Source organism: Caballeronia sp. LZ035 (assembly GCF_031451175.1).
GTDB lineage: Bacteria > Pseudomonadota > Gammaproteobacteria > Burkholderiales > Burkholderiaceae > Caballeronia.
In genome coordinates, this window is sequence record NZ_JARUXS010000003.1 from 1,214,568 (window position 1) to 1,267,211 (window position 52,644).

The 52,644-nt window shown below is 64.5% G+C and carries 50 protein-coding genes; 25 read left to right on the plus strand and 25 right to left on the minus strand.

Annotated features, from left to right (window positions below):
- Window positions 1–96 precede the first annotated feature (96 nt).
- The 4 genes from QCE88_RS28200 to QCE88_RS28215 all read right to left on the minus strand — a co-directional run bounded on the left by QCE88_RS28200 (window position 97) and on the right by QCE88_RS28215 (window position 2,899).
- The gene (locus tag QCE88_RS28200) at window positions 97–429 is read right to left on the minus strand and encodes a hypothetical protein (protein ID WP_309908168.1); all 333 of its coding nucleotides are present in this window, start codon (window positions 427–429) and stop codon (window positions 97–99) included.
- A gap of 317 nt (window positions 430–746) precedes the next feature.
- Window positions 747–1,166 (minus strand): SRPBCC family protein, encoded by a 420-nt coding sequence (locus tag QCE88_RS28205; RefSeq protein WP_309908169.1) that lies wholly within the window; start codon window positions 1,164–1,166, stop codon window positions 747–749.
- Window positions 1,167–1,175: 9 nt separating this feature from the next.
- Window positions 1,176–2,192, minus strand: coding sequence for an aldo/keto reductase (locus tag QCE88_RS28210; protein ID WP_309908170.1), 1,017 nt, complete (start codon window positions 2,190–2,192; stop codon window positions 1,176–1,178).
- Window positions 2,193–2,626: 434 nt separating this feature from the next.
- A complete protein-coding gene (locus QCE88_RS28215) occupies window positions 2,627–2,899 on the minus strand; it encodes a hypothetical protein (RefSeq protein ID WP_309908171.1) in 273 nt (90 codons plus the stop codon).
- Window positions 2,900–2,993: 94 nt separating this feature from the next.
- Between QCE88_RS28215 and QCE88_RS28220 the strand changes: the two genes are divergently transcribed.
- A complete protein-coding gene (locus tag QCE88_RS28220; protein WP_309908172.1) occupies window positions 2,994–5,258 on the plus strand; it encodes a GH92 family glycosyl hydrolase in 2,265 nt (754 codons plus the stop codon).
- 14 nt (window positions 5,259–5,272) lie between these two features.
- Here QCE88_RS28220 and QCE88_RS28225 read toward each other — a convergent pair whose 3' ends face one another.
- From QCE88_RS28225 to QCE88_RS28240, 4 genes are all read right to left on the minus strand, one after another.
- Window positions 5,273–6,061 (minus strand): SDR family oxidoreductase, encoded by a 789-nt coding sequence (locus QCE88_RS28225; protein ID WP_309908173.1) that lies wholly within the window; start codon window positions 6,059–6,061, stop codon window positions 5,273–5,275.
- A gap of 13 nt (window positions 6,062–6,074) precedes the next feature.
- Complete coding sequence (locus QCE88_RS28230; RefSeq protein ID WP_309908174.1) at window positions 6,075–7,277, minus strand: alpha-hydroxy acid oxidase; 1,203 nt, start codon at window positions 7,275–7,277, stop codon at window positions 6,075–6,077.
- 63 nt (window positions 7,278–7,340) lie between these two features.
- Window positions 7,341–8,645 carry an MFS transporter gene (locus tag QCE88_RS28235; protein WP_309908175.1) on the minus strand — a complete coding sequence of 435 codons (1,305 nt, stop codon included), beginning with the start codon at window positions 8,643–8,645 and terminating at the stop codon, window positions 7,341–7,343.
- Window positions 8,646–8,713: 68 nt separating this feature from the next.
- A complete protein-coding gene (locus QCE88_RS28240) occupies window positions 8,714–9,853 on the minus strand; it encodes an iron-containing alcohol dehydrogenase (RefSeq protein WP_309908176.1) in 1,140 nt (379 codons plus the stop codon).
- Window positions 9,854–10,032: 179 nt separating this feature from the next.
- Here QCE88_RS28240 and QCE88_RS28245 point away from each other — a divergent pair, with 179 nt between their 5' ends.
- Window positions 10,033–10,971, plus strand: coding sequence for a LysR family transcriptional regulator (locus tag QCE88_RS28245; protein ID WP_309908177.1), 939 nt, complete (start codon window positions 10,033–10,035; stop codon window positions 10,969–10,971).
- 5 nt (window positions 10,972–10,976) lie between these two features.
- On the opposite strand, the gene QCE88_RS28250 is transcribed toward QCE88_RS28245, so the two are convergent.
- A complete protein-coding gene (locus QCE88_RS28250; protein WP_309908178.1) occupies window positions 10,977–12,089 on the minus strand; it encodes a hypothetical protein in 1,113 nt (370 codons plus the stop codon).
- 376 nt (window positions 12,090–12,465) lie between these two features.
- Here QCE88_RS28250 and QCE88_RS28255 point away from each other — a divergent pair, with 376 nt between their 5' ends.
- Window positions 12,466–13,098 (plus strand): dihydrofolate reductase family protein, encoded by a 633-nt coding sequence (locus tag QCE88_RS28255; protein WP_309908179.1) that lies wholly within the window; start codon window positions 12,466–12,468, stop codon window positions 13,096–13,098.
- A gap of 24 nt (window positions 13,099–13,122) precedes the next feature.
- Here QCE88_RS28255 and QCE88_RS28260 read toward each other — a convergent pair whose 3' ends face one another.
- From QCE88_RS28260 to QCE88_RS28270, 3 genes are all read right to left on the minus strand, one after another.
- Window positions 13,123–14,526: a lipase family protein gene (locus QCE88_RS28260; RefSeq protein ID WP_309908180.1), complete on the minus strand. Its 1,404-nt coding sequence runs from the start codon at window positions 14,524–14,526 to the stop codon at window positions 13,123–13,125.
- Between the two features lie 202 nt (window positions 14,527–14,728).
- The gene (locus tag QCE88_RS28265; protein WP_309908181.1) at window positions 14,729–17,257 is read right to left on the minus strand and encodes an ATP-binding protein; all 2,529 of its coding nucleotides are present in this window, start codon (window positions 17,255–17,257) and stop codon (window positions 14,729–14,731) included.
- Window positions 17,258–17,417: 160 nt separating this feature from the next.
- Complete coding sequence (locus QCE88_RS28270) at window positions 17,418–19,157, minus strand: diguanylate cyclase (RefSeq protein WP_309908182.1); 1,740 nt, start codon at window positions 19,155–19,157, stop codon at window positions 17,418–17,420.
- A gap of 362 nt (window positions 19,158–19,519) precedes the next feature.
- Here QCE88_RS28270 and QCE88_RS28275 point away from each other — a divergent pair, with 362 nt between their 5' ends.
- The 4 genes from QCE88_RS28275 to QCE88_RS28290 are packed head-to-tail and all read left to right on the plus strand — an operon-like array spanning window position 19,520 to window position 22,971.
- Entirely contained in the window at window positions 19,520–20,236 is a 717-nt protein-coding gene (locus tag QCE88_RS28275) for an ABC transporter permease (RefSeq protein WP_309908183.1), read from the plus strand.
- On the plus strand, window positions 20,233–21,135 hold the full coding sequence (locus QCE88_RS28280) for a glycine betaine ABC transporter substrate-binding protein (protein ID WP_309908184.1): 903 nt from the start codon (window positions 20,233–20,235) through the stop codon (window positions 21,133–21,135). Before QCE88_RS28275 ends, QCE88_RS28280 begins: the two co-directional genes overlap by 4 nt.
- 19 nt (window positions 21,136–21,154) lie before the next feature.
- Window positions 21,155–21,808, plus strand: a complete 654-nt coding sequence (locus QCE88_RS28285; RefSeq protein ID WP_309908185.1) for an ABC transporter permease — start codon at window positions 21,155–21,157, stop codon at window positions 21,806–21,808.
- On the plus strand, window positions 21,805–22,971 hold the full coding sequence (locus tag QCE88_RS28290) for an ABC transporter ATP-binding protein (protein ID WP_309908186.1): 1,167 nt from the start codon (window positions 21,805–21,807) through the stop codon (window positions 22,969–22,971). Before QCE88_RS28285 ends, QCE88_RS28290 begins: the two co-directional genes overlap by 4 nt.
- A 30-nt stretch (window positions 22,972–23,001) precedes the next feature.
- On the opposite strand, the gene QCE88_RS28295 is transcribed toward QCE88_RS28290, so the two are convergent.
- Window positions 23,002–23,637, minus strand: coding sequence for a hypothetical protein (locus tag QCE88_RS28295; protein WP_309908187.1), 636 nt, complete (start codon window positions 23,635–23,637; stop codon window positions 23,002–23,004).
- Window positions 23,634–24,884 carry an AAA family ATPase gene (locus QCE88_RS28300; protein ID WP_309908188.1) on the minus strand — a complete coding sequence of 417 codons (1,251 nt, stop codon included), beginning with the start codon at window positions 24,882–24,884 and terminating at the stop codon, window positions 23,634–23,636. Before QCE88_RS28300 ends, QCE88_RS28295 begins: the two co-directional genes overlap by 4 nt.
- A 149-nt stretch (window positions 24,885–25,033) precedes the next feature.
- Between QCE88_RS28300 and QCE88_RS28305 the strand changes: the two genes are divergently transcribed.
- From QCE88_RS28305 to hutG, 7 genes are read left to right on the plus strand one after another with little or no spacing between them, the layout of a single operon-like run.
- Complete coding sequence (locus tag QCE88_RS28305) at window positions 25,034–25,786, plus strand: IclR family transcriptional regulator (protein WP_309908189.1); 753 nt, start codon at window positions 25,034–25,036, stop codon at window positions 25,784–25,786.
- Between the two features lie 38 nt (window positions 25,787–25,824).
- A complete protein-coding gene (locus tag QCE88_RS28310; protein WP_309908190.1) occupies window positions 25,825–26,595 on the plus strand; it encodes a transporter substrate-binding domain-containing protein in 771 nt (256 codons plus the stop codon).
- 17 nt (window positions 26,596–26,612) lie between these two features.
- Window positions 26,613–27,281 (plus strand): amino acid ABC transporter permease, encoded by a 669-nt coding sequence (locus QCE88_RS28315; RefSeq protein ID WP_309908191.1) that lies wholly within the window; start codon window positions 26,613–26,615, stop codon window positions 27,279–27,281.
- Complete coding sequence (locus tag QCE88_RS28320) at window positions 27,278–28,042, plus strand: amino acid ABC transporter ATP-binding protein (protein ID WP_309908192.1); 765 nt, start codon at window positions 27,278–27,280, stop codon at window positions 28,040–28,042. The genes QCE88_RS28315 and QCE88_RS28320 overlap by 4 nt, the downstream gene beginning before the upstream one ends.
- Window positions 28,039–28,587, plus strand: coding sequence for a HutD family protein (locus QCE88_RS28325; protein ID WP_309908193.1), 549 nt, complete (start codon window positions 28,039–28,041; stop codon window positions 28,585–28,587). Before QCE88_RS28320 ends, QCE88_RS28325 begins: the two co-directional genes overlap by 4 nt.
- Window positions 28,584–29,993, plus strand: a complete 1,410-nt coding sequence (locus QCE88_RS28330) for a formimidoylglutamate deiminase (protein ID WP_309908194.1) — start codon at window positions 28,584–28,586, stop codon at window positions 29,991–29,993. Before QCE88_RS28325 ends, QCE88_RS28330 begins: the two co-directional genes overlap by 4 nt.
- A 27-nt stretch (window positions 29,994–30,020) precedes the next feature.
- Window positions 30,021–30,830, plus strand: a complete 810-nt coding sequence (hutG, locus tag QCE88_RS28335; RefSeq protein WP_309908195.1) for an N-formylglutamate deformylase — start codon at window positions 30,021–30,023, stop codon at window positions 30,828–30,830.
- 104 nt (window positions 30,831–30,934) lie between these two features.
- Here the strand turns inward: hutG and QCE88_RS28340 are convergent, their stop codons facing one another.
- Window positions 30,935–31,807, minus strand: coding sequence for a LysR substrate-binding domain-containing protein (locus QCE88_RS28340; protein WP_309908196.1), 873 nt, complete (start codon window positions 31,805–31,807; stop codon window positions 30,935–30,937).
- Between the two features lie 97 nt (window positions 31,808–31,904).
- Between QCE88_RS28340 and QCE88_RS28345 the strand changes: the two genes are divergently transcribed.
- A complete protein-coding gene (locus tag QCE88_RS28345) occupies window positions 31,905–33,101 on the plus strand; it encodes a YbfB/YjiJ family MFS transporter (protein WP_309908197.1) in 1,197 nt (398 codons plus the stop codon).
- A gap of 18 nt (window positions 33,102–33,119) precedes the next feature.
- Here the strand turns inward: QCE88_RS28345 and QCE88_RS28350 are convergent, their stop codons facing one another.
- The gene (locus QCE88_RS28350; RefSeq protein WP_309908198.1) at window positions 33,120–34,313 is read right to left on the minus strand and encodes a GGDEF domain-containing protein; all 1,194 of its coding nucleotides are present in this window, start codon (window positions 34,311–34,313) and stop codon (window positions 33,120–33,122) included.
- Between the two features lie 317 nt (window positions 34,314–34,630).
- Here QCE88_RS28350 and QCE88_RS28355 point away from each other — a divergent pair, with 317 nt between their 5' ends.
- The gene (locus tag QCE88_RS28355; RefSeq protein ID WP_309908199.1) at window positions 34,631–34,885 is read left to right on the plus strand and encodes a hypothetical protein; all 255 of its coding nucleotides are present in this window, start codon (window positions 34,631–34,633) and stop codon (window positions 34,883–34,885) included.
- 73 nt (window positions 34,886–34,958) lie between these two features.
- Here the strand turns inward: QCE88_RS28355 and QCE88_RS28360 are convergent, their stop codons facing one another.
- Window positions 34,959–35,951, minus strand: coding sequence for a molybdopterin-dependent oxidoreductase (locus tag QCE88_RS28360; RefSeq protein WP_309908200.1), 993 nt, complete (start codon window positions 35,949–35,951; stop codon window positions 34,959–34,961).
- Window positions 35,952–36,100: 149 nt separating this feature from the next.
- Window positions 36,101–37,027: a LysR family transcriptional regulator gene (locus tag QCE88_RS28365; protein ID WP_309908201.1), complete on the minus strand. Its 927-nt coding sequence runs from the start codon at window positions 37,025–37,027 to the stop codon at window positions 36,101–36,103.
- Between the two features lie 142 nt (window positions 37,028–37,169).
- Here QCE88_RS28365 and QCE88_RS28370 point away from each other — a divergent pair, with 142 nt between their 5' ends.
- Entirely contained in the window at window positions 37,170–37,925 is a 756-nt protein-coding gene (locus tag QCE88_RS28370) for an SDR family oxidoreductase (RefSeq protein WP_309908202.1), read from the plus strand.
- Window positions 37,926–37,927: 2 nt separating this feature from the next.
- Here QCE88_RS28370 and QCE88_RS28375 read toward each other — a convergent pair whose 3' ends face one another.
- Together QCE88_RS28375 and QCE88_RS28380 are read right to left on the minus strand one after the other, a co-directional pair.
- Window positions 37,928–38,686, minus strand: a complete 759-nt coding sequence (locus QCE88_RS28375) for an SDR family oxidoreductase (protein ID WP_309908203.1) — start codon at window positions 38,684–38,686, stop codon at window positions 37,928–37,930.
- Window positions 38,687–38,803: 117 nt separating this feature from the next.
- Complete coding sequence (locus tag QCE88_RS28380; RefSeq protein WP_309908204.1) at window positions 38,804–41,539, minus strand: ATP-dependent Clp protease ATP-binding subunit; 2,736 nt, start codon at window positions 41,537–41,539, stop codon at window positions 38,804–38,806.
- Window positions 41,540–41,715: 176 nt separating this feature from the next.
- On the opposite strand from QCE88_RS28380, the gene QCE88_RS28385 reads away from it, so the two are divergent.
- Window positions 41,716–42,264: a hypothetical protein gene (locus tag QCE88_RS28385; RefSeq protein WP_309908205.1), complete on the plus strand. Its 549-nt coding sequence runs from the start codon at window positions 41,716–41,718 to the stop codon at window positions 42,262–42,264.
- Between the two features lie 6 nt (window positions 42,265–42,270).
- Here the strand turns inward: QCE88_RS28385 and QCE88_RS28390 are convergent, their stop codons facing one another.
- Complete coding sequence (locus QCE88_RS28390) at window positions 42,271–43,092, minus strand: helix-turn-helix transcriptional regulator (RefSeq protein ID WP_309908206.1); 822 nt, start codon at window positions 43,090–43,092, stop codon at window positions 42,271–42,273.
- Between the two features lie 92 nt (window positions 43,093–43,184).
- Here QCE88_RS28390 and QCE88_RS28395 point away from each other — a divergent pair, with 92 nt between their 5' ends.
- The 3 genes from QCE88_RS28395 (at window position 43,185) to QCE88_RS28405 (ending at window position 45,329) form a co-directional block, all read left to right on the plus strand.
- Window positions 43,185–44,072 carry an SDR family oxidoreductase gene (locus QCE88_RS28395; protein ID WP_309908207.1) on the plus strand — a complete coding sequence of 296 codons (888 nt, stop codon included), beginning with the start codon at window positions 43,185–43,187 and terminating at the stop codon, window positions 44,070–44,072.
- A gap of 93 nt (window positions 44,073–44,165) precedes the next feature.
- Window positions 44,166–44,864 (plus strand): SDR family NAD(P)-dependent oxidoreductase, encoded by a 699-nt coding sequence (locus QCE88_RS28400; RefSeq protein WP_309908208.1) that lies wholly within the window; start codon window positions 44,166–44,168, stop codon window positions 44,862–44,864.
- A 207-nt stretch (window positions 44,865–45,071) separates the two neighbouring features.
- Window positions 45,072–45,329 carry a hypothetical protein gene (locus QCE88_RS28405; protein ID WP_309817331.1) on the plus strand — a complete coding sequence of 86 codons (258 nt, stop codon included), beginning with the start codon at window positions 45,072–45,074 and terminating at the stop codon, window positions 45,327–45,329.
- An 82-nt stretch (window positions 45,330–45,411) separates the two neighbouring features.
- Here the strand turns inward: QCE88_RS28405 and QCE88_RS28410 are convergent, their stop codons facing one another.
- Window positions 45,412–46,350: an AraC family transcriptional regulator gene (locus tag QCE88_RS28410; RefSeq protein ID WP_309908209.1), complete on the minus strand. Its 939-nt coding sequence runs from the start codon at window positions 46,348–46,350 to the stop codon at window positions 45,412–45,414.
- Between the two features lie 98 nt (window positions 46,351–46,448).
- Between QCE88_RS28410 and QCE88_RS28415 the strand changes: the two genes are divergently transcribed.
- Window positions 46,449–47,192 (plus strand): SDR family oxidoreductase, encoded by a 744-nt coding sequence (locus QCE88_RS28415; RefSeq protein ID WP_309908210.1) that lies wholly within the window; start codon window positions 46,449–46,451, stop codon window positions 47,190–47,192.
- A 13-nt stretch (window positions 47,193–47,205) separates the two neighbouring features.
- Here QCE88_RS28415 and QCE88_RS28420 read toward each other — a convergent pair whose 3' ends face one another.
- Genes QCE88_RS28420 through QCE88_RS28430 form a run of 3 tightly spaced genes read right to left on the minus strand, consistent with a single transcriptional unit; the run spans window position 47,206 to window position 49,339 of the window.
- Window positions 47,206–47,985, minus strand: coding sequence for a hypothetical protein (locus QCE88_RS28420; RefSeq protein ID WP_309908211.1), 780 nt, complete (start codon window positions 47,983–47,985; stop codon window positions 47,206–47,208).
- A gap of 46 nt (window positions 47,986–48,031) precedes the next feature.
- Window positions 48,032–48,367: a DUF3331 domain-containing protein gene (locus QCE88_RS28425; protein ID WP_309908212.1), complete on the minus strand. Its 336-nt coding sequence runs from the start codon at window positions 48,365–48,367 to the stop codon at window positions 48,032–48,034.
- A 54-nt stretch (window positions 48,368–48,421) separates the two neighbouring features.
- Complete coding sequence (locus tag QCE88_RS28430; protein ID WP_309908213.1) at window positions 48,422–49,339, minus strand: AraC family transcriptional regulator; 918 nt, start codon at window positions 49,337–49,339, stop codon at window positions 48,422–48,424.
- A gap of 507 nt (window positions 49,340–49,846) precedes the next feature.
- Here QCE88_RS28430 and QCE88_RS28435 point away from each other — a divergent pair.
- From QCE88_RS28435 to QCE88_RS28445, 3 genes are all read left to right on the plus strand, one after another.
- A complete protein-coding gene (locus QCE88_RS28435; RefSeq protein WP_309908214.1) occupies window positions 49,847–50,170 on the plus strand; it encodes a DUF4148 domain-containing protein in 324 nt (107 codons plus the stop codon).
- 35 nt (window positions 50,171–50,205) lie between these two features.
- A complete protein-coding gene (locus tag QCE88_RS28440) occupies window positions 50,206–50,988 on the plus strand; it encodes an alpha/beta hydrolase (protein WP_309908215.1) in 783 nt (260 codons plus the stop codon).
- Window positions 50,989–51,128: 140 nt separating this feature from the next.
- On the plus strand, window positions 51,129–52,499 hold the full coding sequence (locus QCE88_RS28445) for a DUF308 domain-containing protein (protein WP_309908216.1): 1,371 nt from the start codon (window positions 51,129–51,131) through the stop codon (window positions 52,497–52,499).
- The last annotated feature ends 145 nt before the right edge of the window (window positions 52,500–52,644 follow it).

The following is a 52,644-nucleotide window of genomic DNA, read 5'->3' on the forward strand; positions in this document are numbered from 1 at the left end:
GATGCGGCAGCGGCAAGACGACGCCCGCAGGCGTCTGAATCATATGCACGTCCACGCCGACCACTGGCGTCAGGTGCGTGACCGCCAGCATGCCCACTAAGCTTGTTCCTCAAGACTATTGACCGCTTCGGGCGATACCGGCTCGCTTGTCTCGGGACAGTTTTCGCCATACCGGGCGCGTGGTAGTCGCGATGTCAGTTCGCTACGTTGCCCATAGAGGATTTCAACGCGGAAAAGCGCCTGCTGCGCAACGCGCTGGACCTTGCTGTTCGAACGCAATGCCGGATCGATCCCCAAGTCAAAATCGGGAGCACGGCTCGCCTGCCAGTCGAGCAGAGATGCGCGCGAATGACTGCGAAAACACAGCCAATCCTCACGCACCGCAATTAGCTGACGATCAACCCTATGGGTGAGTTGCCATGTCTGCATCGTGCACTCGAAGCCTCGTTGATCGAAGCTATCGAGCTTCCTGCATCCAGCACTGCAACGGAATGATTAAATTCCGAATTGTTAAGTCAAGGACGAGAAGCGAAAGCGCCGCATTCGGCCAAGAAGCGAACGAATCACGTCCATGCCGCCTCGCCTACTTTCAATGTTCGGACCTCGAAAAAAGACCCTTCGATCTGGCGCAGTGCGCTTGCGCTCCAGCCCCTCGTGCCGATACTCCCCGCCCCCAAACCGCCGCGCCCGGAACTCGGCGATACCCGCCCCTGCTCCGCCCGATGGCAGAGCAGGCGGCGATCACCTCACTTCTTCTTCGCCACTTCCGCAGCAAGCGCCTTCAATCCATCTTCGTAGATGCCCTTAAACAAACGCGACACTTCCGCGTCGCTCACGCCATTGGGCTGAAACCGCCCCGACCACTCGACACGCGAGCCCTTCGCGCCGAGGTCCACGACCTTGATCGTCGACAGATAGTCGGTCACCGGAAACGGCGCCTGGAGAATCGCGTAGCTATAACTCTTGCCGGCGTTATCGAAAGCGATGAGCCGTTCGACGATAGCCTCGCCATCCGGATTGGAGAGATGCCTCACGCGGCCGCCTTCGCTCAGTTCGCTCTTCGGTATGTAGGGCAGCCAGTCGGGCAGGGATCCGAAGCCGCCGATCAGTTGCCACGCCTGATCGGCCGGAAGATGGATATCGATGCTGGTGGATGCTTCAGCCATGACGCCTCCTTACTTCTTGTCGATGGGCAAGGGCGCGAGCGGCGACACCAGGCCCTGTTCCCGCATCTCGCGCCAGAAATCGTCGGGAATCTTCGTCTTGAGCGCCGCTGAATCTTCGGCGATACGTCCCGGATGACTCGCGCCCGGAATGACCGCCGCCACCGCCGGATGCGCCAGACAGAACTGCAACGCGGCCGCCTTGATCGGAATGTCGTATTGCTCGGTCAGCGTCTTGATGCGTTCCACCTTGGCGAGGATCTTCGGCTTCGCGGGGGCATACTCGAAGTGGCTTCCGCCCGCCAGTACGCCCGAACTGTACGGACCGCCAATCACGATATCCACCTTCTTCTCCAGCGCCGCCGGCATCAGGCGCTGCAAGCCGGTCTCGTGGTCCAGCAACGAATAGCGTCCTGCCACCAGCATGCCGTTCGGATGCGCGTGATCCAGTCCGAGCGTGAGTTCGATCGGCTCGACCCGGTTCACGCCCAGCCCCCAGCCCTTGATCACGCCTTCCTTCTGCAAACGCGACAACGCATGGAACGCACCCGTCCGCGCGATCTCGAACTGCGCGAGCCACGCATCGCCGTGAAAGTCTTGCGCGATGTCGTGAACCCACACGAAATCGATCCTGTCGGTCTGCAAGCGCTTCAGGCTGTCTTCGATGGATTTCAGCGTGCCGCTCTCCGTGTAGTCGTAGACGATCTTGTTCTTTCGTCCGTACTGGAACAGCGTGCCCTTCTCGCCGAACTCCTGCGCGCCCTCCACCACTTCATCCAGGATGATGCGGCCCACCTTGGTGCTGAGCACATAGTCGTCGCGCTTGCGCTTCGCCAGTCCTTCACCGACGCGCAATTCCGACAGCCCGCCGCCGTAGAACGGCGCGGTATCGAAATAGCGGATGCCTTGTTCCCACGCGGCATCGAGGGTGGCGAGCGCCTCTTCCTGCGGAATGTTGCGGAACATGTTGCCCAAAGGGGCCGCGCCGAAACCATGCGGGCCGCTCAACAAGCTGCTGCGGATACTCATGCCTGACTCCTGGATCGAGATGAGATTGAAAGTTTGAAATCGCATTGACGACAAGCGCGGCGCGTGGCGCCAGGCAATCGCGGAATGCCGTTGCTGTCTCCGCTGTCTCGTCTATTTCATTGTCCTTGGACCTTCCTGACGAGTCTTCCAATTTCAGACGGCCGATTGCCGCATTGCAGGCTCATGCTGAACCGCGTTGCCGGTCCTCGCTCCCGCCTTGAAGATGAGTTAAATCCAACACCGAATTGATTGAGTCGCGATTATCGAAATAATCGCGGCTATAAAACCCCGTTTAGGCGACTCGCTAAAAACTCGTAGTAATACGAATAGAAAAATAAATCGCGTTTTTATAGGCTTCACATAATCGGATTCATTCCCTTCGACAGGTTCCTCGAAACACGCCGTCAGGCTACGTTTCCTTAATCTTTAAGCGTTCAAGAAGCATCACTAAACAACCATTCACTTGTCAGCGTGAAGGTTTCAGCTCGGCGACCAGACGGAGACAGCATGCGGATCAACCGGGGATTGGAAAGTGCAATATTGGCGCTGTGCATTACATTGGCGTCCTGTGGAGGCGATTCGAATTCGCCAGGTTTGACGAGTGCGGCACACGGCACGCAAAGCACCGCGCCTGCAGCGTCATCGCAGACTGCTGTCGTATCGCCCGTATCCGCTCCTGCCGGATCGTCTTCCGTTCCCGTTTCCAACACCACTGTTCAGCCCGCTCCCGCCAAAACTTCCACACCGCCCGCCGCGACCGCACCAGTGTCCGCCGCATCCAGCCCCGCGCTCCCTCCGGACATGCAGCTCACCGGATTCGTCAACCCGTTGATCGGCACGGATTACGCAACAGACCAACCTGCCGATCCCGTAGGCTCCGGCATGGGCGGCGGCACCTTCCCCGGAGCGACGCTGCCGTTCGGCATGATGCAATGGAGTCCGATGACGCCAAACGCCCAATACGACGCCTCGATCGGAGCAGGTTCCGGATTCTCGGGAGGCTACTGGTACGGCGACTCTTCAATCACGGCGTTCAGCGTGCTGCACCTGAGCGGCACCGGCTGCTGGGCGAACGGCGGATATCTCAACGTGATGCCGCAACTCGCTCCCGGCGCCGCCGGCACGACCGCAAGCTTCAGTCACGCTAACGAGAGCGCGCAGGCCGGATACTATGGCGTCACGTTCGACAACGGCATCAAGGCCGAACTGACCGCCACCCTGCGCACCGGCTTTGCCCGCTTTAGCTTTCCGACGCTCGCAGCGGGACAGCAGGCCACCATCGCCATCGATCCCACCGTCCTGAACGACCGCGCACAGTCTTCGACGAGCGACACCGTCAAGCTTGCCGGCACCAATGCGCTGTCGGGCACCATCGCGGGCGGCGGGTTCTGCTGGGCCGGCCAGGCGGTGCCGCTGCACTACTACGTCGAATTCAGTCAGCCATTCGCGAAGACGCCCACGCTCAAGTCCAGTCAACCCTTTACGGTTACGTTCGCGGCCGGCAGCCAGCCGCAGCAAATCATGATGAAGCTGGGCATCTCGTTCGTCAGCGAGGCCAATGCCAAAGCGAATCTCGCCGCCGAAAACCCCGACAGCAATGCAGCCGGACAGACCAACTGGAACTTCGACCAGGTGCGATCCGCCGCAAGCGCCGCGTGGAACACACGTCTGAACGCGATCCAGGTGACAGGCGGCAGCGACGCGGACAACACCCGGTTCTACACCGCGCTGTATCACGCATCGCTGCATCCGAACGTGTTCAATGACGTGAACGGTCAATACCTGGATTTCTTCACGTCGAGCGCAACGCCGGCCACGCGGCAGGTCGCACAGGGCCGTTCGATGTATGCGAACTTCTCCGGCTGGGACATCGACCGCTCGTTCATGCAGCTCCAGGCACTGCTCGATCCCGTGCGAACCAGCGACATCGTGCAATCGCTGATCCTCGATGCGCAGACCTGCGGCGCGTTTCCGCGCTGGGCCTACTTCAATACCGAAACATCCGTCATGCCCGGCGACGCCGGCAGCAGCATCGTGGCGAATGCCTACGCGTTCGGCGCGACGCGCTTCGACACGCAAGGCGCGCTGTCGATCATGAAGAGCAGCTCGGTCCCGGGCGCCGCGTGCGCCGGCTCGCCGGTGATGGCCAGCCGTGCCGATTACAACCAGTCTGGCTACGTGCCCTCGTCGGGCACCCCGGACGACAATCAGTCCGCCTCGAATACCCTCGAATACGCGATGCGCGACTTCGCGGTGTCGCGCTTTGCCGCGGCAATGGGCGACACCGCGACCGCCGGCGCGATGCTCCAGTCGAGCGGCAACTGGCAGAACCTGCTCGATCAGGGTTCGATCGAGCCGAAAACCGCGGCCGGCAACTGGATCACGGACGGCACGGGTTTCATGGAAGGCAATGCCGAGCAATATACGTGGTACGTGCCGCAGAACTTCGGCGGGCTGATCGGCCAGGTGGGCGGCGCGGCATCGGTCGTGAAGCGGCTCGACACCTTCTTCACGCACCTGAACATCGGCACCGTTCAGCCGTATTTCTACGTCGGCAATGAAGTGACCATGGCGGTGCCCTGGGTCTATGCCTGGGCCGGCGCGCCGTCTCATACGCAGCAGGTTCTCCACACGTCGCTTGCGACCGAGTTCGGCACCGGCGCAAGCGGTCTGCCCGGCAACGACGATCTCGGCGCGATCTCGGCCTGGTATGTCTGGTCTTCGCTCGGTCTCTATCCGGCGGTGCCGGGTGTGAGCGGCGTCGTGCTGTCGAGCCCGCAGTTCGAGACGATCGACGTGCGCCTCGGTCAGCTCGACGGCAGCACCAGGCTGCTGCATATCACGGCGCCGGGAACGGGTTCGAGCAATAGCGCGTCGTACTACGTGCAGTCGCTGCAACTGAACGGCGCGTCGCATGCATCCGCCTGGATGCCGCTCGCCAGCTTCGCGACAGGCGCGACGCTCGCGTTCACGATGACCGCCAATCCGGCGACCAGCACATGGGGAACCGATGTGTCGGCGTTGCCTTCGTTCGCCGCCACGCCGGCCACGCCCGCCACTCACTAGCCGGGCGAGACGCTTCAGAACGTGCCCGGATAAGCACCGCCATCCATCAGGACGTTCTGGCCGGTGAAGTAGCCGGCGTGCGCGCTGCACAGGAACGCGCACATCGCGCCGAATTCCTGCGCCGTGCCGAAGCGCGCCACCGGAATGGCCTGCCGCTTCGCTTCGAGCACGGCGTCATAGCTCAAGCCTCGCGACGTCGCCGCTGCTTCGGTGGATTGCTTCAGGCGGTCGGTGTCGAACAGGCCGGGCAGCAGATTGTTGATGGTCACGTTATGACCGGCAATGCCCTTCTGCCGCGCCAGACCCGCGACAAAGCCGGTCAGCCCGGAGCGCGCGCCATTGGAGAGGCCGAGCACGTCGATGGGCGCCTTCACGGCCCCCGACGTGATGTTGACGATCCGCCCGAAGCCGCGCGCAGCCATGCCATCGACGGTCGCGCGCATCAGTTCGATGGCCGTCAGCATGTTCGCGTCGAGCGCCGCGATCCAGTCGTCGCGGGTCCAGTCGCGAAAATCGCCCGGCGGCGGACCGCCCGCGTTGTTCACCAGGATGTCGATGTGCGGCGCCGCGCTCAACGCCTGCTCGCGTCCCGTGTTCGTCGTGATGTCGCCGGCCACGGCAATCACCTGCACGTCCGGGTTCAGCGCCCGCAGTCCGGCAGCCGTGGATTCCAGCGCCTCCTGGCCGCGCGCCGTCACCACCACGTTGACGCCTTCGGCCACCAGCGCCTCGGCGCAGCCTCGGCCCAAGCCTTTGCTCGCGGCGCACACGAGCGCCCATTTACCTTCGATCTGCAAGTTCATTGCGTGTCTCCCATCAGATGACCGGTTCTTCGAGTTGCGCCACGGCCTCGGCCGCGCGCGCGTGATGAGCCTGCGTGACACGCGGCTCATGAAAGTTATGCAGCCCGATCTCGCCGATGGAACGCACCCCGGTGAGCGCCATCGTCACGTCGAGTTCGCTTCTCAGGATCTCGAGCATCCGCGAAACGCCGGGTTCGCCCATCGCGCCGAGCGCATACATGAAGGCGCGGCCGATCATCGTGCCCTTCGCGCCCAGCGCCAGCGCCTTCATCACGTCCTGCCCGGTGCGGATGCCGCCATCGACCCAGATTTCGGCGGCGTCCTTCACGGCGTCCACCACGGCGGGCAAGGCCTCGACCGTCGATGGCGCGCCGTCCAGCTGCCGTCCGCCATGATTGCTGACGACGATGGCATCTGCGCCCAGCGAAGCCGCCATGCGCGCATCCTCGGCGCACATGATGCCCTTCAGCACGAGCTTGCCGGGCCACAGACTGCGAATATGCGCGATGTCGTTCCAGTTCAGGCTCGGATCGAACTGCGATGCCACCCACTTGCTGATCGCGATCACATCGTCACCGCCCTTGATGAAGCCCGCGAGATTGCCGAAGTTGCGCCTGCCCGATGCCGCGCGCATCACCCAGCCCGGCTTGCGCAGGAAGTCCAGCAGGTTCGCGGCCGTCAGACGCGGCGGGACGGTCATGCCGTTCCTGAGATCCTTGTGACGCTGGCCGTTGATCTGCAGATCGAGCGTGACCACCAGCGCCGAACAGCCGGCGGCCTTCGCCCGCTCGATGAGCGACTGGTTGAAGCCACGGTCGCGCATCACGTACAGCTGAAACCAGAACGGCGCCTGCGTATGCCGCGCGACGTCCTCGATGGAGCAGATGCTCACGGTCGAGAGCGTGAACGGCACGCCGAAGCGCTCCGCCGCGCGGGCGCCCAGTATCTCGCCGTTGGCCCATTGCATGCCGGTTAGTCCGGTCGGCGCGATGGCCACGGGCATCGCCACCGGCTGGCCGAGCATCGTGCTTGCGGTGCTGCGTCCTTCGACGTTCACGCCCACGCGCTGCTTCAGCGTCAGCCGTGCAAACGCGCGGCTGTTTTCGCGATAGGTCGCTTCGGTGTACGAGCCGCTGTCGACGTAATCGTAGAACGCCTTGGGCACCCGTTTCTTCGCGATGAGGCGAAGGTCTTCCACACACGTGACTGTCCGCATTGGAACTCAAACTCCGACAGAAGATCTTTTCAGAAGGCCCGCAGGGCCAACATGGCGTTCGAATCAGGAAAGCGCGCCGATGGCGCTTTCCTCCACATCCTCCGACACCGCGACCGGCCGATGCACGAGCAGCAGATACGCCACGGCCGAGAGCAAGGCGATGACCGCGCTGACGATCAACGAAGCGACGAACGAATGCGTCCGGTCCACGACGATGCCGGTGACGATGGGCGCGGCCGAGCCGGCCAGAAAGCCGCCGAAGTTCTGGATGCCGCCGAGCGAGGCCACCGCCTGGCGCGGCGCGGCAATCGAGATCAATGACCATGCGCCGCCCGAGGCGAGGTTGATGAAGAACATCGCGCCCGAGATGTAGATCACGGCAAGCGTGGTGGAGGGCGTCAGCGCCGCCGGCACCGTGAAGGCCGCCGCGCCGATCAGGCCGACGCAGATCGGCCACTTGCGGCTCGTGATGGCCTGCATGCCACGGCGATACAGCCGGTCCGCCGTGAAGCCGCTGCTCAGCATGCCGAGCGTGCCGAAGACATAGGGAATCGAGACGACCCAACCCGCCTTCGCGATGCTCAGGCCGCGCTCGTGTTCGAGATACGCCGGCAGCCACGTCAGATAGAGCCACACGGTATAGATGACACCCATGAAGCCGAAGAAGATGCCGCATGTGGTCTTTTGCCGGAACAGGCTGCGCCATTGCGCACCGCTGAGCGGCTTGCTGTCCGCATCGTCTTGCGAGTCCTGGTTCAGGTACGCGGTTTCCTCTGCCGCGAGTTTCACTTCGTCGCGATTGCGATAGGCCACATACCAGCCGATTGCCACGAGAATGCCGAACACGCCCGTCGCGAAGAACATGTTGCGCCAGCCGAGTGCAAGCATCATGCCGGTGAGGATAGGCGGCGCGATCGCCGGCCCGATTGTCGTGGAGGCGACGAAGATGCCGGTGGGCGTGCCGCGGTCACGCACCGCGAACCATTCGCCGATGACCTTCGCGCCGGCTGGAAACTGCGGCGCTTCGCCGACGCCCAGACACACGCGCGCGATGAAGAACTGCTGGAGATTGCCGACCAGTCCGCAACACGCCTGCGCGACCGACCACAGGATCATGCCCCAGCCCAGCATCACGCGCGCACCGAAGCGGTCGAGCATCATGCCGACCGGTAGTTGCGCGAATGCATAGGCCAGCGAGAAGGCCGACAACAGCAGTCCCATCTGCGACGCGCTCATGCCCATCTCGCCGCGGATCACGCTGTTCGCGATGGACAACGCGCTGCGATCCAGATAATTGATGCTGCCCGCGAGAGTCAGAAAGAAAATGGAAATGCGCTGGATCCGTACGATCCGTTTGCTCTTGTTCATGCGGTGTCTCCGTCCGTGTCATGCGCGGACGCCTCGTTTGTGCGGGCATCCGTTCGTTCGTCGATGTGTCAGTACGACGCTTCCAGCAAGCCGAGGTAATCGGCTTCCGATGCTTCGCGCGGATTGGTCTTGTGACTGTGATCCTTCAGCGCGCCCAGCACGACGCGCGGGAACATGTCGCGCGTCACGCCCAGCGCCCGAAGGCCGGTCGGTAGGCCGAGACGCGCCGTCATGTCGCGCAGCGCCGCGGAGAGGTCCGTGTCGTGACGCAGGCGCATGGCGCTCGCCATGCGCGCCATCTTGTCCTCGTCGCGCATGGTCGGCGCGCTGCGGTTGAACTCCACGACCGCCGGCAGGAAGATCGCGTTGAGCGTGCCGTGGTGCAGGCGCGGGTCGATGCCGCCCAGCGCGTGGCTCAGGCTATGCACGCAGCCCAGTCCCTTCTGGAACGCGAGCGCGCCTTCCATCGAGGCCATCATCATGTTTTCGCGCGCGGCCTGGTCGGTGGGCTCGTGCGTGGCCCGCTCGATGTGCGCCCACGCGCGTCGCAGGCCGTCGAGCGCGATGCCGTCGGCGGGCGGATTGCGCAGCGGCGACATGAAGGTTTCCAGGCAATGCGCGACCGCATCCATGCCGGTCGCAGCCGTGAGCAGCGGCGGCAGGCCGATCGTCAGACCGGGATCGCAGATCGCGACCTTCGGCACGACATGCGGCGAGATCACGCCCACTTTGCGGCCATCGTCCAGGATCAGGATGGCGCCGCGCCCGACCTCGCTGCCGGTGCCGGCCGTGGTCGGCACTGCGATCACCGGCGCCGTCTTCGCGGTGATCCGGCTTGCGCCGCCTTCGATCACGGCGAAGCTTTGCAGCGGGCCTTCGTGCGTCGCGCAGACGGCCACGCCCTTCGCCAGATCGATCGACGAGCCGCCGCCCACCGCGATGATGCCGTCGCAGTCCGACTGCCGGTACAGCGCCACCGCATCGCGCACGGCGGCTTCGTTGGGATTCGGCGGCGTGGCATCGTAGATCATGTCGCCGTCGGCGCGCTCCAGCACCTTCAGCACGATGTCGAGAATGCCGGCAGCGCGGATGCCCCGGTCGGTGACAATCAACGGGCGTCGGATCGCAAGACGTTCGCATTCGCTCTTCAGCAGATTTACCGCGCCGAAGTCGAACTGGATCTGGGTTACGTAGTTGATGAGAGACATGATGAATGACCTTCGGTTATAGTTGACCGATGCTCGACGGGCGTTCGAACTACGCCGCCCGTTACCTGTAAATGGCCGAAGCGCACTGTTTTATGGGTTCTTTCGCCGCAGTATAGAGAGCCGCGCCAGGGAGCAAAATTGAGAAGTTTTTATGCTGGTATAACTCGCGCTCAAGTCACATGACGCCCACGCTCAACTCCATTGCCTCGCGCCTTCACCTCAAGCAGTTGCGGCTGCTGGTGGCGCTGAGCGACCACGGCTCACTCCTGAAAGCGGCCAATCAGGTCGGACTGACCCAACCGGGCGCGAGCAAGGCGCTTCAGGAAATCGAAACCACGTTCGGCACGGCGCTGTTCACGCGCACGCGGCGCGGACTCGAAGCGAATGAAGTGGGACACTGCGCGATCCGCTATGCGCGGCTGATCTACACGGACCTGTCGCACATGCGGGAAGAGATCGCCGGCATTCTGCGCGGGCATGGCGGACGCGTCGCGGTCGGCGTCATCATGGGCGCCGTGCCCTTGCTGACACGGGCCGTGTCCGCGCTCATCGCGCGTCAGCCGGAGATGTCGGTGGAGATCATCGAGGACGCCAGCGAGACGCTGCTCGGTCTCATCGACGCGGGAAGGCTGGACCTCGCCATCTGCCGAACCTCGGTGAGCCAGCATCCGGACATGTATGAAAGCCTCGTCTTGCAGGAGGAGACGCTCGCGGTAGTCGCGAACGTGCAGCATCCGTTACGCAAGGCGAAGAAGCTGACGCTCAAGGACCTGGCGGTGTACCGATGGGTCGTCTATCGCGCCAACATGCCCATGCGCGTGCTGCTGGAACGCGAATTCCAGCAGGCCGGCATCCGCTTTCCTTCGAGCCTGCTGGAAACCACGTCCGCCTTCGCGACGCTGAGCCTGCTCCAGGACAATCCTTCGTTCGTGGCGCTGGTGTCCATCGACGTCGCGCAGTTCTTCGTGCAGCACGAAGCCACACGCATCCTGCCGCTGTCGTTCACGTCCCGCAGCGAACCCTATGAACTCGTCACCCCGCGCGGGGCGCCGCTGTCGCCCGGCGCGCGGTTGTTGCGGGACGAACTGGTCGGCAAGGCCGAGGGGCAGTTTCGCTGAAGCCTTCAGAGCGGCGCAATCTGCAACACGACGCTGTTGTCAGGTGCGGACATGTAGAGCGTCGATCCGATAATCGCCAATCCGTCGAGAGACGGCAGCGGCTGCGGCAACTGGCCAAGGTTCAGCGCGGACTGGCCCGCGATACCCGCGAAGGTCGTCACCACACCCGCCGGCGTGATCTCGCGGATCGTCTGATTGAAGAAGTCCTCTGCATAGATATTGCCGCTGCTGTCGATTGCCAGGTCGTCCAGACCGTTGAAGGTAGCAAGCGCGCCGGTGCCGTCGCTCGCCCCGGAACTGACTACCGAGCCGGCAAGGAGCGTTGCCTGCCCCGCCGAGCCGTTGAGCGACACCTTGTACAACGCCCCTGCCGCGCCATTGATGTCGTCGTCGGAGATATAGAGATTGTTCGACGCATCCACCGCGAGCGCCTGCGGATTGATCAGCAGCACGGGGGCAGCCGAGGTGCTCGTCAGCGTGACCGGATTGACCGCGCCAGCAGGGGTGACCTGCGTGAGTTGCACGGCGCCCGTCGACCGATTGGTCATGAAAATATAGACGTTCGACTGCGCATCCGCGGCAATCGCCACGCTGCCATTGGTTTGCAAGGCCTGGCCGGTGGCCGGATCGATGATCGTGCTGACCTGGCCGGAGGGCGTGATCTTTCTGACAGTCGCCGCATCGGAATTCGGCACCCCGTCGGTCAGATATAGATTGCCGGATGGATCGATGGCCAGTTCCTGCGGCGCCTCGAACCGTGCCGCGGAGCCGGCGCCATCGGACGAGCCTTGCTGATAGGCCGTCCCGGCAAAAATCGAGATGCTCCCGTTCGAGATCTTGCTGATCGTTTCGGCACTCTCATCCGCGACATAGATGTTTCCGGATTTGTCAGCAGCGAGGCCCATCGGTTCGTCGAATTGGGCGTTGCTGAGCGAGCCGCCTGCGGAACCTGCCGTGTTGAGCTGCCCGGCGAAGACACTGACGGACGGCGCGCTGCCCGACGGCGCACCAGGCGGAGAAGATAACCCACTGTTGCTGTCAGAATCGCCGCAGCCGGTGATCAGGCCGGCCGTGAGCAAGGTGACGGATAAACCGGCCAGAGAGACGCTGATTTTCATGGAAGCTCCTACTGTTAAATTTCGATCGCGCAATAAACACTTTGATTGAAGCCGATTTGGTTCTCTGATTCTTCAAATGCCGAAAACGCCTTGAATGGGCGCATAGCCTCCGATCAAATAAGTGACGCACATGCAGCGATCGTTTAACGGTATTTATATTGAAAATCCGTCGCCTAAATTCCGAACCTGGATTTCGAAGAATTACAAATGCGTGATTGAAATTGAATCGCAGGCGGTGCGTGCTAATCGTGCGAATTGATTATTCGCCGAATCAGATCGCCGAATCCCGCAAAGAAAATTCTCGTTTCATTCCGGATAACGCCTGTCGATTTGCGCACGCCTCGTTCGTCGTATCGGCATCACCCTGGAGAACACGATGCGCACACTCACGGTTTCGGCATTCAGCAGTCTGGACGGCGTCATGCAGGCGCCCGGCGGTCCGAACGAGGACATCAGCGGCGGCTTCCGCCTGGGAGGCTGGATCGTTCCTTATGCCGATCCCGCCATCGGCGAGAACGTGCAGCGCTTGCTCGCGAAGCCCTTTGAACTGCTGCTCGGGCGGCGCACCTATGACATCTTCGCGTCGCATTGGCCGCACGTGCCGCCTGACGCCCCCAGTCATGCGCTCGCGGAGAAATTCAACGGGGTGCCGAAGCACGTCGCCACGCATCGGAGGAGCGGCCTCGGCTGGCATAACAGCCGCGCGTTGGACGGCGACCTGCCCGCAGCAGTCCGTGCGCTCAAGACGCAGGAAGGCGCAGACCTTCTGACCTTTGGAAGCGGCGACATGGTGCGCCAACTGCTCGCGGCCGGCCTGGTGGACGAGCTCAGCCTGCTGACCTTCCCGGTCATGCTCGGACGGGGCCGACGCCTGTTCGGCGACGACGCACAGACGCGGGCCTTCGAGTTGACGCACATGGTCCACACACCGGGCGGCGTGCTGATCGCGCGCTATGTGCGCGCGGGCGAGGTCCAGACAGGCTCGTTCGATGAACCTGCCCGGACCTGAAACCGCAAGGCATTACGCGTTGCCTCAGTTCACCAGCGGCGCCTGGCCGGGGTATGTTCCAGCGGGCGCAGCTTTGAGCATGGCGAATGAAGCGCAGTCGTTGCGCCCCGCGTAGGCCTGACCTGCGTAGTATTCGAGGAATCGATGCACCAGGAACAGGAGTGGATAGTTGGTGGGCACGCTGAACGCGTAAGCCGCGGCGTCATGCACCTGTTGACTGGGGAACAGGCTGACCTGACTTTGCAGCACCTGCACGGTGGCTCGTGCCTTGCAGAAAGACTGGATCATCCTGAAGTCGGTCGACGACGGGATCAGCGTATCGCCGATGTCGTAGTACACGAGCGTCGGCATATCGGGCGCGTATGCCGTGCCGTTCACGCTGTTGGCCGTCAACATGGCATTCAGATAGCCCAGGCCGCTCGCGTTCAAGGTGGGCAGAAAGGCCGGATAGGATCCTGTGGCAGAACAGGAAGACGGCGCGGCGGACGTGTCCATGCAACTGAACACGGTTGCAGCAGCGCCGGTCACGGCGCGTTTGAAGGAGGTGTAATTCACCGGATCGTACCGCCCCATGGCGACGATCGCGGCATAAGCGAGGCCTCCCTCCGCGGTCCCATCCAGTCCGGTGACGATCGTGGATAGATCAGAATTCGAGCTCGCTCCGAGCGCGGCGCCGACCACGTTGAGCCTGGGCGCATAGCTTCCGTGCAGCACCGCGGCCCAGGTCGAGGCGCCGCCGCCGCCGGAGTAGCCGAGCAAGCCTACGGGGCTCGTTGCCGTCAGCCCGCCTGCGGACGCGGGCGTGATGCCGGTGCAGCCTCCCGCTCCTTCAGCGCAGTTCAGAACGGCCTGTGCGCCGTCGAGGACGGCTGGTCCCATCTGTTGACCGACATCGAACTCGGAGTTCGGCCCCTCGTGATCGGGAAAGGCAATCGCGATGCCGCCGTCGAGCATCGGCGCGGCTATCGCGGCATATACGCTGGCCGGGTCCGTGTCGTTCAGAAGCACATAGGACGGCTGCGACGTCGTGACGAGATCATCCTCCGGATATTGGATGGAAATGAGCGGCGTGCCCTTCTTCGATGTCAGGCCGCCAAGGGCGCTGGCCGAAGCCGCCGGCGGCAGGACCAGCGTGGTGACGACCGTGACGGGCTTGCCGCCGGCGGTGGATTTGTAGAGCACCTGGTAACCGGTCGAACCGCCGGGAAATCCGTCGGGCAGGTTGATGGCCTTGACCGCCAGCGGGGTGCCGTTCGCCTGACTCATCCACAACGGCTGCCAGGTTGCAAAGTCAAAAGCGGCGTAGCTATCGGGCACCGCAAAATACGCATCCGTGTTCGATTGCGCCATCGCCGCGCCGCCATAAAGGATGCTCTGGCCGAGCAACAATCCGGTCATCCATTTCACAAGTTTCGATCGTGCTTTCATGTATTGCGGTGCCTCCATGCTTCCCTCATGAATGAAGTTTTCGCGTCATGTACCCACGTTGGTCACGACAAGCGCGGCCAGCTTATGGGCGGAAGCGATAAGGGAGCAACGAGATCAAACCGAAATGAACAGTCGGGCGGACTGTTCAGGAAATAGCGCGATCACCATCACAAGGCCGCGTGCGGCAAAGACGGCGCCGCACTCAACCGTCGACGAGTTGCCTGACTTTCTCGGCAAGCGTTTCCAGCGCGAACGGCTTGGTCAGAACCTGCATGCCGGGGTCGAGGCGGCCATTGCCGATCACCGAATTCTCCGCATAGCCGGTGATGAAGAGCACCTTCAGATCGGGCCGCGACGCGCGCGCCGCATCCGCCATCTGACGGCCGTTCATGCCCCCGGGCAGACCCACGTCGCTGATGAGCAGGTCGATGCGCACATTCGATTGCAGCACCTTGAGGCCCGCCACGCTGTCGGCCGCTTCAATGACGGTATAGCCGTGCTCTTCCAGCACGTCGGTGATGAGCATGCGAACGCTTGGTTCGTCATCGACGATCAGCACGGTCTCGCCGCTCTCCGCGCCCGAGATGGGCGTGGCGTCGTGATCGGGCAGGTCGCGCGCGACGTCGCCGTAGAAGCGCGGCAGATAGATGCATACCGTCGTGCCCTGCCCCGGCTCCGAATAGATGCGCACCTGTCCGCCCGACTGCTTCGCGAAGCCATAGATCATCGACAGGCCGAGTCCGGTGCCCATGCCGATGGGCTTGGTCGTGAAGAACGGATCAAAGGCCTTCGCGACGATGTCGGGCGTCATGCCCGTGCCGGTGTCGGTCACGCAGAGCGACAGGAACTGTCCTTCGGGCATGTCGTGAGTGTGCGCGGCGGTGTGGTCGATCCACTTGTTGGCCGTCTCCACCGTGATGGCGCCGCCGTCCGGCATCGCATCCCGCGCGTTGATGCACAGGTTGAGCAGCGCGTTCTCGAGTTGCCCGGCATCGACGAGCGCGGGCCACAGGCCGGCCGCGCCGACCGCCTCCACCCGGATGCCCGGCCCGACCGTACGCTGGATCATATCGGTCATGCCGTTGACGAGCGCATTGACGTCGGTGGAACGCGGGTCGAGCGTCTGCTGGCGTGAAAATGCCAGCAAGCGATGCGTCAGCGCGGCCGCACGCCGCACCGCGCCCTGCGCGGCCACGACGTATTTGTCGACGTCGGCGACACGTCCCTGGCTCAGGCGAATGCTCAGCAATTGCAGCGAGCCCGATACACCCGCCAGCAGATTGTTGAAGTCGTGCGCCAGGCCGCCCGTGAGTTGCCCGACGGCTTCCATCTTCTGCGCTTGTCGCAGTTGTTCTTCTGCGCGCATCAGTTCGGCGGTGCGCGCGGCGACGCGCTGTTCGAGCGTCTCGTTCAGCGCGCGCAGCGACGCGGCCGCGCGATCGCGTTCTGCTTCCACGGTGCGGCGCTGCTCGGCGTCCAGCAGCACGCCCGGGAATCTCAATGGCGTGCCGTCGGCACCGTGATCCACACGGCCATTTGCTTCGATCCAGTAATAGCGTCCGTCCGCGCGCTGCACGCGATACTGATACGCATAGTGACCGCCGCGTTGCAGCGCTTCGCTCAATGCTTTTGTGAGACCGTCGCGGTCGTCGGGATGCACGTTCGCAATCACTTGCGCGAGGCTCAGGCCTTCATATCCTTGCGCGGGATCGAGACCGAATGAATGCGCGAAAGCTGCGTCGACGGTAAAGCGGTCGCTCGGCAAGTCCCAGAACCAGGTGCCGATGATCGCGCCCGCTGCGAGCGCCAGTTGCACCCGCTCGATGTTCTGCCGCGCGAGCGCCTCGCTGGCGCGCAACGCGGCTTCGGCCTTCTTGCGCGCCGAGATGTCGCGAAACAGCACCGACACTTGCCGCAGGCTCGGCGGCTCGACGCGGGTCGCCGACACTTCGATGTGCCGTCCCGCGCTGATGAAATAGCGCTCGAACCGTGCGGGGATGCCGGTACGCAACACGCCGCCATACAGTTCGATCCATTGGTCCGCATCGGTGGGATCGACTTCGCGCAAGGTCTTGCCGACGATGTCCGCAATTCCCGTGTGCCGCTGGTAACCCGGGTTCGCCTCGATGTGCGCGTAGTCGCTCAACGGGCCATGCGGACCGTCGAAGAACTCGATCGTGCAGAAGCCGTCATCGATGGCATGGAACAGCGCGCCATACCGCACCCGATACGCCTCCGCGTCTTTCGTGGCGCGCTTCAGTTCCAGCGCCGCCATGGCCTGGCGCGCGAGCATGCGCAGCGCCTGCTGCTGGGTTGCGTCGAGACTGCGTGGCGCAGGGTCCATCACGCAGAGCGTGCCGAGCGGAAGTCCCTCGGCGCTTGTCAGGAGCGCGCCTGCATAGAAGCGCACGTGCGGCGCACCGGTCACGAGCGGATGACCGGCGAAGCGCGGATCGTCGAGGGCATCGGAGATCTGGAAAAACCCGGCTTCCCGCAGCGCCTGTGTGCAGAACGGGCTTTCAAACGAAGCCGCGTGCTCGCCGAGACCGACTTCAGCCTTGATGAACTGACGATCCGCCGCGATGAAGTTGATCAGCGCGATGGGCGCGCCGCAGATCGAGGCGGCGAGGCTGGCGATGTCATCGAAGGCGGATTCACGCGGCGTATCGAGCACGTCATGGCGCACGAGCGCGGCCATGCGTTGCGCATCAGAGTCGAGAGGCTGAGTCATCAAATGAGTTCTTGTTCCAGGCTTGATCCGGCGGCGCACGCGGCGGCGAACGGCCGTCTAGTTTAAGGCAGTCATGACCGTTCGAGTGCTGGAAAAGCAGGGATATTCCGCATGTGAAGCGGACAAAGAGTGGACGCTATCGTCCTTTGAAGCGCTGCGTTCAGCTCACGCCGGCAATCACATCGATGTCCGGCCGCGCCGCGTTCCTGTACACCTCGATCCGGTTGCGGCCGCGCTTCTTCGCGCCATACAGCGCGATGTCGGCGCGTGACAGCGTTTGCGCCGCTTCGATATCCGTGATCAGCATCGAATCGATGCCGATGCTCACGGTCATCGCGATCCGCTCATCGCCATGCAGGAGCGGCGTGGCGTGGAGCCGGGCCTGCAGGCGCCCGGCCAGCGCGCGGGCGGACTCGATGTCCGCGCCGGGCAAGAGCACAGCAAACTCCTCGCCGCCGATGCGCGCGACGATGGCGCCCTGCTCCACCGCCGCGCGCAAGAGTGCCGCGAAATGTGCGAGCGCGCGGTCGCCGAGCGAATGTCCCCAGCGGTCGTTCAGCACCTTGAAGTGATCGAGGTCGAGCAGCAAGGTCGATGCGCATGACAGCACGCGCTGCCGGAACGCGTCGAGCACGGCCTGGCTCTGGCTCACGAATTCACGCCGGTTCGACAACTGCGTCAGATGGTCCGTGGTCGCCAGCGACTGAAGCTCCGCCTCGATGCGCTTGCGTTCGGTCGCGTCCGTGATGAAGCCGTGCCATACGGTGCTGCCGTCCGCGCCGCGCTGCGGCCGCGCCTCGCCTTCGCGCCAGCGCAATCCCTGACGCGGAAGATTGACGCGATATTCGAGCCGCCATGGCGTCAGACTGGCGGCGGAGGCCCGCTGCGACGCCCGATAGGCGGCGAGATCGCGTGGATCGATCAACGCATCGATCGCGTGGGCGTCCCGCTGGAGGTCCTCGGGCGCCAGTTCGTAGATCTCGCGGATGCCGTCGCTTGCGTAGGAGAAGCGGCACTGGCCATCGGGCGACTGGTGCATCTGGAACACGAGTCCGGGCACCTGATGCGTGAGATTCGTCACCAGGTCGATGGAGTGCTGCAAGCGCTGCGCCAGTTCGCGCAGAGCGGTGATGTCGGTCGTCGTGCCGACCATGCGCAGCGCGCGGCCGCTGCCGTCGCGGCTGACTACCTTGCCCCGGCTGCAGATCCATTTGTAGCTGCCGTCCTTGCAGCGGATCCGGTGTTCGACGGCATAGCTCGGCGTGTTGCCGTCGAAATGCGCCTGCATCGCGGCCTTCACGTAGTCACGGTCATCGGCATGCAGACGCTCGACCGCATCCTCGATCCGGTTGCTCAACTCATGCGGTTCATAGCCGATCAACGCATGCCAGTCGGGCGAATAATGGATCTCGCCGGTCATGACGTTGCGGTCCCACACGCCCGTCCCGCTGCCCGAGAGCGCAAGCGAAGTCAGCTCGCCGTCCTCCTTCATCCTGCCGATCCGGCGGTGCAGCCGCTCGCCTTGTTCCGCCGTGGCGATCGCGTGTTCGGCGAGTTTCGCGAGATCGCGGAGGAAGGTCGTGTGGGTTGTGTCGAAGGTACGCGGCGCGGGATCAATCAGGGCGAGCATGCCCACGGCACGTCCCGAGGCATCGGTCAGATCGCATGAGGCGACGATGCATGTGGGTGCATTGTCGGTAGAAGCGTCGGGAAGTTGAAAGACGGGCGCGCCGTCGAAGACGAGGCACGTTTCACCGTGACGATCCTGATCCTGAACCGCAATGGCCACGCTGGCCACCTGGAAATGCGTGCGAGCCAGACGGCACAGGGTCTGCAGCGCGGAATCGCGCTGTTCTGTCAGCAGGATGCCGGAAGGATCGTCCGATACGGAGGTCGTCATACGCACGCTGGTGCCATCGCCGGTTTGTCATTAGTGTGACGCATCACGCTACAACGGCACAAGAACGTTCAAATTGAGCGCTTTCAGCACATTTTTTGCTAGTGGGCACATCGCTTGCTAATGGCTTTCTGTTCGCCGCCTCGTTCAGAGGCTCGTCAATTGCCCAAACGGAGACGCCGACACCTCACTTTTGGTTCAACCCTCGCCCAGCCTTGCTGAGCGGCGAGTGGCCAGCGCCTTCGCGCTCATTCTTTCCATTCCGGCTGTAACCAGCTCCCATTCGGCGCCCGCGTCTGTCGGCAGCGGCGCACGACGCAGCGTGTATTCACCACGCTCGCCCCTCGAACAAGGAGACCCTTTCCATGTCCCGACGCACTGTCCAAATCCTGGGCAGCCTGCTGGCAATCGTACTCGTGGCCGTGTTGCTGACGCGCGCCATCGACGCCAGTACCTGGCATAAATACTCCGGCGATCTCGCCTACTACACGGGCCGTCACCTACTGCTCGTGGGCATTTCGATGACGCTTGCCATCGTCATCGGCATCCCCGCGGGCGTGGCGCTCAGCCGCCCCGCCCTCGCGCGGCAGGCGGAAGGCTTCATGCAGATCTTCAACATCGGCAACACGGTGCCTTCGCTCGCGGTGCTCGCCATCGCGCTGGGCATCTTCGGCATCGGCGATACGCCCGCCGTCATCGCGCTGTTCCTGGCCTCGCTGCTGCCGATCACGCGCAACACCTACGAAGGCATGAAGAACGTGCCCGCCTCGCTGCTCGAAGCGGCGCGCGGCATCGGCATGACGGGCATGCAGTCGCTGATGCGCGTGGAGTTGCCCAACGCGATGCCGATCATCGTGGGCGGCGTGCGCACCGCGCTCGCGATCAACGTGGGCACGGCGCCGCTCGCCTATCTGATCGGCGCGGACAGTCTCGGCACGCTGATCTTCCCCGGCATCTATCTGAACGACAACCAGATGCTGCTGCTCGGCGCGGCGGGCACCGCGATCCTCGCGCTGCTGCTCGACGCCATCGTGTCCGCCGCAAGCCGGCGCTGGACCAACGGCAGCGAGGTGACGCCATGAGGCTTTCCCGCTTTCTCCGCACTGCGTTCGCCGCCGTTGCGCTGAGCGCCTGCGCGAGTGTGCCGGTGCTGGCGGCGAATCTCGTCGTCGGCGGCAAGAACTTCACCGAGCAGTATGTGCTGGCCGAGATCACATCGCAGTATCTGCGGGCGCGCGGCTATACGATCGACGCGCGCACCGGTCTCGGCAGCGTGCTCCTGCGCAGCGCGCAGGAAAACGGCCAGGTCGATCTCACCTGGGAATACACCGGCACGGCCGCGCTCGTCTATCACAAGCTGAAGGACAAGATGTCGCCCGACGAGATGTACCAGCGCGTCAAGGATCTCGACGCCAAGGAAGGGCTCGTGTGGCTGAACAAGTCGCCCTTGAACAATACGTATGCACTCGGCCTTCCGGCCGAAGCTGCGCGCAAGTCGGGCATCCGCACGATCTCGCAGTTGTCGGAGCAACTCAAGCGCGACCCGAAAGGCACGCGCCACGTGTTCGGCATGGATGCGGAATTCGCGAATCGTCCCGATGGACTGAAGCCGCTGGAAGCCGCCTACGACCTGCACTTCAGCCGCGCCGAGACAAGGCAGATGGATTCGGGACTGGTCTACACGGCGCTGCATAACAACCAGTTGACCATCGGTCTCGTCTACACCACCGATGGCCGCGTGAAGGGCTTCGGCATCGTGCCGCTCGAAGACGATCTTCACTTCTTCCCGCCGTACAACGCCACGCCTGTGGTGCGCGCGACGGTGTTGCAGCAGAACCCCAAGCTTGCCGAACAGCTGAACGCGCTGTCCGCCGTACTCGACAACGACGCGATGCTGGAGATGAACAAGCAGGTCGATATCGATGGCAAGTCGGTGCAGGCGGTCGCGAGCGAGTTTCTGCGCGCGCACAAGCTGCCTTGAAGACGGAGGAAATTGAACGATGAGTCTGACCGACTATCTGAGCGCCAACTGGCCCGAACTGCTGCAACTGACCTTGCAGCATTGCTATCTGGTGGGACTGGCCGTGGGCTGCGCGATCATCGCGGGCGTGCCGCTCGGCATTGTGATGAATCGCTATCCGTGGCTTGCCGGCCCGCTGCTCGGCGTGGCGACCATCATCCTGACGCTGCCGTCCATCGCGCTGTTCGGCTTGATGATCCCGGTGTTTTCGCGCTTCGGCGAAGGCATCGGCGCGGTGCCGGCGATCACCGCCGTGTTCCTGTACTCGTTGCTGCCGATCATGCGCAACACCTATCTCGCGCTGCGCAACGTGGAAGCGGGCATCAAGGAAGCGGGGATCGGCATCGGCATGACGGCGTGGCAACGGCTGCGTCTCGTGGAACTGCCGCTGGCCGTGCCGGTGATTCTCGGCGGCGTGCGCACCGCCGTGGTGATGAACATCGGCGTGATGACGATTGCCGCCGTGATCGGCGCGGGGGGACTGGGCTCGCTGATCGTGCGCGCGATCGGCCAGAGCAGCATGATGAAACTGCTGGTGGGCGCCGTGCTCGTGAGCCTGCTCGCGATCGTCGCCGACTTGCTGCTGCAGGCATTGCAGCGTGTATTGACACCGAAGGGAGTGCAAAAGACATGATCGAACTCGACCGCCTGACCAAGACTTTCACGCAGAAGGACGGCCAGAAAGTGAACGCCGTCGACTCGGTGAGCCTCAAGGTTGAAGAGGGCGAGATCTGCGTGTTCCTCGGCCCGTCCGGTTGCGGCAAGACCACGACGCTCAAGATGATCAATCGTTTGATCGAGCCGACTTCGGGACGCGTGCTGATCAACGGCGAAGATACGTCCGGGCTCAATGAAGTGGACCTGCGCCGGCATATCGGCTACGTGATCCAGCAGATCGGCCTGTTTCCGAACATGACGATCGAAGAGAACATCGTGATCGTGCCGCGCCTGCTCGGCTGGGACAAGAAGCGCTGCGCCGAGCGCGCGACCGAACTGATGTCGATGGTCGCGCTCGATCCGAAGCTGTACCTGAAGCGCTATCCGCGCGAGTTGTCGGGCGGGCAGCAGCAGCGCATCGGCGTGATCCGCGCGCTGGCCGCTGATCCGCCCGTGCTGCTGATGGACGAGCCGTTCGGCGCGGTGGATCCGATCAACCGCGAGAGCATCCAGAACGAATTCTTCGCGATGCAGCGCCAGTTGAAGAAGACCGTGATCATGGTGAGCCACGATATCGACGAAGCGATCAAGCTGGGCGACCGCGTGGCCGTGTTCCGGCGCGGCAAGCTCGTGCAATACGATCATCCGGATACCTTGCTGGCGCATCCGCGTGATGAGTTCGTGGGGCAGTTCGTCGGCGCTGACAGCACGCTGAAGCGGCTGTTGCTCGTCAAGGCCGGGGACGCCGCGACGCAGCCCGATACCGTGCGCGCCGAGACGCCGCTGGCCGATGCGTTCGCGCTGATGGATGAAAGCGATAGCCGCTATCTGACCGTGCTGGATGGCGAGCGGCATGCGCTCGGACTCGTGTCGCGGCGCGCGGCGCGTGGGGCGCAAGGCGTATGCGGCGACAAGCTCACGCAGTTTCAGGCGACTGTGTCGCCGGATGACAATTTGCGGATCGTGCTGTCGAAGATGTATCAGTTCCGGTCGTCGTGGATGCCGGTGCTGGATGCCGATGGGCATTACGTCGGCGAGATCACGCAGGATTCGATCGCGGATTATTTGAGTTCGGGGAGGTCGCGGCATCAGACCGGGCAGGGGCCGGTGGCGCGGGTGGGGGAGACGGTGGGGGTGTAATTGTCGCCCGCGTCGGGTCAGGGGAAACGATCACCTGATCTCGACGCGCTTCGCGCTCCCCGGGCACATTGCAGCAATGCAGCCACGCGCGGCACGGCGCGGGCCAGGCTCGGCGCCCGCGCAACTGCCCGCCCCGACACTCCAGTGGTTCCTGACGAAATCCGTCATGTGAACGTTGTAGCCCAGGCCCACCGGCGAGGTCGCTCCTTTTCCGGGCAGCATCTCGTCCCGCAACTCGCGCCGCTTGCTCTTCTTCACAAGCGACAGAAGCCTTTGCTTCGGATCCACGTCTGTTTCCGGCAGCGCTGGAAACAGATCCTTGCTCACGGCGGCAAACCTTGAAAAGCCGATGTGGTCGGCAAGCACCCAGGCCTCCGCTTCCTTGACCGCCAGCCGCATCGAAAGCCTGTTGCTGGCATTGGGTGGGAGCCATGCGTTGCGTTGTGCAACCACGCACGGTGCCTGATCCGCATCGGCCACCATCAATACCGGCATCACGTTCCTTGCCACCTCGTTCATCGCGGAGATCTTCTTCCGGAACGGAGCGGCGCCGCCCACGACGATTCTTTGCTGAACACGAGACGCTATCCCGCTCTGCGCGATCAAGGCATCCGCGAGTGCGCAGCACAATTCGTCTTCGCCTACGACAAACACGGAATGCGTCATGCGAATAACCCAAGCTGATCGATATCTTGCGGACGGGTCTTGGGCAATAAAACCTCTGCCGGAGAGAGTCCCTGTGACATCAGTTTGAGTTCGGTGTCATCCGCTACCCGGGCGACCGTGCCGTCGCTCGTTGGCTGCAATAGCAGAATGGCCCTGCCATCAAGCGGATTGCTCAACAAAGCCTTGCTATGGGTTGTGACGATCACCTGTCGTTCAAAGGCTTTCTGCTTGCGCAAGACTCGATCGATCATCAACGGAATGTGACCCACGATTGCGTCATTCAAGGAAAGCTCCGGCTCCTCCAATAACAGCAGCGAAGCGCTCTCCTGCAACATCCACAAAAGCCCCAACAGCCGAAGCGCTCCATCCGAAAACTGATCTTCTCGCTCCCATGCGCCGTGACTACGCCAATGCTGGTAAGACGCGAGCAGATGAGGATGCCCGGTGTTCTTGTCCTGTTCGTACTTGAGTTGATCGAACTGAGGAACCGCTTTTGCCAGAGACTGCGCTATTCGACGCAAACGCGCATCCCGTGTCGGCTTGGGTGTCTTTGCAATGCGCTGCAATAAACCCTGCCCGAAAGGATCGCCCTCGGCTATGCGTGCGCCAATCTCGTCATGCTTGAGTAACTGCGGGATCAAATGAAGATAAGTTGTTTCGCGGAAGAAATCTGCAACTTCGCGAAACTCGGAATTCGAATTGATTTGTTCGATCGCCGTTTGCGTCCGTCGCAGGACATCTTTTTTATCATCGATATCCGGCCGATTGAGAACAGGTGTGGATCGCCCTGCCCGCTTGACGATTTCCCGCGTAACCAGAACGCGATGCAATCCCTTGCCTTCGGGCTTGAACGCAAGCGTGTATTCCCAGATGGGAGTCGAATCAGCATCTTTCGAGATTTCCACATGGATCTCGACTTCATGGTCCGTACGCGCCTGAAGGCAACGGAGTTTCGTCAAGCCACCTCGATCTTCAATTGCCTTTTGCAGCCCACCGCCTGCGGTTTTGCAGATGTCTCCCATAAACCGCAAGACGTCCAGCAGGTTCGACTTTCCTGACGCGTTAGCGCCAATCACGAAAGTCCGGGTTCTCAGTGGAACGTCGACATGCCTGAAATTTCGCCAGTTCTTTAGTTCGAGTCGAGAAATGAGCATGGTCCGGGCGGCGATTGCTGACGCAGAACCACGGCTCTGCTTGGCGGATGGGAAAAACCTGCGGGAAGTATAGCGCGACGATTTATGCGTCAAGGATAGCCCTTCCGGCCAACTTGACCTGCTTCATTACTCGGGTTAACCCCATAATCACATTCTCACTGCCTGAGAAACCGATTTTTGTCCAGCGGGAGCCGCGTGGCATTCTCTCCCCATCGCCATCGCTTCAACCAACCATCAAAACCGTGAATAAGGAATCCAGCGTCATCGGGGCCGAGCGCCTGCTGCTCGTGCTGAGCGCACTCGCCAGCCACGGCAAGGCCATGTCCGTGAAGGACATGCTCGGCGCCACCGGTCTCGCGCAAAGCACGCTCTACCGGCAAGTCGCGCTGCTCAAGCGCTGGGGCTTCGTCTCGGAAGACTCCGGCTACTACGCGCCCGGTCCCATCAGTCTCCAGCTCGCGCTCGGCTTCGACGTCAACTCGATGCTCGTCGAAGCCAGTCGCGACAGCATGCTGCAACTCTCCCGCGCGACGCAGGAAAGCGTCGGCCTCATCGTCGCCGTGAACGACCAGGTGATCTGCCTGGAAATGATCGAGAGCACACACTCGCTGCGTTGTTCCTTCGAGAAGGGCCGTGCCGTGCCGCTGCGTGCGGGGGCATCGGCGAAATCGCTGCTCGCCTTCATGGCCGACAAGACCCGCGCCGAAACCCTCGAACGCCAGTTCGCCGACGACCCCGCCGCGCGCGCCGCCCTCGAAGCCGAACTCGACGCCATTCGCGCGCGCGGCTACGCGGTCAGCGACAGCGAGATCGATATCGGCGTCTGGGGCGTGAGCGCCCCCGTGTTCCGGCGTCCGACGCGCGGCAACAGCGGCGCGAGCGCATCGATCACGCTGATGGCGCCCTCCTCGCGCGCCGCCGGCCGCGAGCAGCAACTCGCCGACTGGACCGTACGCACCGCCAACGCCATTTCGACTCAATTGCAGTCCAACTGACCCGCTACAAAAACCGAACCACACCCGGAGCCCACACGATGAAACTCAAGACCCTCTTTACCGCCGCGAGCCTCGGCTTTGCGATCATGGCCGCCGTGCTGCCCGGCAGCGCCGCCGCAGACGACTCGAAGGTGCTGAACGTTGCCACCGACGCCACCTTCCCGCCGATGGAATTCGTCGACAAGGGCCAGCGCACCGGCTTCGACATCGACATCATGAACGCGCTGGCGAAGGCGATGGGCAAGACGGTCCAGTGGACCGACATCGACTTCAAGGGGCTGATCCCCGGTCTCGTCGCGCGCCGTTTCGATGCCGCCATCTCCGGCATCTACATCACGCCGGAACGCTCGCAGGTGGTCGACTTCACGCAGTCGTACTTCGCGGGCGGTCTCTCGGCGCTGGTGAAGGCCGATTCGCCGATCAAGACCCTCGCCGATCTCAACGGCAAGAGGGTGACGGTCCAGGTGGGCACGAAATCCGTGAACTTCCTGCGCGACAACTATCCGCAAGTGCAGCGCGTGGAAGTGGAAAAGAACCAGGAAATGTTCGATCTCGTCGGCATCGGCCGCGCGGATGCCGCCGTCACGGGCAAGCCCGCCGCGTTCCAGTTCGTGCGCACCCGCCCCGGTTTCCGCGTGCTCGACAAGGAGCTGACGACGGAAGCGTATGGCATCGCCGTGCGCAAGGACGAGCCGCAACTGCGCGACCAGATGAACGCCGCGCTCGCGAAGATCAAGGCCGACGGCACCTACGACGCCATCGTCAAGAAGTGGTTCAGCACGACCGCCACGACCGCCAGCGCCAAGTAAGCCCACGGACCTGATCCATGCAACTCGACTTCACTCCCGCCGTCGCCGGCTGGGCCGACATCGCGCACGGCGCGCTGGTCACGGTGGAAGTGACCGCCGCCGCGCTCGTGCTGTCGTGCCTGCTCGGGCTTCTGATCGGCATCGGCCGGCTCGCGCCGCAGCGCCGGCTGGTCTACGGTTTCTGCACCGCCTACCTGATCTTTTTCCGCGGCACGCCGCTGCTCGTGCAGCTGTTCCTGCTGTTCTTCGGCCTGCCGCAGTTCGATATCCTGCTGCCCGCGTTCGTCTGCGGCATGCTCGGGCTCGGGCTGTATTCGGCGGCGTATGTGTCGGAGATCGTGCGCGGCGCAATTCAATCAGTGGATCGCGGCCAGACGGAAGCGGCGCGCTCCATCGGCATGTCGTCCGGACAGGCGATGCGCGCGATCATCCTGCCGCAGGCCATCGTGCGCATGATTCCGCCGCTCGGCAACGAGTTCATCGCGTTGATCAAGAACTCGGCGCTGGTGTCGCTGTTGACCATCCACGATCTGATGCACGAAGGACAGAAGATCATCAGCGTCTCCTACCGGTCGCTCGAGGTGTATATCGTGATCGCGCTCGTCTACCTCGTGCTCACCCAGACGACCAACTACATTCTTCATCGCGTCGAGCGTCGGCTGCGCGCAGGAGGCATGGTGCAATGAACAGCGCTCAACCCATCGTCAGCATTCGCGAACTCACCAAGTCCTTCGGCACGCATCGCGTCCTGAACGGCATCGACTTCGATATTCAGCCGAGCCAGGTCGTCGTCGTGATCGGACCGAGCGGCTCCGGCAAGAGCACGTTTCTGCGCTGCTGCAACGGTCTCGAACAGCCGGAACGCGGCACGGTCGATATCTGCGGACATCGGCTCGTCGATCACGGCACGATGCTCAAGGAGCGTGCGCTCAACGCGTTGCGCACCGAAGTCGGCATGGTGTTCCAGTCGTTCAATCTGTTCCCGCATCTGTCGGTGCTGCACAACATCACGGTCGGCCCGCGCATGCTGCGCGGCGTGTCGAAAGCCGATGCCGAAACAGCCGCGCTCGCGCTGCTCAAGAAGGTCGGCCTCGAACACAAGGCGCATGCGATGCCCGCGAGTCTTTCGGGCGGACAGAAGCAACGCGTCGCGATTGCCCGCGCGCTCGCCATGCAGCCACGCGTCATGCTGTTCGACGAACCCACGTCGGCACTCGATCCGGAACTCGTCGGCGAAGTGCTGCAGGTGATGAAGCTGCTCGCCGCCGAAGGCATGACGATGCTCGTCGTCACGCACGAAATGGGCTTTGCGAAGGAAGTGGCGGATGTCGTCGTCGTGATGGATGGCGGCGAGATCGTCGAAGCGGGCCCGCCCGCGCAGATCTTCTCGACGCCCACGCAGCCCCGCACGCGTTCGTTCCTGCAAGCCGTGCTGACACGCGCATGAAGCTCTCCCTGATACGCGGCGATACGCTCGTCGCCTCGCCCTGGAAGAACGGCGGCGGGATCACGCGCGAAGTCGCGACGCATGCGCCGGCATGGCGCGCGAGCATCGCCGATATCGACCGGCCCGGCCCGTTCTCGCGCTTCGACGGCATCGACCGTCTGCTCGTATTGCTCGACGGCGCGGGTGTCGTGCTCGGCGAACACGTCGTCGAGGGCGCGTTCGAGTTCGCACGGTTCGCCGGCGAAACGCTCATCGACGCGCAGCTCATCGACGGCCCCGTACGCGTGTTCAACCTGATGACGCAGCGCGATGCCGCGCGCGCATCGGTGGACGTGTGGCAGACGCCGGGCACGCGTGTCGTGAGTGGCGCAACGGTGCTGCTGCACTGCGCGCGCGGCCCGCTCGACGTGCGCGTCGGGGAAACGCGCTTCAGTCTGACGAAGATGGACACGCTGCGTTTGGATGCAGCAGACGCCATCGAAGTCGGGATGCAAGGCGACGGCGCGCTGCTGTGCGCGACGCTCGAAACCGAAGTCCGATCATGAACTCATCGACCTCATCGAACTCATCGCTTTTTGCAGCGCATGCGCTGCTGCCGGACGGCTGGCGCACCAACGTGCTGCTGGAGTGGAACGACGCGGGCACGCTCGTCGCCGTGACGCCGGACATGCGCGAGGTACCCGCGAACGCGGCGCGCGCCGCCGGACCCGTCGCGCCCGGCATGCCGAACCTGCACTCGCACGCGTTCCAGCGCGCGATGGCGGGCCTCACCGAATATCGCGCGAACCCCGCCGACAGCTTCTGGAGCTGGCGCGACCTGATGTACCGCTTCGCGCTGCGCATCACGCCCGACACGCTCGGCGCGATTGCGCGCTGGCTCTATGTCGAGATGCTCAAGGCGGGCTACACGTCGGTCTGTGAATTCCACTACGTGCATCACGCCGAAGACGGGGCGCATTATGCGCATCCCGCCGAACTGGCGCTGCGCGTCGTGGATGCGGCCAGCGAGACCGGCATCGGCATGACGATGCTGCCCGTGCTCTATCAATACGGCGGCTTCGATGAACAGCCGCCGCGCGCCGACCAGCGCCGCTTCATCAACGCCACGGAAGACTATCTCGACTTGCTGAGCGGCTTGCGCACGGCGCGTCCCGAGCACGGCGCGCTGCGTTACGGCGTTGCGCCGCATTCGCTGCGCGCGGTGTCGAAGGCTTCGTTGCGCGCGTTGCTCGACGGTCTCGATGCCATGTCGCCCGGCTCGCCGGTACACATTCACATCGCGGAACAGACGGCCGAAGTGGACGCTTCGCTCGCGGCACTCGGCGCGCGCCCGGTGCAATGGCTGCTCGATCACTTCGACGTGAACGCACGCTGGTGCCTCGTGCACGCCACTCACGTCGATGCCGGCGAAACGCTCGCGCTCGCCCGCAGCGGCGCGATCACCGGGCTGTGCCTCACGACCGAGGCGAATCTCGGCGACGGCTTCTTCCCCGTCGCGGAGTATCTCGATGCGCAGGGCGCGTTCGGGGTCGGCTCGGACAGTCATATCGGCGTGGACTGGCGCGCGGAACTGCGTCTGCTCGAATACGGCCAGCGGCTTCAGCGGCGACAGCGCAACGTGCTCGCGTCTTTGTCGACGGCGCAGGTCGCCGACCGGCTGTTTCATGGCGCGCTCGAAGGCGGCGCCCGCGCGACGGGCCGTGCAACCGGCAAGCTCGAAGCCGGCGCGCGCGCCGACTGGCTCGTGCTCGACGCCGATCATCCGAATCTCGCGGAACAGACACCCGCGACGTGGCTGTCTTCCGTGGTCTTCTGCGAACATGGCGAAACGCCGGTGCGCGATGTTTTCGTGGGCGGTGAATGCGTGGTGCGCGAGCGTCGTCATCGGGACGAAGCGCGGCATTACGCGGACTATCGCCGGGCGCTTTCGCAACTGCTCGCCGACGCCTGAACGCAAGCCAACCCAGGACGCACGCTCATGAACGATCTCTTTTCCCTCGAACGCGGCGATGCACCGCTGCTCATCTCCATTCCGCACCTCGGCACGCAGATTCCGGACTCACTGCGCAGCCAGTACACGGACGTCGCGCTGACCGTCGCGGATACCGACTGGCATCTCGACCGGCTGTACAGCTTCGCCCGGGCGCTCGGCGCGACGATTCTCGGCGCGCGTCTGTCGCGCTATGTGATCGATCTGAACCGGCCGCCGAGCGACGAAAGCCTGTATCCCGGACAGACCACGACCGGCCTGTGCCCTGATCTGACCTTTCGCGGCGAGCCGGTGTATCGCGAAGGCTGCGTGCCCGATGCCGCCGAAAAGCAACGGCGCGTCGCGGCTTACTGGCAGCCGTATCACGACACCTTGCGCGCCGAGTTGAAGCGCCTGCGCGAGCGGCATGCAAACGTGCTGCTGTGGGAAGCGCATTCCATCGCGAGCGTGCTGCCCCGTCTCTTCGACGACAAGCTGCCCGACCTGAACATCGGCACGCAGGATGGACGTACGGCGGCGGCTTCGGTGCAACAGGAGGTGGAGCGCGCGGCAGCGGCGGGGCCGTTCACATGGATCGCCAACGGACGGTTCAAGGGCGGCTATATCACGCGGCACTTCGGCGCGCCTCAGGACGGTGTGCACGCGGTCCAGCTGGAGATGTGCCAGTCGACCTACATGAACGAAGCCGCGCCGTTCGAGTACCGGCCTGAAGTTGCGCAACAGGTCGAGCCGGTGGTCGAGAGCATGGTGAGCGGCGCGCTGCGGGCGGTTGTGGCGCTGAGCACGGCGGTCGATTGACGATGCGGTTTTGAATCAGGCGTCATCGAGGACCGCAACGGGTCGAGCCGGTGGTCGAGATCGTGGCGCTGAGCACGGCGGTCGATTGACGATGCGGGCTTGAATCAGGCGTCATCGAGGAGCAGGTCTCGCAGCGCGTCGAGCGCCGCCGAATAGTGGCCCTTGCGCCAGACCAGCAGCGTATCCACCTGCCCCAGTTCGCCGAGCGGATGGACATCGACGTCATCGTCCAGACGCGCCAGTTCCAGCACCGACCGCGGCGCCACCGCGACGCCCGCGCCCGCCGCCACGCACGCGATGATCGCGTGGTACGAAGCCAGCTCCAAAACCCGCGCCGGACGAATGCCCTGCTGTTCGTACCAGCGCATCGCATACGAGCGATAAGCGCAGCCGCGTTCGAATGCCACCAGCGTGAGCCCGGCCGGCTCCTGCGCCAGGGCCGTCGGATCCTGTCCGCGCGGCGTGACCAGCGTGAGTTCTTCGCGAAATACCGGCACGGTCTCGAACTGCGCGGCGGCGAGCGCGTCCGGTTCGATCGGGCGCGCCATCACCGCCGCATCCACCTCGAAGGTGCGCACGCTTTCGATCAGCGCGCGCGTGACGCCCGTCGCCAGTTCCAGCGTCACCTGCGGCCAACGCCGGTGATAGGCCGCCAGCACGCGCGGCAGGCGGCTCGCCGCAGTGCTTTCCATCGTGCCCAGGCGCAGACGCCCTTGCGGCCGGTTCTCGCTGACCGCATGACGCGCTTCCTCGGCCAGCGCGAGCAGGCGTTCGGCGTAGGGCAGCAAGGTCTCGCCGGCGGGTGTCAGCACGAGGCGCCGGCCATCGCGGACGAACAACTCCGTGCCGAGCGTTTCCTCCAGCTGGCGAATGCGCGTCGTCACGTTCGATTGCACCCGGTTCAGCTTGAGCGCGGCGCGCGTCACGCCGTTTTCGCGGACGACAGCCCGAAAGATGGTCAGCGCAGCCAGGTCCATGATCTTTCCCGAAGATTGATTCCATCTCGATTATTCATTTTTCAAGATGGATCGGTCAAGGTAGGATCAGCGGATCGTCGCTCCGATCTTCATGCTCATGGCATCGCCGCTGCCCGTTTCGTCCGCCTCCGCTCATCCCGCGCGCCATGCCGCGCTCGCCTGCGCCGTGGTGCTGGCGGTTGCGTTGGGCGTCGGGCGCTTTGCGTTCACACCGCTGCTGCCGCTGATGCTGCACAGCGGCGCGCTCGACATCCGTCACGGCGGCTGGCTCGCCTCGGCCAACTACGCGGGTTATCTGATTGGCGCGCTGTCGTGCGCGGCGATTCGCGTCGATCACGCCCGCATGGTGCGGCTCGCGCTCGCTTCGACCATCCTGTTGACCCTCGCGATGGGCGTCGTTCATCTGTTCTGGCTCTGGATCGCGATCCGCTTCGCGGCGGGCGTCGTCAGCGCGTGGGCGTTCGTGTTCGCGTCGCAATGGGGCCTGCGGCGGCTCGCGGAACTCGATGCGCACGGCTACGGCGGCGTGATCTATGCCGGGCCGGGCGTCGGGATCGTCGCGACCGGCCTGCTCGGCGCGGGCGCCGCCGCGTTCGCCGTGCCCGCGCCGTGGGTATGGGACGGCTTCGCGCTGTGCTCGGCGCTGGCCGGACTCGCCGTCTGGAAGAGCTTTACGCGGCAGGCACCGGCCGCGCACGGCCGCGCGACTCATCACCACAGCGGCGACACTGGCGCGGCGCGCGCCGATTCAATCGGACTGATCGGTCTCTACGGACTCGCCGGGTTCGGCTACATCATCTCGGCGACCTTCCTGCCCGTCATCGCCCGTCAGGCTCTGCCCGGTTCCGCATGGCCCGATCTGTTCTGGCCGGCCTTCGGACTCGCGCTGATCGCCGGCGCGCTGCTCGCCGCGCGTCTGCCGATGTCGTGGGACAACCGTCTGCTGTCGGCCGGGTTCTATCTGATTCAGGCGCTGGGCATCGCCTCCGGCATCGTCTTTCCCACCGCGCTCGGGTTCGGCATCGGCAGCCTGCTGCTGGGCTTTCCATTCACCGCGATCACGCTGTTCGCCATGCGCGAGGCGCGCCGTCTGCGCGGCGACGCAGCCGCCGGATTGATGGGCTACGCGACGGCGTCGTATGGATTGGGGCAGATCGTCGGGCCGCTGGTCGCGGCGCCTATCGCAGAACATACGGGGTCGTTTTCTGCCGCGCTGTGGATCGCGGTGGCGGCGCTCGCGGCGGGTGCGATCGGATTGATCTGGCTGGGGACGCGCGCTGCAGCCCGGCGCTAGGAAAGCGCGTAGAAGGGATCAGCAGGCCACGCTGTCGCGCGCCGCTTCAGCATGCGTCGCCGGTTGCGCGATTTCCACCCGGTCGCCGCCGAGCGACTTCGCACGGTACAGCGCGCGGTCGGCGATGGTCAGCAGATCGGTCAGCGCGCCACTCGCCGTGCCGCATTGCGCCAGACCAATGCTCACGGTCGCCCGGATCTCCACGCCCGCCGCGCCCGGCGTGCTCGACTGCGCGAAACGCCGGACCACGGCCTGCGCCGTCGCACGGGCGCGATGGCAGTCGCGTCCCGGCAGCAGCGCGGCGAATTCCTCGCCGCCGATGCGCGCAAAAATCGCCTCGGGTCCCAGCGCATCCTGCGCGATGGCCGCGAAGGTCTTGAGCACGGCGTCGCCGGTTTCGTGACCGTGGCGGTCGTTGATGATCTTGAAGTTGTCGAGATCGAGCGCGAGCAGGCAGACCGGCTGCCGGGCATCTGCGCGCCGGATGACGCGCACGCCTTCCTCGAAGAACCAGCGGCGATTGCCGAGCCCCGTCAGGTAGTCCGTCCGCGATTCCTTCAGCAGTTCGCCATGCGCCTCGTCGCGCACGAAGCGCAGCAGGGTCATCGGCAGGATGACGGAATAGAGCACGCCTTCGTACATCGTGGCCTTGGCAATCGCCGACAACATGCCCGGCCCGAGCGAAGCAGCCAGCCACGGCAGGATCAGCGCGCGCGCGGCGTAGAAGAGCGCATGAAAACCCGCGACGAATGCCGCGATATCGCGCGACTGCAAACGCCGGGCGCGATCGCCGCGCAGCAGCTCGCGCGCGGTCATGCCGCTGGCGAGAGCAATCGGAATGGCGCTGGCGTAGTTCCACATCGGCACTTCCCAGCGCACGCCCGCGATGACCCACGCGAGCGCCACGCCGGCCAGCACGCCGATGGACAACGTGCCGTAGCGCCGCCCGTTCATGATGGCGACGCCGCGCAGCAGCAGCAGATAGCCCGACACCATGATGAGGTTGCTCAGCGCCGATCCGATCGCGCCCGGCAATGCGTGGCGCACCGCGACGGCCGCGCAGCCGGCGGCGAGCGTCGCGTAGCCCGCGGCCAGCGTGCCCAGCTCCTGCCTGCGTCCGGCATGACCGCGGCGTTCCCACAGCGTCATCCCGCAGCTGGCGAGGAGCGTGCCGATGGCGAGCAGATAGATGGTAATTAGATCGACATGCATGCTGTCGCGTGCCTGATGTGCCCGGAAGACTTTTCCGTGCGACTGTTAACGGCAGGCAAACGTCAAACTTGAAGCCTCGCGACTTCCGACCTGTCGGACCAGCGGCAACGCAACCCGCGCATTCGTTTTGTCGCGGCCAACACACTGGCGCGTGACGAGACTGCAGGGATACATCGCAGCGCATTGCCTTTCCCTTTCTCTTCAACGACTTGCGCGATCTTTCAAGCGCCGATCCGGTTCCTGGCACAGCTCTCGCAATAGATGTCGTGAGCGCAACGACACGCGCTCCCCACCCAACCGGAACCAGGAGATTCACCATGAAGATCGACAACCTCGCTGTCACCAAAGACCTCGCCCGTGAAGAGATGGAAGCCATCGTCGGCGGCAGCGTTTTTGAGAACAACGCCATCAACGCCAACCTTCAGGCCGGTGGCGTCTCCTTCGCGAGCCCGCAGACCAACATCGCGCCCGTGACGCAAGTGGATGCATCGACGCACACGGACGTCGATCTGAAGGAAATCACGAAGTCGGTCTCTTCGGTGGGCAGCCTGATTCAAGGCATGAAGATCTGAAGCACGCGCTCCGGCCGGGAGAAGGATTCGGGGATCCTTCCCTCGCCGGGCGCAGCGCCGGACGCAACAGCCCTCAACGCGGCGCCGATATCACTTCCAGCGCGACCAGATTCGACACGTAGCGGCCCGCCTTGCCATCGCCGGGAATGACGAGCCGCGCAAAACCGGTCGTCGTCAACGGCGCACCGTTCATCTCATACGCGACGATGTCCGGCTGATTGCCGAAATCGGGCGACAGCTCGGCCAGCGACAGAATCACGCGATAACCATCGCTGCCCGTCGCGATCAGGTAGAAACCCAGCACATCGTTCTTGACCGTCGAACTGGTCTGGATGCCCGCCGCATTCAACAGATTCCACAGGCTCACGCCCGTGTAGGTCGTCGAGCCGACCGTGCGGGTCACGGCGGGAAGGGCCTGAAGCGCGGCAAGATCGAAGCTTGCCGGCGTCGCCACTGCGCCGGACAACTGGAATTGCGTCGTGGTCCCGCCGCCCGCGACGTGAACCGCCGATACCGCCGTTCCCACCTTGAGCGTCACGAGGTTCGACACATAGCGGCCGCCCTTCACGTCGCCCGGTGCGGTGACGCGCAGCGGACCGTCGGTCGAGGACAACGCGGCGCTGGTGCCGTTGATCGTCTCCGCATACGCCACCTGATTGCCGCGATTGCCGAAGTCCGGACTCAGTTCGCCCATCGCGAACAGTGCGCGATAGTTGTCGCTGCCGGTCGCGATCACGTACTTGGCGAGCACGTCGTTCTTGACCGCCGCGTTCGTCGTGATGCCGATCTGGTTCAGCATGCTCCAGAGACTCGCGCCGGTGTACACATGCGTCTGCTGACCCGTGCCGCTGCCGAAGGACACGGTTTGCGTCGTCGCGGGCTGCGCCTGAATCTGCGCCAGCGTGAACTGCGTCTGCGTGGTGACGTCGCCGGAAACCGACAGCACGGTCTTCGGCGGCGGCGGGGTATCGTCATCACCGCCGCCGCAAGAAGCGGCCGCGAAAGGAAGCAGGCTGAGCAGGATGAGCGGCGATGCGAGCCGCTTCAGAACAGGGGAAAGCCTCATTGTTGGTACTCCCTCCGGTCAGCGGATCGACGCCGTTCATGCAGCGCAGCGCGCGTGATATCCCGCTCGTTATGTTTATGTGGATACAGCGGCGATCACATTCGCAGAATCGCGTGCAAAAGGCAAGACAGGTTCGTGCGATGAACGGTTCAGCGCGGCGCGCGGCCTTCATGTCTGTCGAATGGGCGGAACACGTCGAGCGCCCAGTCGATGAACGCACGCATGCGCGCGCTGTCGTGCTTCGATTTCGCGAACACGAGATGCAGCGGTTGAGGCGGCCGCGTCCACTGCGGCAGCACTTCGACGAGATCGCCGCTCTCGACCCACGGCTGCGCCATGAAACGAAACGTCTGACCGATGCCGAGTCCGCTGACCAGGCTGGTCAGGTGCGCGGTGCTTTCGTTGACGGCGACGCCATGCACGCCGCGCGGATCGATGCGCACGGTTTCATCGCCCTGCTCGAACAGCAGTTCGAACACACGCCCGGTGCGTGACGAGAAGTAGGCGATCACGTCATGGTCCGTTAGCGCGTCCGGATGCGCGGGCACGCCGTGCGCGGCGACATAGTCCGACGACGCATACGTGCCCCATCCCAGCGCGGCGAGCGGCCGCGCGACGAGCGAGGTATCGGTGAGCGCGCCGCCGCGTATGACGCAATCGACACCTTCGCCGATCAGATCCACTTCGCGATCGCCCACGCCCAGTTCGAGCTGAATGTGCGGATGACGCCGGCGGAACGAAGGCAGATGCGGCAACACGATCAGGTTGGCCAGCGACGAGCCGACGTCGATCCGCAGACGCCCGCGCGGACCGCCGCGCGCATCGGCGAACAAGGTGTCCATCTCGTCGATGTCGGCGAGCACCTTGGTGGCATGGAGGTAGTAGGCCTGACCTTCCTCCGTCACGCTCACCCGGCGCGTGGAGCGTTGCAGAAGCTTCACGCGCAGATGCGCCTCGAGATCCTGGATCAGTTTCGTGACGGTGGGCTTCGGCATGTTGAGCGTGTCCGCCGCCTTGCTGAAGCCGCCCGATTCGGCGATCCGTACGAATACGCGCAATGCCGTCAGCTGATCCATGTTCACGCTCGTCGAAAGAAGAGCAATAAGTTTAACGATTATTCACGTTCATGAATAATCAATTAGTCATGGCGGCGTTTATTCCCGGTGTGGAAAAGCCTATCTTTCTTCCATCGACTCAAACACTCAATTGGAGGTCAGCATGAACAAGCGTCTCGAAGGGAAAATTGCACTGGTCACGGGCGGCACGAGCGGCATCGGCCTGGCGGCGGCGCAGGATCTCGCACGCGAAGGGGCGAAGGTGTACGTCACGGGACGGCGTCAGGCGGAACTGGACGCGGCGGTGGCAGAGATTGGCGGTAACGCTCAAGGCGTCCAGGGCGACGTCACGCGAGACGACGATCTCGACACGCTGATGGAGCGCATCCGCGCGAGCGAAGGCCGGCTCGACATCCTGTTCGCCAATGCCGGCGGCGGCAGCATGTTGCCGCTCGGCGAGATCACCGCGCAGCACGTCGACGACACCTTCAACCGCAACGTCCGCGCGGTCGTGTTCACCGTGCAGAAGGCGTTGCCGCTGATGCCGCGCGGTGCGTCGATCATTCTCACCGGCTCGATCACCGGTTCGAAGGGCACGCCGGCATTCAGCATCTACAGCGCGTCGAAGGCGGCGGTGCGTGCGCTTGCACGCAGCTGGGTGCTCGACCTGAAGGACCGCGGCATTCGCGTGAACGTGGTCAGCCCCGGGTCGACGCACACGGTAGGACTCGCGGAACTCGGCGGGGCATCGAAGGAAGCGCAGGATGGCCTGCTGACCTATCTTGCCTCGCTGGTCCCGATCGGTCGCCTTGCCGCGCCGGACGAGATCGCGAAGGTCGTGACCTTCCTCGCGTCCGATGATTCGAGCTTCATCAACGGCGCGGAGATCTTCGCCGACGGCGGACAGGCGCAGGTATAAGGTCAGATCGCCATGCCGCCCGATACCTCGATGCGCTGCGCATTGATCCAGCGATTGTCCTCCGACAGCAGCGACGCGATCATCGGTCCGATGTCGTCAGGCAGGCCCGGGCGGCCGAGCGCCGTCATCTCGGTGACACGCCGGTTGACCTCGGGGTTGTCGCGTACGATGCCGCCGCTGAAGTCGGTCTGAATGGCGCCCGGCGCCACCACGTTGACGGCGATGCGCCGTGGCGCCAGTTCCTTCGCCATGTACTTGGTGAGCACTTCCACCGCGCCTTTCAGCGACCCATAGGCCGCGCTTTCCGGAATGATGATGCGCGTGAGGCCCGACGAGATGTTGACGATCCTGCCGCCGTCGTTGATCAGCGGAAGCAGCTTCTGCGTGAGAAAGAACACGCCTTTGAAGTGGACGTCATAGAGCGCATCAAGTTCGGCTTCTGTCGTCTTCGCGATGCTGTTGTGATGCGACGTGCCCGCGTTGTTGACGAGATAGTCGAAGCGCTCGGCTTGCCAGCCGGCGAGCGTGCGGCGCACGTCATTGGTGAAGGCGTCGAATGCGCCGACGTTGCCGGTATCGAGTTGCAGCGCGGCCGCCTTGCTGCCCGTCTCGGCGACGAGCGCCAGCACCTTGTCCGCTTCCGCGCGATTGCTGTGATAGGTAAAGATGCAATCGACACCGCGTTTCGCGAGATTGAGCACCGTGTTCCGACCGAGCCCGCGGCTTGCGCCGGTCACGATCGCGATCTTGCTGGCAGACATGGCTGACCTCTCTGTGAAGTGAGCCCACAGGATAGCCATTTGAATACCGTCGAATAATCCGTGCGGCATTGCACGGGCTGTGCTGGCATGCGAACAATGCCGCATGCCAGCATGAGATCAAGGCGTGGGCGGCGTCCCTTCGCCCGGCTGGTTCGCGAGACCCGCGCGCGTCACATCGAACGCCAGCTTTTTCGTGCTCTCATCGTAGCGACAGCGCACCTTCGCGCCTTCGCTGACCTCGCCGCCGAGCATCTCCCTGGCAAGCTGGTTCTCGATCGACTGACGAATCTGCCTGCGCAATTCACGCGCGCCAAACTCGGGCCGATAACCGACCTCCGCGAGATGATCCACGACGGATTCGTCGAATTCAAGCGCGATGTCCTGGCTGTGCGCGAGACGCTGCACCTGATCGAGCATCAGCCGCACGATCTGGCGCACTTCGTCGCGGCCGAGCGACTTGAACAGGATGATGTCGTCGATCCGGTTCAGAAACTCCGGCCTGAAGTGTTGCTGCAACACCTTCATCACGCCGCTTTGCAGCGACGCATCCGCGTCCGATGCCGTGCTCGTGAAGCCCAGCACGCCACGCTTCTGTCCGGCGATCACATCGGAACCGAGATTGCTCGTCGCGATGATCAGCGTGTTGCTGAAGTCGACGACGCGGCCTTTGCCATCGGTGAGGCGTCCGTCGTCGAACACTTGCAGCAGCACGTTGTAGACATCCGGATGCGCCTTCTCGATCTCGTCGAGCAGGATCACGCTATAGGGCCGCCGACGCACGCGCTCCGTCAGCTGGCCGCCTTCGTCATAGCCCACGTAACCCGGCGGCGAGCCGATCAGGCGCGACACCGCATGGCGCTCCATGTACTCGCTCATGTCGACGCGCAGCATCGCGTCTTCGTCGCCGAACACGACTTCCGCGAGCGCCTTCGCCAGCTCCGTCTTGCCGACCCCGGTCGGCCCGAGGAACAGGAACACGGCAATCGGCCGATTGCGTCCCTGCAAGCCAGTGCGCGCGCGACGCACCGCATCGGACACGGCCTCGACCGCTTCGTCCTGGCCAATCACGCGCTTGTGCAAGCGCTCTTCCATCTGCAACAGGCGCGCGCGTTCTTCCTCGGTCAGTTGCGCGACCGGAATGCCCGTGAGCGTCGCGACGATCTCCGCGATCTGCGCCACCGTCACTGTCGATGTATTCGTGCCGACACGCTTCTTCCAGGTGTCGGTGGCTTCGTCGAGTTCCTTTTGCTTCTGTTCGAGTTCGCTGTCGAGCGCATGCGCGCGGTCGAACTGCTTGCGCGATGCCGCGTAGTCCTGCTCGCGCCGCAACTGCGCGTGCTCCGCTTCCAGTTCGAGGATTTCGGCAGGACGCGAAGTGGCCGAAAGATTCACGCGCGCAGCGGCCTGATCGACGAGATCGATCGCCTTGTCAGGCAGGAAGCGCCCGGTGATGTAACGGTCCGACAATTCCGCCGCGCCGACGATCGCATCGTCCTGGATGGTCACCTTGTGATGGGCTTCGAGACGGTCGCGCAGGCCGCGCAGGATGTTGATGGTCTGCGCGACCGTCGGCTCCGCGACCAGCACCGGCTGGAAGCGCCGTTCGAGCGCCGCGTCCTTCTCGATGTGCTTCTGATACTCGGCGAGCGTGGTCGCGCCGATCAGGTTCAGCTCGCCGCGCGCCATGGCCGGCTTGAAGACATTGGCGATGTCGAGCCCGCCTTCACCGCCGCCCTGCCCCGCGCCGACAATCGTATGCACCTCGTCGACGAACAGCAGCAGCGAGTCACGGTTCGCGCCGATTTCATCGACGACCTGCTTGACGCGCTCCTCGAACTCGCCGCGAAACTTCGCGCCCGCGACCATCGAGTTCACGTTCAGTTCGACGAGCCGTTTCTCGCGCAGCGACTCGGGCACGTCGCCGTTCACCATGCGCTGCGCGAGTCCCTCGACCACCGCGGTCTTGCCGACGCCGGGTTCGCCGATCAGCACCGGATTGTTCTTGCGGCGGCGCGCGAGCACTTCGACCATCGTCTCGATCTCGCGTGCGCGCCCGATCACCGGGTCGAGGTGTCCTTCGCGCGCGAGCGCGGTGAGGTCGCGGCTGAACTTGTCGAGGTTCGGCGTGCGCGAAGGCGGCGTGTCGCCGCCGCGCGGCGGTGCGCCTGCGCCGACCGTCTGCGCGGTCTGCTGCCTGAGCGCCTGCGGATCGACGCCGAGCTTGCCGAGCAGTTGGCCGGCGAAACTGTCGGGCACGTCGGCGAGACCGATCAGCAGATGCTCGGGCGCGACATAGCTGTGCCGCAGTTGCCGCGACGCAAGAAACGCGCGGTCGAGCGCGCTCTTCAGACGCGGCGACACCCCGATCATGCCGTCCGCCGGCGGCGGCGACGTGCCATAGCAACCCGGCGCGTTGGCGTCGATATAGGCGTGGATCTGCGCCGGATCGAGCCCGAGACTCTTCATCAGCGACTCGATCACCGCGTTGTTCGCGAGCTCGTAGAGCAGGTGTTCGGTATCGACCTGCGAACAGCCGGATTGCACGGCGCGCTCGGCCGCGCGCATCAGCATTTCCTTCGCGCCGTCGCTGAAATAGCGGTCGATGTTCGCGCCTTCGGCCTCGTTGCGCCGTGCGCTGGGGGTGGTGGCGGTATCAGCGGATGCGGGCGTCTCAGGCTGTTCAGGCGCGCCGCCGAGAAACAGCGATTCGAGCGGCGAGAGCGCGCGCTGATGCCGTGTCAGCTGGGCATAGTGAAAGTCGCACACGTCGATGACATGCCGCTGACCATTGCGCAAAACGGCCAGCCGCACCGTGGCGGGACGCGCGGCGCAAACGTCGCACAGATGAGCCATGTTCGGTTTCCTTTCATGAAGGGCGTGCGCCCGGGCAGGGATCGATGCAACCGTTATTCCTGATACCTGGCGTTGCACGGTCCGTGATGACATCGGGCAGTCATGGTACTGCGCAAGCCGCCCTGCATGCGGGAACGATGTTTGCAGGAGGCAATGCCCATTTTGCGGAGATACTCATGCACTGGATCGATCCGGACGCCTTGCCTGAAACGCGCGGCGTCGTTACGCACTTCCTCCTGAACCCGCACGGTGAACTCGACGGACTCGTCTTGCGCCCCGCACGGCAGGTGCACTTTCCACCGCATATGTCGAAGTGGGTCGCGCGGCATATCGCGGTCGGCGACCGCATTCGCGTGCGGGGCATCAAGCCGCGTGGCGTGGATATGATCGCGGCTGTTTCGCTCACCGCCAGCGACGGCGCAACGCAGGTCGATGAAGGACCGGATCACGCGGCGCATGCGCCACGCGCACAGGAGCCCGTGCACAAGCCGATGGAAGTACACGGCACCGTGCGGCTTTCCTTGCATGGACCCAAAGGCGAGTTGCGCGGCGCTTTGCTTGACGACGGCACGTCGCTGCGCGTACCGCCTCACGCCGGCATGGCCTTGCGTGAGTATCTGAGTCCGGGCGCGTCAGTCTATGCGTGGGGACGGGGTGTGAAGAATCGCTTCGGACGCGTGGTCGATGTCGATGACATCGCGCACTGGATCGACGCGCCGGCTTGACCTTGCTTACTCGCCCGCCGCCAGCGCCTTGATGCGTAGAGCCACCTCGGGGTCGAGCGGCGTGTAGACGATCATGCCGAGGTCAGGCCGGCCATCGACCGCGAAGGCCGAATACTCCAGCTCCACCGCGCCGAGCAGCGGATGCTGCAGGCGCTTGACGGCATGCACGTCTGAATGACCGAGCACATCGTTGTCGCGCCACAAGGCTTCGAACTCGGGACTCACGCTGCACAGTTCGTCAACGAGCTCGCTGGCTTCGGACACGATCCCCGCGCGCGCCACGTCCGCCCGGAACGCCCCGACGACAAAGCGCGCGACGTTCTCCCAGTCATGCTGCTTCGCGCGCACGGCGGGATGGCGGAACAGGAACTTCAGGATATTGCGCTGGCCCGGCGGCAACGCGCCATAGTCGGTCAGCACGACAGCCGCCGCGCGGTTCCACGCCACCACATCCCATGTGGCCGTCTTGATGAGCGCCGGACTGGCTTCGAGCGAATCGAGCAGACGCTGCAAGCGCGGATTCACGCCTTCCACAGTCTGATAACGGACTTCCGGCGGCCTGCCGAGGCCGAGCATGAACAGGTGCTCGCGTTCGGTATCGGTCAGCAGCAATGCGCCCGCGATGCGTTCCAGCACGTCCGGCGAAGGCGCGCCGCCGCGTCCCTGTTCGAGCCACGTGTACCAGGTCGGACTGATGCTGGCGCGCTGCGCCACCTCTTCGCGGCGCAATCCGGGCGTGCGGCGACGGCCCGTGAAGCCGAAGCTGGCCGGATCGAGACGGGTGCGGCGGCTACGCAGGAAATCGCCGAGTGAGCGCGGTGTGTTCAAGGTGTTAGTCGTTTTACTATGATGCCGTCACTACTTTAACGGGATAAGAAAACACAGGATAGTGCATGGGTTCGATCAAGGAGAACCACACCATGCGAATCTTTCTGACTGGCGCGACCGGCTTCATCGGCTCGGCGCTCGTTCCCGAACTCATCGCGGCGGGTCATCAGGTCATCGGCATGAGCCGTTCCGATGCCGGCGCGCAAGCCCTGGCCGATGCCGGCGCCGAAGTCCACCGCGGCACGCTCGAAGACCCCGCCAGCCTGCGCGACGGCGCCGCTCGCGCCGACGCCGTCATCCATACCGCCTTCGATCACGACTTCTCGCGCTTCGTCGAGAACTGCGAAAAGGACACGCGCGCGATCGCCGCGCTCGGCGAAGCGCTCGCGGGCTCGGACCGGCCGCTCGTCATCACGTCGGGCACGGGAATCGGCATCGGCGAACAGGGTGGCCCGGCGCGCGAGGATATCTTCAACCTGAAGCATCCGAATCCGCGCATCGCGTCAGAGATCGCGGGGCAGGCGTTGCTCGAGCAAGGCATCAACGTGTCGGTCGTGCGGCTGCCGCAGGTGCACGACCCCTTCCGCCAGGGACTCATCACGCCGCTCATCGGCATCGCGCGCGAGAAAGGCGTGTGCGCGTATGTCGGCGACGGCGCCAATCGCTGGCCGGCGGGGCATCGTTCGGATGTCGCGCGGCTGTACCGGCTCGCTGTCGAGAAGGCCGAACGCGGTGCGCGTTATCACGCGGTCGGCGAGGAAGGCGTCAGCGCGCGCGACATCATGGAATCGCTCGGGCGCGGCATGAAGCTGCCGGCCGTCTCGATCACGCCCGCTGAAGCAAAGGATCACTTCGGCTGGATGGCGATGTTCATCGCCCTCGACATGCCTGCCTCCAGCGCGCAGACGCAGGCCCGTCTCGACTGGCAACCCACCGGGCCGACCCTGCTCGCCGATCTCGATCAGGCGCGTTACCTCTGACAGCCTGCCCGCGGGTTGCGCGCGGAAAGTGGCTTGCGCTTATGATCGACCGGGCATGACACACCGTTGTCCCACCCTTTCGAGCGTGAATCCATGAGCGACTTTCCTTATCGCAGCGCGCTGATCGTCGGCGCCGGAGCGGGCATCAGCGCTTCGCTCACGCGGCGCCTGCGCGCCGAGAACATTCCTGTGGTGATCGCGGCGCGCAACGTCGACAAGCTGGCTTCGCTGGTGGATGAAACCGGCGCCATCGCCTTGCCCGCCGATGCCGCCGATGCCAGCCAGATCGACGCGCTCTTCAGCGAGACCGAAGCGCGCATCGGTGCGCCGGAGATCGTCGTGTACAACGCCAGCGGTCGCGTGCGCGGGCCGCTGGCCGAACTGGATGCAGCGGACGTGGAACGGGCCGTCGCGGTCTCCGCGCTGGGCGCCTTTCATGTGGTGCAGCAGGCGGCCCGGCGCATGACGCCGGCCGGCCACGGCGCCATCCTGCTGACGGGCGCGACCGCGGGCGTGAAGGGCTTTGCGCTGTCCGCGCCGTTCGTGATGGGCAAGTTCGCGTTGCGCGGTCTCGCGCAGAGCGCCGCGCGCGAACTGATGCCGAAGGGCATTCACGTCGCGCATTTCGTCATCGACGGCGGGGTGCGCGGCTCGCATCCCGACACCTCCGGACCGCCCGACAGCCTGCTCGATCCCGATGCGATCGCGCAGTCCTATCTCGATGTGCTGCGCCAGCATCGCAGCGCGTGGACGTGGGAGCTGGAACTGCGGCCGTGGGTGGAAAAGTTCTGAGTCGCCGCTGCACAGACAGGCTCCGCGATTTCGTCGGGCGCACGCCGACATATCCGCCGCGCCTGTAGGCCCGACAAAACCGCCCTTCCCTTTACTGACAAGGACTTCGACGATCTTCTGACGCCGCTGGCACAGCTCTCGCATAAGTAGCTGCGAGCGCAACGAATCATGCTCAACCAACCCAACCAGCCATTCAGGAGATTCATCATGTTGAAGATCGACAACCTCGCCGTCAGCAAAGAACTCGACCGTGCCGAAATGGGCGCCATCGTCGGCGGCAGCGTGTTCCAGAACAACGCCATCAACGCCAACGGGCAGTTCGGCGGCGTGTCCTTCGCCAGCCCGCAAACCAATGTCGCGCCGGTCACGCAAGTGGATGCCTCCACGCATACGGACGTCGACCTGACCAACGTGACGAAGTCGCTCACGGCGGTCGGCAGCCTGGTTCAAGGCATGAAGCTCTGAGCATCGCTGTACTGCAAGTACGAGCACGGGCACGAGATGGGACGGACTGCTCCGTCTCCTCTCCCGGAACCTTGGCCCCGCCTCACGCCGAGGTTCCCGGAGAGGGCTGCTGGCTTGCCGGCGGCCTCTCGTGCTGCTGTGCGTAGTGCGTCGGCGGCACGCCGACATGGCGCGTGAACGCGACGCTGAACGCGCTCGCCGAACCGTATCCGACGCGCTCCGCCACCTTCGCGACACTGCCTTCCTTCTGGCGCAGCAGCTTCCTCGCCAGCGCCATGCGCCACGACAGCAGATACTCCATCGGCGCCACCCCCACTGCACGGCTGAAACGTTCGAAGAACGCCGAGCGCGACAGCGCCGCCGCCCGCGCCAGCTCCACGACGGTCCAGGCACGCTCGGGACGCTCGTGCATCTGACGGATGGCCTGTGCCAGACGCGTATCGGCGAGACCGCGCACCAGCCCCGGCGATGCCGCCGTGCCCGTGGAACGCAAGGCCTCGATCAACAGCACCTCCAGCAAGCGCGCGAGCACCATGTCGCGCGCGGGCCGCTGCGCACGCGATTCCTCCCTGACGAGCTTGACGAGCGTGGCCAGCCGGCGCTCGCCGCGCACATGCACGAGTTCCGGCAGCAGTGAGACAAGCAACTCCGCATCCGGCGAACCGAATACGCAATGGCCCACGAGGATCTGGATATCGCGCGGCGTGTTGTCCGCACCGATTTGGAAGCCGCCGTCGGCCAGCGCGACCGGAACGGTATCGGGTTCGTCGGCATCGAGCGGATCGAGACTCGACATCGTGAACTCGTCGAGTTCGGGGACCAGCACGAAGTCGTCGGTCTGCAACGTGACGGGTTCGCGACCGTTGGCCACGAGACGGCACGCGCCTTCGAGCACCACGCAATAGAACGGCAAGTGGGCGTCGGAGCGCCGCACGCGCCACCGGCCACTGCCGCTCACCACCTTCGAGAACGCCGCGACCGGCTGCAACAAGGTGACGACGTCCGCGAACGGATCGATCATGGCCGGACTTCCTCGAATGAAAACTGGACGTTCGATTGTAGCAAGTCCGGCGTGAGCGAATTATCGTGGGAACTCGTTCACTCACCAGCGGATTTGACATGCCCACCGTATTGATCACCGGATGCTCGTCCGGTTTCGGCCTCGAGATCGCCCGTTACTTCCTGGAGCAGGACTGGCACGTCATCGCGACAATGCGCACGCCGCGCGAAGACATCCTGCCGAGGTCCGAGCGCCTGCGCGTGCTCGCGCTCGACGTGACCGATCCGCACGGCATCAGCGAGGCTGTCGCGAGTGCGGGACCGATCGACGTGCTCGTCAACAACGCGGGCATCGGCTTTCTCAACGCGCTCGAAGCCACGCCGATGGCCACGGCCCGCGAGATCTTCGAGACCAACACGCTCGGCACCATCGCGATGACGCAAGCCGTGCTGCCGCAGTTTCGCGAGCGCACGTCGGGCGTGGTCGTCAATGTGACGTCGACCGTGACACTGCGGCCGCTGCATCTGCTGTCCGTCTACACGGCCAGCAAGGCGGCGGTCAACGCGTTCTCGGAGTCGCTCGCGCTGGAGCTGGAACCGTTCGGCGTGCGCGTGCGGATCGTGCTGCCCGGCCGTTCGCCCGAAACCCGGTTCGGCGACAACGCCCGGACGCGCATGCAGAGCGGCTTTCCCGAGCCTTACGCGAAGCTCGCGCAGTCCGTGTTCGAGCGCTTCGAGAACGATTCGACCGTCACGTATTCGCGCGATGTCGCCGAGGGCGTATGGCGCGCGGCCACGGACCCGTCGAGCCCGATGCGCATTCCCGCCGGGGCGGATGCCATCGAGTGGGCCAAGGCGGGCTGAGGCCTGAGCAGGCTTACTCGGCGATCGCGACAGCCGGTTCAATCCTCTTCGCGAGCCGCTTCGAGCAGGCCTGCACGACCATCGCCAGCGCCGCCGACTCCGCGAAAGCAAGCACCGTCGGCTGGCGCGTCAGCGAGAACGACAGCAGCAGGCAGAACGCGGCGAACGAAAAGCGGCCGAGCACCATCCCGCGCAGCAGCGAGATCACGAAGTCCGGTCCATGCGCCCGATGCGACGACACCGACAACACGATCCCCAGCAGCGGAAACACCGCGAGCAGTCCGCTCCATGAAGCGCCGGCCCAACCGGACAGGGCGGTTACCGCCAGCGTCAGCAAGGCGCCGGCGCCCATCCGTCCGATCAGATCGGCCCGTCCGAGTGGGAGGCCCGCCGCGACCGCCGCACTGCGCGGCAGGAACGACTGCCCGAAGCAGACCGCGCCGAGCGCCACCGTGGCGGCCCATGTCGGCGATGCGGGCAGCATCGACAAGGCCCACGCCGAGACCAACCATGCGCCCAGCCCGGCGCTCAACGCGACCGGCCAGCTGCGCGAACGGCAGGTCCATGCATAAGCGAAGTTGAAGGCTTCCGACGCGAAGATCGCGGCAAGAGAAAGGATCGCGGCATGCGCGCCGAACGCGGGTCCATGCGCGAGCACGAGCAGATAGAGGATCGGGCCGGCCACCACCGGCAAGCCGGCGAGCCATCCCGCAATGGATGGCCCCCACCATCTTCCCGACATCGACACGATCAGCAGGAACAGCGGAACCAGTAAGAGCTTGAGCGCGAGCATGCCAGGCGGTGCGGAGATAAAGCCGGATCATACCCGTGCGTGTTCCTTATCGCGGCATCGCCTGGTCGAGCACCGACGCCAGGATCATCGCGCCCGCATTGGACGGCACGGGCCGCGAGTTCGGCGCATAGACCTGGTCGCCCGGCAGGATGGCGCCGCCGCTCATCGCGCACACGCCGGCCGTGCGGGCGCGCATGGCCCGCCACACCTGATCGCCGTAACTGCAACGCGTGGCATCGCGCCATTCGATCGTCGCGGTGGTCGTCGACTGCCGTTCGATCAGCTTCACGGCCACGCGCCGTTCGCCCGCCTGCGCCCCGTTGAGCCTGAACGGCGGCGTCTCGACACGCAGGCCGTTCAGTTGAAGATGGTGCGTGCCCATGGATCGACGGCGATTGCTGATGCGGTCATGTTCGGCTCCGGTTGGCTGGTTCGATCACGCCGCGTCGAGCGCGGACGTTTGCCAGGACTTCGGCGTCGCGCCGGTGAGGCGTTTGAAGACCGTCGTGAAATGCGCCTGCGAGCGAAATCCGCAACCCAGCGCGACGTCGAGCATGCTGTGCCGCGACGTGCGCAACAGCGCCTGTGCGCGCTCGATGCGCTTCTGCAACAGGAACTCATGCGGCCGCATGCCCGTCGCGCGCCGGAACTGCGCGGCGAAATGCATGCGCGTGAGGCCCGTGCTCGACGCGATATCGGCGAGGCTGAGATTCTCACCGAGATGCGAATCGACGAATTCAGCCACGCGGTTGATGCGCCATTGCGGCAACGCCGACGGCTCGCGTCCGCGCGCAACCGGCGCCGCAAAGTGACGCGCCACCAGCCGCGACACGATGGCGAGACTCACGCTCTCGACGAACATCCGCCCGGGCGGCGCGCTCTCGGTCTTGCAGACGCCGAGCGTCTGGCTGAGCCGTTCGAGCACGGGATCGCGAATCAGCCGCGGATCGCCGAGCACGATATCGCCCGGATGCGCGCGCTGGAACAGATCCTCGTAGCACTCCGCGAGCACCGCGTGCGGCACGAACAGATGCAGCACGTCGAGCGCCGATTCGAGCACTGCGCTCACCCGTACGCCCGGCGCGGTGACTTGCGCGATGCCCGCCGGCACACGGCCATGCAGCAGCGTGCGGCCGGCGTGATGGAAGGCAAGTTGCGCGCACCTGAGATTCAGGCCGATGCAATGCAGGTCGCCGCGGCCGTCGTGATTCACTTCGAGCGGCGCCTCGCCGTGATGCAGCCAGCGCGACAGGGTCATGCGGGCCACCGGCCGATCAGGCACGCGCCAGTGCGCTTCAATGCCGATGGGAGCCGAGCGCGGCGTCGCGGCGGGCGAAAGCAGAGTCAGGGTCATGGCGGTTCGGTCCGTAACAGGTGTCTTGCGATGCGCCGGAGAACCGGCGGCGGGATGACTCAAAGTTAGAGAACCAGAAAGCGCCCGGCTAGCCGTACATTGGGTTGACCATCCTGTCCAATGGTTGAGTCAACCTATATCAAGGTTTGATTCGTGTGCCTCGTTTGATGCGCCTGACATGCAGTCGGGCGATTCGGGAAAAGCGCGGGTCGCGCGCGGCGGATCACACCTTCGTATGAGCGTCCGGAACTTCCGTGCGACTTCACTCATCTGCGCGGCCCATCCATCCCCTCCTTGAGATGCGACAAGCGCCGCGACGCTCATGCGAACGTATCCACGACTGAACCTTGGTCAGCGCGCGCACGCGCTTTCGTAGAGGTGTTCGCGAGCGAAACGCGCTCCTACAGTGTGGTCACGGTCGCAATACGAAGCCAGATCACGACCGGAACCCAGCCTTCTGAAGGCTTAATCGTTCGGAACCCGGATCATTCAATCAAGGAGATGGTCATGAACCAGTTTCTCGCCTGCATCACGCTCGCCGCCGCCACGCTCGCGGCTCCTGCATTCGCATTCGCGCAATCGAACGGACCGGTGACGCGTGCCGAAGTACGCGCCGACCTGGTGGCGGTCGAACAGGCAGGCTATCAACCGGCACTCGCCAGCGACGCGGATTACCCGTCGGACATTCAGGCCGCCGAAGCCCGCGTCGCGGCGCATTCCTACGGTGGCGTGCAGACAGGCCGGAGCGCGTCCGGCGCGTCCACGCACACGGCGATGAAGAACGCATGCGTCGGACCTACCGACTACTGCCAGCCCTACTTCGGCAGCTGAGACGCGCTGAATCTCGTTCGATACAGGAGACTTCGATGAACCGCATCTTGCAAGCTGCTTCCATGCTGGCGCTGTCCGCTGCTGTATTCGCCGCGACATCTGGCGCCGCGATGGCGCACGCGCCGGTCCGCAACATCGTGCTCGTGCATGGCGCATGGGTCGATGGCTCGGGATGGAAACCGGTGTACGACATCCTCACGCGCGACGGCTATCGCGTCACGCTGGTCCAGGAACCGCTGACCTCGCTGCAAGCCGATGTCGCCGCGACCCGCCGCGTACTGGACCTTCAGGACGGGCCGGCCATCCTGGTGGGTCACAGCTATGGCGGCTCGGTGATCACCGAAGCGGGCGTGGATCCGCACGTGGCCGGGCTGGTCTATGTCGCGGCCCATGCGCCGGACGTGGGCGAGGACGAAGGTGCACTCGGCAAGCAACGGCCTAGCGATCTCGCGAAGCAATCCGGCGCGGTGGAGAAGACCGCCGACGGCTATACCTATCTGAACCCCGCCGTCTTCCCGCAAGACTTCGCCGCCGATTTGCCGCTCGCACAAGCGCGCTTCGAATCGCACTCACAGATGCTCACGGCGGCGCAGGTCTTCACGACGCCGCTGACCGCTGCCGCGTGGAAGACGAAGCCGAGCTGGGGGATCGTCGCGGGCAACGACAGGATCATCAATCCGGATCTCGAACGCTGGTACTACGCCCGTGCACACAGTCATCTGACGGTGATTCCGGGCGCGAGTCATTCCGTGTACGAATCGAAGCCGAAGCAGGTCGCGGCGGTCATCGAAGACGCGGCGCGCAACGCGCTCCATTGAAGAACCTGAAAGCGCACTTTCATCTGCCCATTCGTCGCCCTTGCCGCCTGCCCTGTCGATGCCTTATATAGTGAGTGGCCGCGCCTTGCGTACACGCGGCCGCCCCGTACAGGACAAGAAAGATCAGACGGAGGAACGCGATGGTTCGTCTCGTGATGATTCTGCTCGGCGTCGACTATCTGCGCTCTCGCTGGCGTTCGCTGCTGACGCTGGGCTTCCTGAGCATCCTGCTGGGCGGCGTCATCTTCACGGATGCGCTCGACGGCTCGCTCTACTTCCCGATCATCCCGTTCGCGCTGCTGATGCTGCTGGAAGGCATCGCCACGCTGGCTGTCGCGTGGACCGGCATGGGCGGACAGCGCACGCTGCGCTATGTCAAGGGCGCGACCTTCTGCCTCTCGGCGCTGCTCGTGCTGATCGGCGGCGAACACGGCAACTTTGCGCTTTCGCTCATCTTCGGCACGCTGTTTCTCGTCGATGGCGCGCTGCAGATCATCTCGGCGCGCGTGGTGCGGTATCGCCGCTGGCGGCTGGCGGCCGGCATCGGCGCCGTGGAGATCGCCATCGCGATCTTCTTCTATCAGCCGTATCCGGATCACTATGCGGGCACGGTGGCCTATTGCGTCGCGTTCGGGCTTTTCTTCGCAGGCTGGAACATGATCCTGCTTGCGTCGCGGGTCCAGCGCATGGCGGCGAATCCGGCCGCCGAAGGCGCCGTGCAGCGCGCGACGCAGAACACCACAAGCCCGCCCTCGTTCGCGAACGCCGTCTACGACGGCCCGCCCGCGCCTGACGAAGCGGCCTTGACCGTGCATGTGTGGACGCCCGTCGGCACGGCGAAGACGCAGGCCAAACGGCAATTGATCGTGGACCGCTATATTGCCGCCATCGACCGGAACGGCACCATCTCCACCGGCCACGCCGCGCTGGAAACGCCGGAGGGCGTTTATATCAGCCTGTATCCGGCGGTGGAGATCGACCGCTCGCCGAACGATTTCTCGCGCACGCTGCGGGCCACGCGCGAGAACGACGTCCCCGGACTGTTCCAGCCCGACTACGTGACCGAATCGACGGCCTGGTGTCCTTCGACCCAGCAGGTCCGCATCCGCAACTACGATCCGCAACGGCTGGCGCGTTTCTGGGACGAGTATCGCCGCGACGCGACCTACAACCTCACGTACCGGAACTGTTCGAGCACGGTGGCGCGTGCGCTGGAGGCGGCGATAGAAGGGGCCTCGGCGCGCGTGTGGGGCACGGGCGGCGGATGGCGGCCGCTCGTGCGCATCATGACGACGCCCGAGCTATGGGTAGCCGCGCAGGTGCGCAAGCGCGCCGCCACGATGGCCTGGACGCCCGGCCTCACGCTCGACTACGCGCGTGCGCTCAGCATGCTGGCGGACCCGCGGCCGTCGGGCTGGGTGAAGATGGCGCGCATCGCGCTGGCGACGATGTATCGCTCGCGGCAGCGTTGGCGCGCTGAGGAACATGCGGCGGCGCGGCACGGGTCGTGACGCGGCTGATGTTGATTGCTCGGCCCGCGCTGGCGACGATGTATCGCTCGCGGCAGCGCTGGCGCGCCGAGGAACATGTGGCGGCGCGCCACGGCTCGTGATGCGGCTGATGTTCATTGCTCGGCCCGCGCTCGCTACGCTCGCC

What these genes read in the sequence shown, in the direction of transcription:
- QCE88_RS28405 (WP_309817331.1), top strand. Translation starts at nt 45,072, where the DNA reads ATGTTGAAGATCGACAACCTCGCCGTCAGCAAAGAACTCGACCGTGCC.
- QCE88_RS28235 (WP_309908175.1), bottom strand. Translation starts at nt 8,645, where the DNA reads ATGAACAAGAGCAAACGGATCGTACGGATCCAGCGCATTTCCATTTTC.
- QCE88_RS28395 (WP_309908207.1), top strand. Translation starts at nt 43,185, where the DNA reads ATGCGAATCTTTCTGACTGGCGCGACCGGCTTCATCGGCTCGGCGCTC.
- QCE88_RS28380 (WP_309908204.1), bottom strand. Translation starts at nt 41,539, where the DNA reads ATGGCTCATCTGTGCGACGTTTGCGCCGCGCGTCCCGCCACGGTGCGG.
- QCE88_RS28255 (WP_309908179.1), top strand. Translation starts at nt 12,466, where the DNA reads ATGCGCACACTCACGGTTTCGGCATTCAGCAGTCTGGACGGCGTCATG.
- QCE88_RS28415 (WP_309908210.1), top strand. Translation starts at nt 46,449, where the DNA reads ATGCCCACCGTATTGATCACCGGATGCTCGTCCGGTTTCGGCCTCGAG.
- QCE88_RS28295 (WP_309908187.1), bottom strand. Translation starts at nt 23,637, where the DNA reads ATGACGCATTCCGTGTTTGTCGTAGGCGAAGACGAATTGTGCTGCGCA.
- QCE88_RS28275 (WP_309908183.1), top strand. Translation starts at nt 19,520, where the DNA reads ATGTCCCGACGCACTGTCCAAATCCTGGGCAGCCTGCTGGCAATCGTA.
- QCE88_RS28230 (WP_309908174.1), bottom strand. Translation starts at nt 7,277, where the DNA reads ATGCGGACAGTCACGTGTGTGGAAGACCTTCGCCTCATCGCGAAGAAA.
- QCE88_RS28200 (WP_309908168.1), bottom strand. Translation starts at nt 429, where the DNA reads ATGCAGACATGGCAACTCACCCATAGGGTTGATCGTCAGCTAATTGCG.
- QCE88_RS28250 (WP_309908178.1), bottom strand. Translation starts at nt 12,089, where the DNA reads ATGAAAATCAGCGTCTCTCTGGCCGGTTTATCCGTCACCTTGCTCACG.
- QCE88_RS28265 (WP_309908181.1), bottom strand. Translation starts at nt 17,257, where the DNA reads ATGACTCAGCCTCTCGACTCTGATGCGCAACGCATGGCCGCGCTCGTG.
- QCE88_RS28270 (WP_309908182.1), bottom strand. Translation starts at nt 19,157, where the DNA reads ATGACGACCTCCGTATCGGACGATCCTTCCGGCATCCTGCTGACAGAA.
- QCE88_RS28340 (WP_309908196.1), bottom strand. Translation starts at nt 31,807, where the DNA reads ATGGACCTGGCTGCGCTGACCATCTTTCGGGCTGTCGTCCGCGAAAAC.
- QCE88_RS28420 (WP_309908211.1), bottom strand. Translation starts at nt 47,985, where the DNA reads ATGCTCGCGCTCAAGCTCTTACTGGTTCCGCTGTTCCTGCTGATCGTG.
- QCE88_RS28280 (WP_309908184.1), top strand. Translation starts at nt 20,233, where the DNA reads ATGAGGCTTTCCCGCTTTCTCCGCACTGCGTTCGCCGCCGTTGCGCTG.
- QCE88_RS28370 (WP_309908202.1), top strand. Translation starts at nt 37,170, where the DNA reads ATGAACAAGCGTCTCGAAGGGAAAATTGCACTGGTCACGGGCGGCACG.
- QCE88_RS28435 (WP_309908214.1), top strand. Translation starts at nt 49,847, where the DNA reads ATGAACCAGTTTCTCGCCTGCATCACGCTCGCCGCCGCCACGCTCGCG.
- QCE88_RS28210 (WP_309908170.1), bottom strand. Translation starts at nt 2,192, where the DNA reads ATGAGTATCCGCAGCAGCTTGTTGAGCGGCCCGCATGGTTTCGGCGCG.
- QCE88_RS28320 (WP_309908192.1), top strand. Translation starts at nt 27,278, where the DNA reads ATGAACAGCGCTCAACCCATCGTCAGCATTCGCGAACTCACCAAGTCC.
- QCE88_RS28315 (WP_309908191.1), top strand. Translation starts at nt 26,613, where the DNA reads ATGCAACTCGACTTCACTCCCGCCGTCGCCGGCTGGGCCGACATCGCG.
- QCE88_RS28205 (WP_309908169.1), bottom strand. Translation starts at nt 1,166, where the DNA reads ATGGCTGAAGCATCCACCAGCATCGATATCCATCTTCCGGCCGATCAG.
- QCE88_RS28385 (WP_309908205.1), top strand. Translation starts at nt 41,716, where the DNA reads ATGCACTGGATCGATCCGGACGCCTTGCCTGAAACGCGCGGCGTCGTT.
- QCE88_RS28220 (WP_309908172.1), top strand. Translation starts at nt 2,994, where the DNA reads ATGCAGCTCACCGGATTCGTCAACCCGTTGATCGGCACGGATTACGCA.
- QCE88_RS28360 (WP_309908200.1), bottom strand. Translation starts at nt 35,951, where the DNA reads ATGAGGCTTTCCCCTGTTCTGAAGCGGCTCGCATCGCCGCTCATCCTG.
- QCE88_RS28260 (WP_309908180.1), bottom strand. Translation starts at nt 14,526, where the DNA reads ATGAAAGCACGATCGAAACTTGTGAAATGGATGACCGGATTGTTGCTC.
- QCE88_RS28285 (WP_309908185.1), top strand. Translation starts at nt 21,155, where the DNA reads ATGAGTCTGACCGACTATCTGAGCGCCAACTGGCCCGAACTGCTGCAA.
- QCE88_RS28425 (WP_309908212.1), bottom strand. Translation starts at nt 48,367, where the DNA reads ATGGGCACGCACCATCTTCAACTGAACGGCCTGCGTGTCGAGACGCCG.
- QCE88_RS28310 (WP_309908190.1), top strand. Translation starts at nt 25,825, where the DNA reads ATGAAACTCAAGACCCTCTTTACCGCCGCGAGCCTCGGCTTTGCGATC.
- QCE88_RS28365 (WP_309908201.1), bottom strand. Translation starts at nt 37,027, where the DNA reads ATGGATCAGCTGACGGCATTGCGCGTATTCGTACGGATCGCCGAATCG.
- QCE88_RS28375 (WP_309908203.1), bottom strand. Translation starts at nt 38,686, where the DNA reads ATGTCTGCCAGCAAGATCGCGATCGTGACCGGCGCAAGCCGCGGGCTC.
- QCE88_RS28440 (WP_309908215.1), top strand. Translation starts at nt 50,206, where the DNA reads ATGAACCGCATCTTGCAAGCTGCTTCCATGCTGGCGCTGTCCGCTGCT.
- QCE88_RS28240 (WP_309908176.1), bottom strand. Translation starts at nt 9,853, where the DNA reads ATGTCTCTCATCAACTACGTAACCCAGATCCAGTTCGACTTCGGCGCG.
- QCE88_RS28445 (WP_309908216.1), top strand. Translation starts at nt 51,129, where the DNA reads ATGGTTCGTCTCGTGATGATTCTGCTCGGCGTCGACTATCTGCGCTCT.
- QCE88_RS28325 (WP_309908193.1), top strand. Translation starts at nt 28,039, where the DNA reads ATGAAGCTCTCCCTGATACGCGGCGATACGCTCGTCGCCTCGCCCTGG.
- QCE88_RS28245 (WP_309908177.1), top strand. Translation starts at nt 10,033, where the DNA reads ATGACGCCCACGCTCAACTCCATTGCCTCGCGCCTTCACCTCAAGCAG.
- QCE88_RS28345 (WP_309908197.1), top strand. Translation starts at nt 31,905, where the DNA reads ATGGCATCGCCGCTGCCCGTTTCGTCCGCCTCCGCTCATCCCGCGCGC.
- hutG (WP_309908195.1), top strand. Translation starts at nt 30,021, where the DNA reads ATGAACGATCTCTTTTCCCTCGAACGCGGCGATGCACCGCTGCTCATC.
- QCE88_RS28355 (WP_309908199.1), top strand. Translation starts at nt 34,631, where the DNA reads ATGAAGATCGACAACCTCGCTGTCACCAAAGACCTCGCCCGTGAAGAG.
- QCE88_RS28330 (WP_309908194.1), top strand. Translation starts at nt 28,584, where the DNA reads ATGAACTCATCGACCTCATCGAACTCATCGCTTTTTGCAGCGCATGCG.
- QCE88_RS28430 (WP_309908213.1), bottom strand. Translation starts at nt 49,339, where the DNA reads ATGACCCTGACTCTGCTTTCGCCCGCCGCGACGCCGCGCTCGGCTCCC.
- QCE88_RS28290 (WP_309908186.1), top strand. Translation starts at nt 21,805, where the DNA reads ATGATCGAACTCGACCGCCTGACCAAGACTTTCACGCAGAAGGACGGC.
- QCE88_RS28350 (WP_309908198.1), bottom strand. Translation starts at nt 34,313, where the DNA reads ATGCATGTCGATCTAATTACCATCTATCTGCTCGCCATCGGCACGCTC.
- QCE88_RS28225 (WP_309908173.1), bottom strand. Translation starts at nt 6,061, where the DNA reads ATGAACTTGCAGATCGAAGGTAAATGGGCGCTCGTGTGCGCCGCGAGC.
- QCE88_RS28400 (WP_309908208.1), top strand. Translation starts at nt 44,166, where the DNA reads ATGAGCGACTTTCCTTATCGCAGCGCGCTGATCGTCGGCGCCGGAGCG.
- QCE88_RS28410 (WP_309908209.1), bottom strand. Translation starts at nt 46,350, where the DNA reads ATGATCGATCCGTTCGCGGACGTCGTCACCTTGTTGCAGCCGGTCGCG.